Annotated in this window: 33 protein-coding genes (1 of these 33 cut by a window edge); 32 read left to right on the top strand and 1 reads right to left on the bottom strand. The window is 38.0% G+C overall.

Annotated elements, in window-relative coordinates; all coding sequences use genetic code 11:
* Positions 1 to 599 precede the first annotated feature (599 nt).
* The 28 genes from HP548_RS02875 (at position 600) to HP548_RS02740 (ending at position 33,542) form a co-directional block, all read left to right on the top strand.
* A complete protein-coding gene (locus HP548_RS02875; RefSeq protein ID WP_175380838.1) occupies positions 600 to 5,786 on the top strand; it encodes a hypothetical protein in 5,187 nt (1,728 codons plus the stop codon).
* Positions 5,787 to 5,948: 162 nt separating this feature from the next.
* Complete coding sequence (locus tag HP548_RS02870; RefSeq protein WP_175380837.1) at positions 5,949 to 6,956, top strand: stalk domain-containing protein; 1,008 nt, start codon at positions 5,949 to 5,951, stop codon at positions 6,954 to 6,956.
* Between the two features lie 233 nt (positions 6,957 to 7,189).
* Positions 7,190 to 7,762, top strand: a complete 573-nt coding sequence (locus tag HP548_RS02865) for a hypothetical protein (protein ID WP_175380836.1) — start codon at positions 7,190 to 7,192, stop codon at positions 7,760 to 7,762.
* A gap of 779 nt (positions 7,763 to 8,541) precedes the next feature.
* On the top strand, positions 8,542 to 9,711 hold the full coding sequence (locus tag HP548_RS02860; protein ID WP_090811246.1) for a hypothetical protein: 1,170 nt from the start codon (positions 8,542 to 8,544) through the stop codon (positions 9,709 to 9,711).
* Positions 9,712 to 10,246: 535 nt separating this feature from the next.
* Positions 10,247 to 11,440 (top strand): RIP metalloprotease RseP, encoded by a 1,194-nt coding sequence (gene rseP / locus HP548_RS02855; protein ID WP_175380835.1) that lies wholly within the window; start codon positions 10,247 to 10,249, stop codon positions 11,438 to 11,440.
* Between the two features lie 155 nt (positions 11,441 to 11,595).
* A complete protein-coding gene (locus HP548_RS02850; protein WP_079696726.1) occupies positions 11,596 to 11,787 on the top strand; it encodes a hypothetical protein in 192 nt (63 codons plus the stop codon).
* Positions 11,788 to 11,991: 204 nt separating this feature from the next.
* A complete protein-coding gene (locus HP548_RS02845; RefSeq protein WP_079696727.1) occupies positions 11,992 to 12,210 on the top strand; it encodes a hypothetical protein in 219 nt (72 codons plus the stop codon).
* 155 nt (positions 12,211 to 12,365) lie between these two features.
* Positions 12,366 to 13,376 (top strand): hypothetical protein, encoded by a 1,011-nt coding sequence (locus tag HP548_RS02840; RefSeq protein WP_175380834.1) that lies wholly within the window; start codon positions 12,366 to 12,368, stop codon positions 13,374 to 13,376.
* A 424-nt stretch (positions 13,377 to 13,800) separates the two neighbouring features.
* Complete coding sequence (locus tag HP548_RS02835; protein WP_079696730.1) at positions 13,801 to 15,252, top strand: type IV secretory system conjugative DNA transfer family protein; 1,452 nt, start codon at positions 13,801 to 13,803, stop codon at positions 15,250 to 15,252.
* Between the two features lie 33 nt (positions 15,253 to 15,285).
* The gene (locus HP548_RS02830; protein ID WP_175380833.1) at positions 15,286 to 17,001 is read left to right on the top strand and encodes a DEAD/DEAH box helicase; all 1,716 of its coding nucleotides are present in this window, start codon (positions 15,286 to 15,288) and stop codon (positions 16,999 to 17,001) included.
* A 511-nt stretch (positions 17,002 to 17,512) separates the two neighbouring features.
* Positions 17,513 to 17,890, top strand: coding sequence for a hypothetical protein (locus HP548_RS02825; RefSeq protein ID WP_175380832.1), 378 nt, complete (start codon positions 17,513 to 17,515; stop codon positions 17,888 to 17,890).
* Between the two features lie 882 nt (positions 17,891 to 18,772).
* Complete coding sequence (locus HP548_RS02820; RefSeq protein ID WP_246317879.1) at positions 18,773 to 20,164, top strand: N-acetylmuramoyl-L-alanine amidase family protein; 1,392 nt, start codon at positions 18,773 to 18,775, stop codon at positions 20,162 to 20,164.
* A 31-nt stretch (positions 20,165 to 20,195) separates the two neighbouring features.
* On the top strand, positions 20,196 to 20,741 hold the full coding sequence (locus HP548_RS02815) for a GerMN domain-containing protein (protein ID WP_175380831.1): 546 nt from the start codon (positions 20,196 to 20,198) through the stop codon (positions 20,739 to 20,741).
* Between the two features lie 743 nt (positions 20,742 to 21,484).
* Positions 21,485 to 21,985 (top strand): hypothetical protein, encoded by a 501-nt coding sequence (locus HP548_RS02810; RefSeq protein ID WP_175380830.1) that lies wholly within the window; start codon positions 21,485 to 21,487, stop codon positions 21,983 to 21,985.
* A gap of 579 nt (positions 21,986 to 22,564) precedes the next feature.
* Positions 22,565 to 22,807 carry a hypothetical protein gene (locus HP548_RS02805; RefSeq protein ID WP_175380829.1) on the top strand — a complete coding sequence of 81 codons (243 nt, stop codon included), beginning with the start codon at positions 22,565 to 22,567 and terminating at the stop codon, positions 22,805 to 22,807.
* A 4-nt stretch (positions 22,808 to 22,811) separates the two neighbouring features.
* The gene (locus tag HP548_RS02800; protein WP_175380828.1) at positions 22,812 to 23,807 is read left to right on the top strand and encodes an MFS transporter; all 996 of its coding nucleotides are present in this window, start codon (positions 22,812 to 22,814) and stop codon (positions 23,805 to 23,807) included.
* Positions 23,808 to 23,831: 24 nt separating this feature from the next.
* Positions 23,832 to 24,665 (top strand): S1 RNA-binding domain-containing protein, encoded by an 834-nt coding sequence (locus HP548_RS02795; protein WP_175380827.1) that lies wholly within the window; start codon positions 23,832 to 23,834, stop codon positions 24,663 to 24,665.
* A 91-nt stretch (positions 24,666 to 24,756) separates the two neighbouring features.
* Entirely contained in the window at positions 24,757 to 25,578 is an 822-nt protein-coding gene (locus HP548_RS02790) for a hypothetical protein (RefSeq protein ID WP_079696737.1), read from the top strand.
* Between the two features lie 533 nt (positions 25,579 to 26,111).
* Positions 26,112 to 26,471, top strand: a complete 360-nt coding sequence (locus HP548_RS02785) for a hypothetical protein (protein ID WP_079696738.1) — start codon at positions 26,112 to 26,114, stop codon at positions 26,469 to 26,471.
* The gene (locus tag HP548_RS02780; protein ID WP_175380826.1) at positions 26,464 to 27,132 is read left to right on the top strand and encodes a CHC2 zinc finger domain-containing protein; all 669 of its coding nucleotides are present in this window, start codon (positions 26,464 to 26,466) and stop codon (positions 27,130 to 27,132) included. Before HP548_RS02785 ends, HP548_RS02780 begins: the two co-directional genes overlap by 8 nt.
* Before the next feature lie 18 nt (positions 27,133 to 27,150).
* Positions 27,151 to 27,582, top strand: a complete 432-nt coding sequence (gene ssb / locus HP548_RS02775) for a single-stranded DNA-binding protein (protein WP_079696740.1) — start codon at positions 27,151 to 27,153, stop codon at positions 27,580 to 27,582.
* A 112-nt stretch (positions 27,583 to 27,694) separates the two neighbouring features.
* The gene (locus HP548_RS02770; protein ID WP_175380825.1) at positions 27,695 to 28,120 is read left to right on the top strand and encodes a hypothetical protein; all 426 of its coding nucleotides are present in this window, start codon (positions 27,695 to 27,697) and stop codon (positions 28,118 to 28,120) included.
* A 32-nt stretch (positions 28,121 to 28,152) separates the two neighbouring features.
* The gene (locus tag HP548_RS02765; protein ID WP_175380824.1) at positions 28,153 to 29,133 is read left to right on the top strand and encodes a DUF6744 family protein; all 981 of its coding nucleotides are present in this window, start codon (positions 28,153 to 28,155) and stop codon (positions 29,131 to 29,133) included.
* Positions 29,134 to 29,215: 82 nt separating this feature from the next.
* Entirely contained in the window at positions 29,216 to 30,757 is a 1,542-nt protein-coding gene (locus HP548_RS02760; protein ID WP_175380823.1) for an AAA family ATPase, read from the top strand.
* A 20-nt stretch (positions 30,758 to 30,777) separates the two neighbouring features.
* Positions 30,778 to 31,155 (top strand): DUF1257 domain-containing protein, encoded by a 378-nt coding sequence (locus HP548_RS02755; RefSeq protein WP_175380822.1) that lies wholly within the window; start codon positions 30,778 to 30,780, stop codon positions 31,153 to 31,155.
* Between the two features lie 42 nt (positions 31,156 to 31,197).
* The gene (locus tag HP548_RS02750) at positions 31,198 to 31,389 is read left to right on the top strand and encodes a DUF2997 domain-containing protein (protein ID WP_217504596.1); all 192 of its coding nucleotides are present in this window, start codon (positions 31,198 to 31,200) and stop codon (positions 31,387 to 31,389) included.
* A gap of 12 nt (positions 31,390 to 31,401) precedes the next feature.
* Complete coding sequence (locus tag HP548_RS02745) at positions 31,402 to 31,968, top strand: 4Fe-4S cluster-binding domain-containing protein (RefSeq protein WP_217504595.1); 567 nt, start codon at positions 31,402 to 31,404, stop codon at positions 31,966 to 31,968.
* 77 nt (positions 31,969 to 32,045) lie between these two features.
* Positions 32,046 to 33,542, top strand: coding sequence for a DNA cytosine methyltransferase (locus tag HP548_RS02740; protein ID WP_175380821.1), 1,497 nt, complete (start codon positions 32,046 to 32,048; stop codon positions 33,540 to 33,542).
* 52 nt (positions 33,543 to 33,594) lie between these two features.
* Here HP548_RS02740 and HP548_RS02735 read toward each other — a convergent pair whose 3' ends face one another.
* Entirely contained in the window at positions 33,595 to 34,869 is a 1,275-nt protein-coding gene (locus tag HP548_RS02735; RefSeq protein ID WP_175380820.1) for a replication initiation protein, read from the bottom strand.
* Positions 34,870 to 36,258: 1,389 nt separating this feature from the next.
* Between HP548_RS02735 and HP548_RS02730 the strand changes: the two genes are divergently transcribed.
* From HP548_RS02730 to HP548_RS02715, 4 genes are all read left to right on the top strand, one after another.
* Complete coding sequence (locus tag HP548_RS02730; RefSeq protein ID WP_175380819.1) at positions 36,259 to 36,618, top strand: LysM peptidoglycan-binding domain-containing protein; 360 nt, start codon at positions 36,259 to 36,261, stop codon at positions 36,616 to 36,618.
* A gap of 138 nt (positions 36,619 to 36,756) precedes the next feature.
* On the top strand, positions 36,757 to 37,788 hold the full coding sequence (locus HP548_RS02725; RefSeq protein ID WP_175380818.1) for a DUF6094 domain-containing protein: 1,032 nt from the start codon (positions 36,757 to 36,759) through the stop codon (positions 37,786 to 37,788).
* 34 nt (positions 37,789 to 37,822) lie between these two features.
* Positions 37,823 to 41,251: a hypothetical protein gene (locus tag HP548_RS02720; RefSeq protein WP_175380817.1), complete on the top strand. Its 3,429-nt coding sequence runs from the start codon at positions 37,823 to 37,825 to the stop codon at positions 41,249 to 41,251.
* Positions 41,252 to 41,676: 425 nt separating this feature from the next.
* Positions 41,677 to 41,931, top strand: partial view of a hypothetical protein gene (locus tag HP548_RS02715; RefSeq protein WP_175380816.1) — the start only. The gene runs 426 nt beyond the window's last position; the window shows 255 of its 681 coding nt (coding positions 1-255); its start codon is at positions 41,677 to 41,679; its stop codon lies beyond the right edge, outside the window.

Here is a 41,931-nt window from a genome sequence, read left to right as displayed (position 1 = left end):
TATGCTGATGTTGGGCGGTATCGCCATTGCAGTCGGATTGGGTTGGTTGGTTTCTCAGTACATGCGTGATTCGGGTAACACAGTACTGACAAATATGGACTCCGTAGCTTCCGGTGGTATTGATCCAGATTCCAATCCATCGGGCACACCAGACGGATGGGTTCGTCAGTAACATGAAATGAGCACCTTCTTGTACATTGAGAGGGTGCTTTTTTTGATAAATGAATGAAACTGTCGACAAAGTAATTTCATGAGAAGTTTTTAAATCACCTCAATCCTGACTGTAGTGTTAATGATTCTTTATAGTACTTTCTATCAACTCAATAAGGCTGCTGGAGATGAATCAACTTAGGGCAAGGCATGGTCTTTAGGCTGTCCAAACTTTAGCGAACCACATGCCAATCTCTTAAAATCCCTTATTATAAGGTTATAACTAAGTCATCTACCAAAATAAGTAGTTTTATTTAAGTCCACATTCCATAGCAAGCAATATTGTACCTCTTTGGGTAAGAAAATGTACCCGAAAGGGTACCTACAAAAGATTTACAAAGGAGTATCATTAATAGCGATGATTATATTAATTATGGGAGTGAAAAAGCATGAGGAAAGTAAGAACCTTTAAAAGTGTTATGGCATCAGTATTAGGTGTATCAATGCTGATCAGTCCTTTCTTGTATCCGGAAAAGACAAGTGCAGATTCAGCAAAAACAGTTGACGTAGTTACCGGATATTACACTACATTTGTAAAAGCTAATGATGCTAATTGGTATGGGACCGGGGATAACTCGTTCTATCAGTTGGATGCAGATGAGCGAACAGATGTGAAGCACTTTGTTAAGTCTGGTTTAGATGACGCGATTGATATCTCAACTGGTCAGAACGTTACATTAGTAGCTAGAAGTGACGGTCACGTTTTGGCTTGGGGGCAGGCATTAGGAAGTTATCGTTTAGGAATTCCATCTCGAACAGAAGATGTAAAGGTACCTACAGTCGTCGAAGGAATCTCGGATGTAAAGAAGGTAGCTGCGGGAGCACAATATTCACTCGCCCTGAAGAATGATGGGACGGTTTGGATTTGGGGAACAATTGGTACAGACACGGATTCGTATGTTCCCCGAAAAGTAGAAGGTTTGACTAATGTCACTCATATTGAAGCCGGATATAAGACTGCATATGCGATAACAAGCGATGGTAGTCTATGGGCTTGGGGAAACAACAGTTTTGGTCAGATCGGGGATGGCGATACAACCATTACACGTAAAACACCAGTTAAAGTGTTGTCTAATGTAAAAAAAGTAGTTAGTACAGAGTTTACTACCCTTGCACTTAAAAACGATGGAACAGCTTGGGGTTGGGGGAGAACTTCTAACGGTTCTACAGGTTATGGAAATGCAAAAATAGGTGGTACCGTAATTGAGAATACATACTCGGCTCATAAATATGGTACTTTGGATGATGGTTATGATGCTCAGATAAACGACATTGTTGATATCGCTTTGGGTTTTCGAGCATCACTTATTGTTCGGGCAGATGGAACTGTATGGGGAGCTGGAACGAACTCATCGGGAGAACTTGGATTGCCTAGCGTTACGTCTACAAATCCTAGACCAGTTAAAGTTAACAATTTAACAAATGTTTCAAACATCTTTATGGGTGCGTTTCATGCTCTTGCCATTGACACTAATGGAGATACTTGGGGATGGGGAGATAGTTCTAAAGGCCAGCTTGGTTTTTCAAAGACAGGAATTAACCAACAAGCAGCACTATTGAATATCACAAACGCACCTCTTATGGGCCCGGAAATTATATCTTCAGGGATTCAACAGAATGAAATGAAAATTACGATAAATAATCCAGCCTATGTCCTTCCACTCATTCTTGAATATCGCTTAAATGATGGGGAATGGATCATTATTAATTCAGGTTCCAGCATCAATATCAAAGAGAATGGCCTACTTGAAGCAAAAGTTACGGATACTTTAGGTCAAAGTAAAACAAGTACTTATCAAGTAAAAGGACTTAACGTAAAGCCTTCTAAACCTATACTTGAATCACAATTTACGAACAACGAAATGAATGTGAAATTTAGCAGTCCAAAATCCGCTGATACGCTAAAACTTGAATACCGTTTTAAAAGCGGAGCATGGAATACTGTAACATCGGGATCGACGATTACTTTTAAGGATAATGGATTAATCGAAGCAAGAGTAACAAATGAGTCAAATCTCTCTTCTGATGTAGCCGAACTGGCCATCAACTCTATTGATACATCGATTCCAGGCAGCCCAACATTTACAGTGAATAATGATAGTGATCGTGATGGTAGTGTCGTTATCATAATTAATTATCCTAGTGATGCAACGATCAAAGAATACAAAAATAGTACAGATTCAACGTGGACCACATACACGACAACGGGCGGTCTATATTACACGAGTGATCGAATTATCGAGGCACGTGCAAAGAATAAATTTGGTGTCACATCAGCAGTATCAACATATGCTATCGATTATCTACAAAAAGAAAAAAACAATTCGATTGGTTATAACAAAGTGTATGTTGCCGAAGTCATGAAAGATCAAGCAAATTTAGATGAAGCAAGAGCAGTAGTTAAGGGGCTTATCCCCCTTGATGAGCACTATCGCATCGACTTCGAGAGACGATTAGATGCTCTTCAAGACCTTATTAATCAAAAAGATCCTGCTTACCAACAAAAAGTACAACTGGCGACAGAGGCTGTCATTACAGCTGAGAAATCTCTGGTTCAGGCTGATTTGGATGCAGCTCGATTGTTGGTTAATGCTCTAAAAGGAAATGATAAAATCAATCTGACTACACGTTTGGATGCTGTCCAAATATTGATTGATGCAGAAGTAGTTTATGTAAAACAATTAAAAGAGGCTACTGATGCAGTTGTTAAAGCAGAAGGATCTAAATTGCAAGTTGATGTGAATGCAGCAAGAACCTTAGTACAATCCTTGCGTATTGTAGATAAATCTTCACTTTCTGTCCGATTGGACATTATACAAAACTATATTGATGAAGAAACAAGTTATATTAGACAATTGAATCAAGCGGTTATTGCTGTTGAGAAAGCAGAAGGGTCTAGATTACAAATCGATGTGAATGCAGCAAGATCGCTAGTAGCAGGTTTGCGTGATACTGATCAAACTGCACTTACTGCCCGTCTAGATATTGTACAATCTGATATTGATGCATCCGAGGGCGGTTACACCAAACAAGTGGAAGAAGCTATCGCAGCTGTTGTCAAAGCAGAGACATCCAAGACACAGCAATACGTAGACAGTGCTAAAACTCTGGTACAAGCACTACGTGCTTCGGATCAAACAGCTCTAATGAATCGTTTGAATGCAGTGCAAAATTGGATTGATTCTGAGGCATTGTATATCGAACAATTGAATAAAGCGACAGAAGCTGTAGTTAAAGCAGAAACATCCAAGACACAAACAGATGTTAACGATGCAAGAAATTTGGTTAAAGCTCTTCGTGAAAGTGATAAATTATTGCTTAACGGACGTCTAGACCTGGTGCAAGTATTAATTGACTCAGATTCAAATTATACAAAACAAGTTGAAGCAGCGACCACTGCTGTAGTTAAAGCAGAGTCAACCAAATCCCAAACCGACCTTGATACAGCGAGAGACTTGGTTAGCAAACTCAAAGATAAAGATCAAGAAATTCTCAACGATCGTCTTGATGCACTGCAAGATATTTTGAACGATGCATACGATCAAAAGTTAAAGGATGCTACGGCCGCTGTTGAAAAAGCCGAAAAATCGTTATCTCAATCGGATGTGACTGTAGCAAGAGCTTTAATTAAAGATCTCAACACTTATGATAAGGCTTTGCTTGGATCACGTCTGGATGTTGTCCAGGATCTAATTGATTCAAATCAAAACTATCAAGATAGACTAGATGCAGCTATACTGGCAGTGAAGAAAGCGGAAACGTCTGTGAATCAGGATGATTTGGACGATGCGCGTGAACTTGTTAATATACTGAATCCGGATGACCAAACTGATCTACATCTCCGGTTAGATGCACTGCAAGTTAAAATTGATGAGCGAGATGCATACCTGAATTTACTTGCTGAAGCATCGAACTCTGTTAGAATCGCAGAACTTTCCAGAGATCAGGCGGATGTAGATGCTGCCCGAACTCAGGTGGCTCAGTTGAAAAATGAAGATCAGCAAAAATTGAACTTGCGATTGGACAGTGTTCAATCCATTATTGACCTCAAACGTAATCTGCAGCCAGCAAAGGAAGCAGTCTTCCATGCAGAGACAACTCAAACGCAAGTGGATGTAGATAAAGCGAAAGAATTGGTAGAAAAGCTTAGAGAAGGTGCTTGGAAAACTTACCTGCTTGATATTTTGAATGAGCTCCAATCAACAATTACTGATGTTGGTAAGAGTGTAAGTCAGTTTGATGCAGCTAAGACAAAATTGTCTGATGCAGAATTAAGTAAGAAACAAGCAGATCTGACCAAAGCGAAATCAGCAATTGACGCTTTGCCGGCAAGTAATCTGAAAAATGAACTTACAGAGCGGTTTACTAAGGTGCAAGCAGAAGTGAATTTGACGAAGGCTGTGCAAAATGCGAGCTTGGCTGTTACACGAGCTACAAGCGCAAAAACGTTGGAATCTTATAACGCTGCAATTGCATTAGTAAATCCACTTCCAGAATCATCGAAATCTGATTTAGTTACTAAACTTGAAACACTCAAGTTAAAAATTGATAGTGCTCGATCAGAAGAAACAGAGGTTCTTAATGCCGAAACACTAGTCGAATTTGCTGAAAGTAGTCTGCTTGAAAACGACTATGAACAAGCAGCTTTAGCAGTTAGTCAACTGAAAACAAGTTCAAGTAAAACAAAACTGAATAAAAGAATTACCGTGTTAAAAAATGGTTTGATCAAAGAAAACCTGGTATTAACCAAATTTGAAGTGACCGCACAGACTAAGAATACGAACACCCTGACATGGACTAAAGTAGATGGAGCAACTGGATACAAACTTGAACGTATGCTCAATGGGGTTGTAATCAAGACGTTTACATTGACCACTCAGAAATCTTATAAAGACGTAGGATTGGAACTGAACACTGAGTACACTTACAGACTCACCCCTAAGGCCGGTTCAATTTTAGGGGAGGCTAAACAAATTATTGCACCTAAATTTACTGTAGAATTACCAGCAGCACCTAGTTTGGTAGAGGCATTTGTTGATGAAGATGGAATCTTACATGTAACAGGTACAGGACAGGGAACTAATCCACTATACTTTGTAGTTCAAAATGAAAAGGGAATTCAACAAACAAGAGCTGGAATTATTGATGGTGAAGAAAAAGCTTATATCTTTAACACTGCCGGTGTCTACACAGTGAAAATTGAAGCCTACAACACATCCAGCAAAGTTTCTTCTTATTCTGAGACGAAAAGTGTAACTGTAACTGCTTCTATGGTTGAGCCACCAACTGCCGAAGATGCTATTTATTCTGTGAAAACAGAAGGTGAATATATTGTATTTAATGCATCTGTAGCGAACAATGTGGACGGGGCAGCACAAAAATTCACATTCGAAATTCGAGATCCAGATGATAAGCGTATAAATTATGGAACAGGTAAGCTGGTTGAGGATCGAATTGTATATACATTTAAACGAAATGTTAGTACTGCCGGTCCTGGAACTTATAGTTTAATCATTAAAGGTAAGAGAGGTTCTACTTTCGGTACGCCTTCAACGTTTGAATTGCAAGTTCAATAATTTTCTATTGAGAGAAGTACTCTAATTATAAGAGTACTTCTTTCTTTTTTTTTTTGTAAACGAACGAAATCAAATTTGTAATTCATGATTTACACTATAGGTGGGATCAAGTAAAATGAGAGTAGCGATTGTTTAGGAGAATCAATCATCAGGAGGATAATAATGAATATGAGAAAAATAGGATTAATGATTACCTTGGTATCTGCTCTAATAGCGACCACTGCATGTTCCGCTCAAGATATAAAGGAGCAATTAATTAAGAATGATCCACCTATAAAGGTGTTGATTGGTGATAAAACGTATGATTTTAAAGATTCAAAACCATTTAAAGTAGGAGAAACCACCATGGTGCCAGTGAGAAAAATATTAGAGCCTCTTGGGGCATCACTAGAGTACAATGACTTGACAATGGATGCACTAATTAAGGTAGAAGGAAAACAAATTATAATTCATACCGGTTCAGGTATTGAAAAGAACGATGGCTCCAATTATGTGCTCGTTGACGGAGAACGGAAGGATATGGGGGCGCCAGCTCTTCTAATCAATAAGGAGACCTTTGTACCTGTTTCCTTCGTTGAGACGATCGGTGGGGCAGTAGATTGGGTTTCAATGGGACAAACCGTCAATATGAGTCTTCCACAGAACGTCAACTTCAACACAAACATTTATACGCGGATTTTTATAAATGATGGTTGGAAGATCCCCGGTAATAGTGGCATTAAATTATCCTGGGGAACGAAGTACATTGGAGAAGTGAATTTGACGAATGACTTACCCCATGGCCAAGGCACTTTGTATTCTTCTAAATTAAATCTGCTCTATAGTGGCCAATGGAAAAATGGCCTTCCGGATGGTGAAGGTATGATTAGTATCTCTGAAGCAGACAGAGTCGTACTGAAAGGGAGTTTCGAATCCGGAGTATTAATTAAAGGCGCACTAACTCAGTCCGATTCTACTTTTTATGAAGGTGATTTTGGGCACCAGAGACTGAATGAGGGAAAACTGAAACTACCTGATAAATTAGTGTTCAAGGGCCGTTTCACTAAAGATCAAAAATCTGCAGTTGGGATGATTTATAACGCATCAGGTCAAGTAATATATAAGGGTAAAGTATCATTTGATGGGGTCTTAATTATAAACCAGTTCTCTTATCAGAAGATATCTGGGTAGAATCAGCAGGAATTTCTCCCTTTTTCGTGTAACTTTTTGCTGGTTATTTGCAACAAGGGGGGATGAACTGTATGTGAGAAGACCATTACAAGCCATAAACCTACGCAGTATATAAATACCGCGTAGGTTTATTATGATTCAAACAAGCAGAAAAAGGGACATCATACACCTCCTGTACCCTAATATCAATCCCAAATTTAGATCAATATAGAATACTGAAGTGAGGTTACCCAATGAATATATATACGACAACTAGTCTACTACTTGTGATAATTCTACTGAGTGGATGTACTGTAAAGGGACCGTTATCTAAGTTTGCAGAAGGGCAGAGCACTCAGACACCATCTGAACAGGAACCAATTGTAAAAGAACAGGTAACCACCTCAAAGGATGAAGAGATCCAAGAAGAAACACATGCTCCACAGGTAACCCTCAAAACTTTAGATGAGATCGGCATTGAAGTGGCCACTTTTCTCAGAAATGTCGATTACACGAAAGAAAAGCCATTTTCTACTCCTAAACTGAAGTACCTTTCACCGGGAATGCTTGCTCAGTTAGATAAAGATAAGAATCATCAGATCCAGATTGCCACCTTGAAAAAGAGAAAAATTGAAGTGCAAAACCTAAAGGTTATTAAATCATCTGTCAACATAGAAGATACTACAGCTTCAATTCGAATTCGTGGATCTGAAAAGGGAACAGAACTAGGGAAAGATTTTAAACGTGGTCTTCAAATTTCAGTAAGTTTTTTTAGAGAAAGTACAGAACAATGGGTAGTATCTGATATTGTGTTTACGAACTTTTGACAGATTTCTGAGACTCCCCTTAGTGGATCAGGTAGCAATACTATCGAACCGAGATAAGATCTTATACCTAAATTGGAAGCATAGTTTAAGCAAATGGAAAACTGTGGGTTAAGTCGCAACCCAATGACCGCCAGGCGAGGAGGAAGAAGAAGAATGTAAACAGGAAAATATATTCATGTATATCTTGAAGTACAAATGCTAGGCTGTTATAATTGATTTCAAGAGAAATGAGTACATTTTCAATGTTTCACTTATTTCACTAATATGCATTTGTATAGCAAAAATCCCCTTTGCTGTAACAAAGAGGATTCTGCATGCATACATAGTATGAAGTTATGTCTTAATTATACAATTACAATAGACTTATTTCAACTTCATGTATAGCATTCCAGAGGCTATATTAGCTGCGTTAAATAATACTTTGCTTAGCATGCATACTCTACTTCTTAGAACTAATCCTTTCTGTGGATAGGACTTGTCAGATGTGGATCTAGCGACAATCAGTCATCTTTTCTTTGGATAATGACGACCGCTGCACATGCTATTTAGCGCGTGCGGCTTTTTATATTAAATAAAAAAATACATAAAAAAAACCCGACCTAATTCTAAAGAGGATGAGTTTTGAGCGACCACCTCATTTAGAATTCCACTGGCAGGTTTTTGTAAGGAAACGAATTTAATTGTGATTATTATATCATATTTTTTTCAATTATCCAAGCAAAAGCTTTATTTTATTACGCCAAATAAAAGGTTCGGGGTACAAAAGGAGCCCGACAAATTTGAAACATTCTATAGAACTATTTAAAGCTGCAAATACCACGTACGACACCCCAAATAAGATACAGTTTAAATTGTTGTTAGGCTCTGTTGCTGCATACAATGGAGAAATTCCCCTCACTCGTAATGAGATTAAAGATCGACTTTCCATATCTATTTCTGCCCTGAAGCGTATCCTGGCCGAGTCAAAATATACCGGTGAAATCTACGAGAAAGACGGTAGGTTATTTGTTAATCCTACAACTGTGATTGATTTCAACGCTGAAACATCCAACTCTTATGTTAAACACTTTAAATTTCTGTCTACAACAGAATTTAAAGAAGAAGATCGTCGCGTTCAACGATTCGTTTTAGACATGCTATGCCAACATGTATATCTAAAAGATAGAAAATATGTAACGTACCTTAAAAACCTAATCACTTCCGGATCGCGTGAGTTTGGAACATTTAATATCCGGACTGTAGGTGAGATGAAACAAATTATTGAAAAAGCAGGGAAGTACCTGGATCTGCAGCTCGAGTGTCGGAATACGAAAGACTGGTTAGTTATTGTTCATGGTTTAAAGCCGGAGTATGAAATATTAGGCTCGTATGATAGTGAAGGAGCTATGCTTTGGGTTTCACAAAAGTTGTACGCTGCCGGGTTTGTGGTTGAAGTAATCGAAAAAAGCGTTAAGAACCAGTTGGCTAAAGTAATGGAATACTATTATTCTCAACTCGGATATGAATTGGCTTATAAAGTATTTGTGGGTGCGCTTGATGATCTATTGTATTCCTCTGCTTTCCACTCCATGGTATACGCAAATATAGACAACGATAAACAACTTAATGAGATTTCAGCTTACTTCCGCCATGTAGCGGAAGCATCCGAGCGTTTTGTCGCTCTAGGTCTTGCTTTAGATTATGAAAAACTAAACAATATCATTGACGATGTTACTCGTATTGCAGTTGATGAGGGCAGTGAACCTTCTACTATACAAGAATTACAGCAAGCCAAGATATTGAAAGACTCTCTAAAATTAAAAATCTCTGCATTTGAAACACTTTGGATCAACAATCACCAAAAGGGGAATCACTATCTGTTCGATCATCAAAAAGATAACCAGGTAGCCCTTCGTTATATGAAGGATTTACAAAGTCTGTTGTATGAATATTGGGTAGTATCCAAATGATTACGTGTCAATTAAATACAATCGATTAACGCCATCATTTAATTTAAAAATAACTCTTAGTTTTCCCAAATTTCAAAATGTGTACCTGGTGAATCTCTTTTTATGCCTATAGAGGTTGTGGATAACGAGAAATATGATGTGCAAAATAATTTTAGTTATCTTTATAAAGAAGAATTCCTTCTTGAGTGATATTCTAGCCATCCAGATGCTGAGTTAGAGCCTATTTATTCTGATAAGCTCTTTTTGGATATGCAGTATTTTGACGTAGTAAAGGATAGTTTACTTTGTGAATTAAAATGCGGTGTCCGCCTTAAAACCATGTGTATCAAGGACTTGAACGCATTCTATTTTACGCCTAATGGTATTGATCTATTGTATTAATCTATTATATTAAGTTATGGAGTTAATTATGGTATTCGTTAATTAATTGAGATATCATCTCCAAATACCCTCCTCCACAAAAATAATATTAACCTTATAAATTCTCTTTCAAAATTCAAAGAATCGTTTCAGTCAACTATTGGGAGGAACACGAATGCTTTTTGCAGTTTGTTCAGTCATCATTATTTTCATGATTCTAGTGTTTACACATGAGTTCGGCCATTTATTCGCTGCTAAGTTTAACAATGTGAATTGTCCTGAATTTTCTGTTGGGATGGGACCAAAACTGTTCTCGATCAAAGTAAATAAAACGGCTTATAATTTTAGACTGTTTCCTATTGGTGGGTATGTCCGGATGGCAGGGGATGATGAAACCTACTACTTAGTGGAGAGGGATATGTATATCGTCGTAAAAGATGAGAAGATATTATCCATTGAGGAAAATGAGGTCCTTAATAGCTCCTATGTCACCATAAAATCAATCGATTATATCCACAGAAAAATCACGTATAGCATAAATGATAAGATATGTAGTCTGCTGCTTCATGAGGATGCATTTGTAATGTTAAAATCTAAGAAAAAAATCTACATTTCTCCCTATAATTCAATGTTAGCTAGTAAGAAACCATTGCAAAAATCAGCTATTCTCTTAGCTGGGCCTTTTGCCAATATTGCCATGGCTCTCATCATACTTCTTAGTGTCAATCTTATTCATGGGTTACCTAGTTCAGACGCAGTCATTGGTACAGTTAATTCAGATACAAGTGTTCTCAAGCCAGGTGATCAGATTATCTCTGTTAATGATAACAGGATAGAGAACTGGAATGAGCTAAGATTGATTCTAAATTTTAGATCAGAAAAAAATCAAGAAATCGCAATCCGTAGAGGTGAGGAATACCTCAATGTTCAAGTAGAAGATTCGATCATGTTGTCTCCAATGATAAGCAGAAACATCGGCAATGTTCTTACCGCCACGTACCAAGATACATTACATTACTCTACTATTCTGATTAAAGGATTAAGAGATATCCTTACTGGGGAAGAGTCTTTGAAGAATCTTTCCGGACCCGCCGGTGTCATGAAGCAAACCTATGATATTACTAATACTTCAACTTTTCACAATCTCATCATCTGGGCGTCTATCATGAATTTAAATGTTGCCATCTTTAACTTGCTGCCGATACCGGCACTGGATGGCGGGAGATTACTCGTAATCATTATCGGAGTAATCCGAAGAAAGCAAATAGCTCCAGAAAAAGAGGGTTTGATTCATTTGGTTGGGTTTACTTTCATGATCGGCCTGACAATCCTTGCAACGTGGAATGATTTGGTCAAATTCTTTCACTAGCCACCAACTGAATTTGTCATTATTTAATTCTCATATATGCTACATCTATGAACTTTGTTTTAGACAAACCTTTTGAAGGAGAGAAGTAAGACGCTATAAATAAAATTTAGTACATGGCATGATATATCAATTAAAAGAAAGAAGTGTATTTTCAAATGAGCAAAAATCAATTAGTTGTAATTAAATGGCTGTCCACTACTGGACAAAATTTTTTATCAGACATTGTTGAACTGGAGGGCGCTTTTGATGGTGTTCCGGAAGATGTGGCAGAAGCCTTTGCCACGCTTTCAGACAGGGAAAAAATCGAAGTGATCCAAAAGGCTGCAAATAATTTACTTTATCAGTAACACAGGAACAACAATCGCTAACAATTTTATAATACTGAATTTTAAAATACTGAAGGACTGGTGATAACATTGAATATTACTTTATGCGTAAATAACAATAAACCAACTGAGATCCAACGGATGGTACTAACAACCCCCGAAGTTTTCCAAACGACGCGTAACGAGTACCAATCTGTTCCTGAATCGTTGGTGGCTACGGTCCATATGGATCAGCATCAATCGAAAGAAGAGGCTGAAAAAATTGCTGTTGTAATGGCAGCAGCGCCTGAGCTTTACCATGCCTTAAGAATGCTCCATAACTTATTGGATTTTTCTTCTTCAGATCCCTTGGAGACATTAAGTGGATTATCGGAGGTTGAAATCAGCCGTGCATTTAGTATAAGCAAAGATGCTTTAGACAAAGCATCCGCATTCACTAATTAATGTATAGCTGGTTAATGAGTACCGACCAGCGAATGTTTTAAGTATCTTGGGCTCACTGCCAACTATCTAAGTTGGAGATGAGATTAAGTTCTCATCAAATATAATACGGAGATCAGCACTTCTGATGTTATCATATCATTAGAAGGAGACTGGTTATGGAAATCTTAGATAATCTGAATCATTATAAAATTGTTTTTTCCCATGAAAGTGTCTTAATTGGAAATCTAAAAAGAGTACAAGTTACGTTTAAGTTGATTAATGGCCGTTTTACGACTTTAAAAGTTACGATCAATCGTGGTCTAAAAAAAGTACTATATATTGTTGCTCCGAAAAACTTATTGAAGGACGATGTTCAAGAGATCGGCTTGCAAGAATGGATCGTTGAGCATTATACAGGATTGCAAGATCGATTGGTTAAACCAGTGCTGCAGTATTTCATTGAAGGCGAATGGACTCTTCTCTGTTGTTTTCCATACGGCGACTTATCCAGCGCCCGTACTCAGATAAGAAATATGACTGAAGAAATTCAGAATGTACCATTGAAGCCTGATCTAGCGATCTATGGAGACATGTCATTTCTCTTCAAGAATGATCCGACCAACGTAGCTCAAATTGAGTTTTATACATTTAATGAGTTTATTAGCTACAATGAATTAACTAATGAAACAGATAACGGTACACACTATGCGCAGTTTTATAGAAGATTACGTACGATTTCTCAAGTAGCGATTGCACATAAGGTTAGTCCGACCTTTGTACGGAAAAATGGTCAACCTTTATTCTTTGAGAAAGAGCACTTCATTGAGCGCGTTCAGATATCAAAACGCACATACCTGGGTTCCGAGTTTGACAACAAAAATGTTATCCTTTGCAGCTTTCATTCTCATGATGTTCATCAGACTCAACATGCCGATGTTGTACTTTACAGTATAATCAGCGACGGATATATGTTTGAACAATATATGGTTTATTTGAATCCAGAGATTACATACATCCCTATCGCGGAAGTAAACGCTGATCTAATCGATCATTTTACGACAATGCTAGATCTACAAAAATACGAAATCCGTTTATCCTTTAAAACAAATTCTTTTCAGGCCTCTAGAGAGACCGGCACATACCTTCTACCTCAGATTTCAAATCAATCTGGCGGGGAGGTTCTCTAGATGCGGAACAGAAAAGGAAATCTAGAAAGGATGTTCTTATTTCTTAAGAACGTCTCGGCGTATTTCATAACAGTAATCTTATGCTGCACATTGTTTGGCCTTCAGATTCCATGGGTTTCCATGATTCTACTTGGGATCGTATTTATAGTGTGTATCGAGTTGCACCAACTGGTTAAGAGTATCAAACTAAAAAGAATAAAAGAACGGCCACACAAAGAAGACTCTCTATGATTCAGTGGGAGTCTTTTTTTTTGCTTACTACTGCTGTGCAGACTACCATTTCAAATCAATGTAATATACAATTAAATTAAGTGTAAATCATAAATTACACCAAACTACCCCAATAAGGCGTTTGGAGAGACTCTCAGGATATGACCTGGAGTTTCTTCGAACGCCTTTTCTATTGAAATTAGGAGGAAAAAACATGTCTTCAGCTGCAGCTACAGTTAACAATCGAGGTACCGCCAGTTTAATGGATCATAGAGCATTAAGACCGGTGATGGGAAAAGGAGGGTTTATCCTTGGAAAGAATGTAATCATGTCTAAAAAGCTCTCATATGAACATCTGGCATTAATCGGTCCGACCGGATCTGGTAAATCAAGTACATTCTTTATACCTAACCTTCTAGATTTAGATTTGGGAGTTTCAGCGGTCGTTACAGATCCCAAAGGAGAATTGTATTGGAAAACAGGTCCCGAACTAAGGCGACGTGGATTCGATACCATCCGGTTATCTCCTTTTGAAAATCACTTCCCAGGGTACAACCCGTTATCTGTGGCCAAGGATTACGCAGAAATCAAAGAAATTGCGCAACTCATCCTAATGAACGGCGGACTTGCATTTGAGATCCAAGGAAAAAGCGGCGGGGATTCTACTTGGCTTAACATGTCCCTACCTCTATTAGTCGCGGCATTCCTCTATGTGAAATATAGAAATCCAGAGTGTCCTCGAATTGGTGATGCCATGGATATCATTCTCTTTATGGATATGGAAGAGATGGAGACACTATTCAATGATTACAAATTAGCAAGACGAGAATATGCGCTGTTCAAACAAGCAGCCGGCTCAGATAAGATCTTAGCTAGTATTAAGGTAACGATTGCTACAAACATGCAATTGTTCATGGATGACCGGGTAGTCCACTTTGCGCAACGAAATGATATTCAGCCGAAACATTTACGATATGGATTAAACAATGACAACAAAAAACCAGTTGTCCTGTTTGTTTCAGTACCTGAAACGAAATCCCTTTACGCTGCTCCGCTCATGGCCGTACTTTACCAGCAACTACTCCAGCGTCTTCAAGATATTACAGATGGGTTCCCCGTACTATTCTTTTTAGATGAGTTTGCCAACTTAGGTATCATTCCGATTATTGATACGGTTGCAGCAACAGCACGTTCCAGACGCATGGGGTTAGCTTTAGGCATCCAAGGTATTGAACAATTAAGTCAAAAATATGGAGAAGATAAGGCAGCCAATCTCTTAAATAACCTGAAGACTAAGATATTCCTTTCGGGCCTATCCCAAGTTTCTTGTGAGTACGCCTCATGGTTCTGTGGAACCTCAACAATAAAAATAGAAACCATTTCTACCGCTTTCCTTGCTATGATACCAGACAAAAAAACGATTACATCAGCTGAGCGAGATGCAGTCACATCAGATGAAGTGAGACGTCTTGACCCTAGAAAGGCACTCGTTATTTCAGACTATCTGAATGCAGCAACCGTAGATAAAATCTTCTATTATGAAGAAGACAAATATACCAAAAGAGTACGTGATGGAGACCCCGATTTTTCTACTGAGTTTGAGGATCTTAGAGTTCATTATGGAATCTCCGAAGATGAAAAATTTGATGCTGATCCATTCAATTAAACTCATAAATACTAGTGAAGGGAGGTACAGCCATTGGCAATATCCTTAAGAGACTACCAGAATGAAGCATCCTCTATCGTTTTCGAGAAACTTGCTGCAGGCGTAAAGAGACAACTTATTGTTCTCCCAACTGGAGCGGGTAAGACAATCGTTGCTGCGGCCGTCTCAAAACTATTCAAAGAAACATTTGATATAAACCGACCTATTGTTTTCATTGCTCATCGAGACGAACTACTAAAGCAAACAGCGAGTAAAATGAGCCTAGTTTGGAAGGATGTACGAGTTGGCAGGGTTAAAGGCGCCGACAACGAGCAAGAAGTCGATGTCATTGTCGCATCTACTCAAACTTTGGTCCGCGGCAGGCAGATGGTTAGACCTTCGCTTGTTATTTATGATGAGGCACATCATAGCGTCTCTAAGGGTTCATACAAGGTGTTAGAGACCTTAGGCTGCTTTGAAGAAGATGGTCCGCCATTACTCGGAATAACCGCGACCCCAAACAGACTTGACCGGCAAGCATTAGGCCAAGTGTATGAGGAGATTGTATATGAAAAAACGATCTTGGATCTCATACTATCCAAGTATCTCTGTGACATCAGAGGAAAAAAGATTGTTGCAGATGAACTCAATCTGGATTCAGTACAAACACTTGCTGGTGATTTTAACGAAAAACAACTGGGTGAGCAAATGGGCCAGGAAAGTGTTATCGATACAATAGTCCAGGCGTATTTAGAACATGGCGAAGAGAGGAAAACGATTATCTTTGCTGTAAATGTAAAACAAACCTACGAAATTTCCGATCGCTTATCTTCTTATGGTGTGAAGGCTGCCGGCATCGATGGTTCATTGCCTGAAGAGACTCGCGATCAATTGCTTGCGGATTTTTCTCAAGGCATTCTACAAGTCATGGTGAATTGTATGATCCTAACGGAAGGCTTTGACGAACCGAGTGTAAGTTGTATTATGATGGCGAGACCCACTAAAAGTGAGAGCTTATATACCCAGTGCATTGGACGGGGGACCCGATTATATCCGGATAAAGTCGATTGCCTTGTTCTTGACATTGTTGGCGTTTCAGAGAAACACTCTTTAATGACACTTAGTGATCTTTTTCCTCCTGGGCGAATAGAGGATGATGAGGAAATCGATGAAGATATCCTAAAAGACGAAATGTTAGAGGATGGGGAATCCGTACTTGAATTTCAGGAGCGCCTGCATCAAATTGCCTTTGAACATGGCAAGAAAATGCATGAGATTAATCTTTTCTCCACAAAGACAATCTACTTATGGAACTCTATCTCCGGTAGTGCTTACTACATTAGCATTGGCAAAAAGCAATATTGTTACTTAATTAAAGACGATACTCACTGGTGGATTTTATTTGAACACACAAATAAGCGGCTGTATCCATTACATGATGAAGCTTTATCTCTAGAATACGCACAAGGTATTGCTGAAAGCTTTTTGCAGACAATCAGTACCAAGATTATTTATAAGGAAGCTCGGTGGAGACATCATCCAATGAGTCCAGCTCAGCGTTCGCAGCTCGATAAAAATGCTATTGCATATGATGACACATGGACAAAAGGGCAGGCATCCGATGTACTTAACAGTATTTTTGGAGAAAGAATTGCAACTAAAGTCATTGATAGATTTAATGGGGAACTATACCGTAGCATGTTATCAAATCAATATGTGCGTGATAAAATTTATCAGGATCTATCGAAAATTCAGAAAGAGATCAATTAACGATGAAAAATATCGTCCTAAAGCATTGATCAACAGCTGCTCACTTGAGGCTGTGGTGAATTAACCGATAAAGGATTCATTCAGTTCCCTAAGCAAAGCTTCTCCCCACTTTAGGGCAGAAATTGGACGCATAAGATTGTCTGTCGTGATTCCCCAATCGAACGCAAAAAGAAGCCAGTAGACAGCCGCCTAATTAGTCGGCTGTCTTTCCTTTAATGTACTATTATTTAGTTTTAATGCTACCTTGCCTCAGTCAGGCGTAACTGTGAGGATGGCCCCAGTGGGATACTCTGAGTTAGATACACCGAACGCAATCTCCAAAGGTGTCGCACTGTTATATTTCAATCCGCCCAATAATAGAAAATGTTCACAAAAATGACATTTACATTTCGTGTAAAATAATGTTATATTATGTATGTTCTCTTATTTACATATTTAAGATGAATAGTAAATAGAAAGGAGATATCTAATATTTTACATATCTAAATCCAACTAAAAAGGAGACTTTAAAATGTTGAAAAAATTTATTGCTGTTTCTTTAGTCGCTGCAATGGCACTTCCGGTAACTGGAGCTTTTGCATCGGATAACCCAACGGATAGAGTTAGACCTGACATCCAAAATACGCTTGATTCAAATATAACAGTTGCACCAGGAAAAGACGAAATCAGCATTTTGGCTTATACATGGACAGTCAAAACAACAGCAAATATTAGAGCAACCGCATCGCCAACGGGAGCACATGTGCTCACTGTATATGCGGGCACTCAATTATTTGGTCAACATGGTGGTGAAGTTAAAGTTGTAAATGGAGAAAAATGGGTCTATGTTTGGAACAGTGCAAACGTAGCGGGATGGATCTTGCTCTCAGCTCTCGAAGAGACAGGTTAATGGTCATCGGTAATATGAATTTCTAATTGTATATCATATTTGCTCAACAAGAATTACATCACTAAAAAAGATCCTTTCGCGATGTAATTGACGATCGGATCTTTTTTAAATAAAATGTGTCCGTGATTAACTTATTCTTGGTGTTGGAATAGATTGTATCCAAGATAAAATTGATCTCTCTTGAGCTGTCGTAACTCCGACCTTTGACCTCACCATCCTTCTTGTCGTTATAATGAATCTCCTCCGGTGGTGGAATACGGTTGATTGCTCCGATGATCTAACTTCCTGATTTGCAATAAACAAAACAAACCTCTTACGTTCTCATACGGCTTACAACACAAACTTTCGTTAAACAAGCATCTAAAAAAAGTTCACCCTCCTATAAATCCGCACACAGATTTTCCTCTTATTTTCTTCAACTAATGCACCATAATTAGAATATATTTGTATGAAAACCAATTATTTCGCAACTTTTAAGGGAGTTATAGCGTTATATTTATGAAAAGGATATTATAGGTAATTTTTTCCTCCAAAAATATTCACTTTTCAACAAAAAGACCCTTATATATCGGGATAATTACATATACTTCAATTTAAACGGATTCACAGGATAAAAATGTATTTCAATAGAATGTTGTCACAATTGAGTAGGTAGTACATCCTGCTTATAGAACTAACTAGAGGGTCACAGGAGGTGATTGGTTTTCCCGAATAAACTTGATATCTTTGAATTTCATAGCATCAGTTCAATTGTCTTTTGAATTAATTTGTTTACGCAACAGGTTGTTTTCCTGTGAATCCTTATCATAAATGAAAATCATATTGTAACCTTGTCATGCAGTTGTAAGATTAGTAATACGTAAATTAAAACCGAGGTGTAAAATGAAAAAAACTATAATGATGTTATTATTTAGTGCAATGCTACTCTTTCTAATACCCATGCACACTCATGCGGCTACAAATCAAACTAAAATTATTTTAGATGGCCAGGATCTAGTTTTACCTAACGATGTTGAAATCGTTAATGTTCGAAACAATATTATGATTCCAATTCGAGTAGTCGCTGAGAATTTAAAATTCAAGGTGAATTGGGACCAAAAAACACAAAATGTGGATATTCAAGAAGGTTCTAATGCAATTTCATTGACCGTTGGAAAAGATCAGGCTATAGTCCAAAATAACACTGTGACGCTTAACATTGCTCCCCAGATGATCAAGAATACGGTTGTCGTTCCCATACGCTTTGTTAGTGAAGAGATGGGGTTGGGAGTTGGCTGGAATAACAAAGACAAGATTGTTACATTAACTAGTAATACAACGCTCCCATCTCCACCTTCTAATGAGAAAGGGAATGAATCAGCCACTAACCTGATTCATGATATAAACTATGCCAATGATCAACTTGTCGTTTCATTAGACCGTGAAGTTTCTCCAGTCATAACAACACTAAAAAATCCTGAACGAATTATCTTGGATTTCCCATCTACCAACTTCGGTAATATGGGACAAGTACCATCTGGAGGCTCCATGGGAAGGTTAGATACTAGCGACTTTCCAAGTGTTACTGAAGTACGCTATTCTCTTTTCAAAAATGATCCTGCTCAAGTTCGAATCGTGATTGAATTAAACAATGTAAATTCGGTTAATTATACTCAACAAAACATCGCTGGGAAATTCATCCTTGATCTGAGTATGGTAAACGATTCCTCACCTGCAACCCCTATCAACAGCGGAAAAAAAGTAGTCGTTATTGATCCGGGCCACGGAGGCAGTGATCCAGGTACAATAAGTTTCACCAAAAATCCAGAGAAGCATTTTGCCCTTGCTTTAGGCCTTAAAGTGCAGGCTCTTTTAGAAAAGGAACCTGACATAGAATTAATCATGACTCGTGAAACGGATATCTACCCTACACGACCAGAACGCGTCAAGCTTGCAAACGATCTTAAGGCAGATGTGTTTGTATCTATACACGGTAACAGCGTAACCGCTGCTCCCCAAGTATCGGGAACTGAAACGTATTACTACAAACGCGAAAGTAGTAAAGAACTAGCAAACATCATTCATAAAAATTTGATCAAGGCCTTGGGATTTAAAGATCGTGGCGTTAAGAACGGAAACTACCAGGTCATCCGCGAAACCACAATGCCTGCGGTTCTTTTAGAAGTTGGGTTCTTAAGTAACAAGGCTGAGGAGGAGGCCATGATGTCAGAAACCAATCAAAATAAAGCTGCACAAGCTATTGTAGATGGAATAAAAGAATATCTGAATCTATAGGGCAGCAAATAATTTAAGAGGATGTGCTTCTATGAAAAAAGGAATCTATCTGGCTATCGCAATTTGTGCCATAAGCATAGTAGCGGTGGGTTGTGGTAGCAAACCTACTTCTTCTGGTTCTGTACAGGGTTCTGATCCTGTAAGTACTACACCAGCACCAATAGTTAATCAGGGCGAGGTGAACCAGGAATCTAAAGAAATTGGTGTTTTTTACGCCGACGATCAACTATTAGAACTTGAACAACGTAAGAAGGAGATTACATTCGAAGATGACTCCGAAAGATATATTAAGACGTACGAAGCCCTTCAAAGTAGCGATCAAACTGAACTGATACCTTTGTGGAAAAATATTGATTTACTTTCGGCTACATTTGATCAAGGAAAGTTGACATTAGATGTGCATATTCCGGATGAAGCAAGATTAGGATCTGGGGGAGAAGTTCTAGCCATCGATGCCTTGAAAGAAACATTTTTTCAGTTTGATGAAGTATCCAGTATTGATCTGCTTGTTGAAGGAAATGCAACTGAAAGTTTAATGGGCCATGCGGAATTAGAACATCCACTAACCCGTGAATAGAGCCATCATAAACAGCCGAATCTCTATTAAAATCGGCTGTTTATGATGAAGAGAACCCCCATTCTTAATTGAATGGACGAAGGCCTGCCCTATTTATAAACTGTACCCTCCCCTATAGAGTAGACACTTAAAAAAAGGTCTCTCTGTGGGGTGTTTTTTTTGTATGGCTATAACGGAGACGAGGACGGAGAATGATTAATGAGTAAAAAAAAAAACATTTATAACCCGCGAAGTAGAGCAACTTCCGTATCGACAAAAGAATTTATATACACAGATGAACTCAAAGAACGCTTTATTGCATCCAATCAGCATAGGAAGCTGCCGCGAGACATTTTGAGGGTTGTGAATTCGACGTTTAGATCATTGGAATTAAAGCGATTGGAAATCGATAGAGATTTGTTTAAAGAGTGCAAGGAACCTTAACCTTACACGATGCAAAGGTTATTTTACTACTATATACTACTACTAAAGACTTAACCCATAAAAGGATCAGATATTTACCCAAAAGTATGTCAGAAAATGCTTAGAATTTTGGTGTTTTCGTGATTTTTAAATGTATTCGGAAGCATAAGTTTGCCTTGAGTCGAAATTGGAAGCATAAAGTTGCCGTGAGTCCCCATTAGGACGACTTTAAATTAAACTAACGGGCAGGTTAACGCAACTACTGATCAGCAGGATGCGTATTTATAAGAGAAGCCAATTACCTGTTAGTCAAAACTCAACAGATAGGAAGATTGTATCAAATGATGAAGCAAACTAAATTCACCTTGCTATCTCTAGCACTAGCCGCAGCTTTAACGATTCCAGCAGTAATTAACGCTGATTCTGAAGAGGTAACACCGACAGAATCCAATTCCCCAATCGTAACTCCAGCCACGTCGCCAGAAGTACCTGACGAAGACTTTGAATCTATTACGCCGTTTATTAAGGGTAACCAACAGCCTCTCACAACCGTGACCGCTTCTACTTCTGGCGCCCCCGCCTATTTTGTAATACCAGCTGGTTATGGACATGGAAAATTTTATTTTCACAACACAGGTAAAGGCGTGCTAACGGTTACGATGAAACACTCGTCAGGGTTAGAGTATATTGCAGCAACTATACAGCCAGGACAAGCATATACATGGAGAATTACGACGGATTATCCACAAGGAATGCGCGTTGGTGATTATGCCATCTCATTCCATTGCTCCAATGGTGTAAGTGTAGAGTGGTCTGCATCCGCTTCCGATAGTGTAACTTGAAGAAATTACAATGAATGAAGATCTGGGATTGATAAAGGGAAGTCGGATGGATTGGTATCTTCACTTTTTACGTTAAGCTATCGGGAAAAGATAGCTCAATAAATTCAATTGAAGTCAATCGTAATAGTGGTTGGCTTCTTTGACTTTAAATTTTTCATTTAAACCATAATTTAAACTTCCTAATAATTCAAATTGTACATTTTGGAGGTGTTACTTCCCGCAACCGATAATTTAGCGTTTTTTCATTCATAAAGGTCTTAAAACGGGTACTTTGTTCACATTTTGAAAGAGAAATAGGAATGTGTGTTTTTAGATGCTTGAATTGGAAGCATAAGTTTGCCATGAGTTTTGGAAGCATAAGCTTGTCAAATGGCAAACTTATGGGTTAAGTCTCACTACTACTACTACTACAAAATCTATTATTGCGGTATTAATGTAAATCATGATATACTGATTTTAGTTAAAATGAATACATTCGAATAACACTTACACTACCGTAGAAACGGCGTGCTGAAGACAACTATCCATTTGTCTTCATGCACGCTATTTTTTATTTTCTTTTAGAAAGGAGGAACAGACTTGAGTCAGACGGGCTTAGATCCAAATGTTTCCCTGCAGAAAGTGGTCTCATTTGTTGATAGTGAAGAACTCGCTAAGCAAATTAACAATCTTTCGACGAATGGACAAGATATGTTAAGCAGACTGCTAATTCAAGAAATTCTGAATGCATCAACTTACTTTATTCCACTCATTCACCTTGCAGAAACTGAAGGCAAAGAATTGATCGTCAATTTCTTGCCTGACCAAGTACAAGGAGGGTAATGTCGTGAAAGCCATCGCGAAATATCTTCCTATTGTAATTAAGCTGTACATACCTACCGTTTTTTTCATCTCCTTCATAGGACTGATAGCATTGTTTATGAGTTTGTACCGCTTAGGATTCGGTATGCCTTTATTGTTTTGGTTATTAGGACTAACTGGGCATATCATTTTCTTTCGTAACACGAACAAAATAAGCTATCTTTCTTTATACGGGTGTATCTTTGCTTTTGATTGGATGCTCGGCAGTATAGTTACTCGTTTAATTGACAGGATTTCACCGGGTTCTACATCCATTTTGCCATCCATATTTAGCTTAATTTGCTTAGTTGGCATGTTCTTTCTTTCATATATCTATGTGAAAGCAGTCAAGAGTTTGAAGCCGCCTATAAATCGAACGTACTCTTGGGAAGATTTCAATTTTGATTTGAATGTGAAATTAGAAAAGGCCGAGATACGTTGGAACGATATAAAGGAAAAGCTATCTGAACTGAAGACCAAATTTCTAACTAAAAAGGTGGATTTGAAAAACCTTGTGAGTAGAGGAGGTACCCAATCGCTCCCTACGCAATCCGTTCCTGTATCCATTGAGGAAGCCGAAGAGATTAGCCCCTTTGATGTGAAAGAAGAAGACGATAATGAGTGGGCAGAAGTGGAACAACCCATGTTTACTATCATTGATTTTGAGAAGGAGAATGCTGAAAATACCCAACAAACAGTAGAGACTCCGAAATCAGAACCAACGAAAAAAGAGAGAATTCCCTTTTTGGAAAGTGAACTACCTGCTTACAATGCTCCCCTGCCTGAACCACCTCCGGTACGATCTAGTAAAAATGGGGCAGCACCGGTGAAGTTGGAGGAAAACAGAAAAGGTCCGCAAACAGCTGAGCATTCTAAGAGTCCTATAGCGACTCCAGATAGCAATGTAACTACTTCTGTTGAAGATACAGTTAAAGAAAACAGTAATGCTGAAACGAGTAGCTTTTGGAAGTTTCAGGAGTAATACCAAATACGAGGAGGAACTATAATGAGTAATATTCTTGAAAATGATGTATTGTTGAAAATTGTCCCTGAGAGTGAGCAGCAGATACATGACCAAGTTGAACAGGAAGCTTGGGAAAAGGTGTATCAAGCGCGACAAAACCGTTCCATCATGCAGTCCGAAATTAGTACTATTGAGACACATGGCGGTAAAGTCTGCGTGATTGTGTTCGTGGGTCATATCAAAGGGATCATCCCGATTGAGGAGACTGATTTCGATCAACGTACACAATTGACTGATGCAATTGGTAATAACATCTACTATAAAGTAACTGGTTTGGATCGTGATTCTGAAATTTTTGTAGCGTCAAGCAAGCAAGCTATCGAACATCTTCAAGGTTTAACATGGGATCGGTTGCGGACAAACCTAATCGTGGATTCAAAGATCGTACGAGTGAACAATCGATCACTGCGTCTTGATATTGGAGCAATTAATGTAGATCTCAGAGCAGATGAGGTCTCCTACGAGTGGATCGACGATATGCATGATCGATATAAACCTGGTGATACCATCCGAGTTAAGGTGATTGATTTCAACAAAGAAGAAAAACTTTTAAAGGTCAGCGGTAAACAACTCTTCAAGAACCCTTGGCCTGAATGTACGACGAGATTTCAAACCGGAAACACTTATAAAGGTAAAGTCTCTGGGGTTGTTGAATATGGTGTGTTCGTAAATCTTGCTGAGGGTGTAGATATCTTGTGTCGCCAACCTAAACCAGGTATTGGCAAAGTGAAAAAAGGGGATATTGTCCGTGTGAGAGTTGCAAAAATCGATGTAGAAAAAAATGAAATGTCGGGAATAATCAAAAGCAAAGTTTAATACTAACACTTCACTTGATACTTGCAAAAGCCTCTAATTAAGAGGCTTTTGTTTTGCCATACTAATAATAATAAATAGGAGGTTTATGCTCATGGTCTTTGATTTATCCCCTTTTCACATGGAAAATAAATATATCATTAAGTGGGGACGCCAGCCATCTGATACGATCAAACTGAAAATATCAACTTTGAATACCGCCCAACGTAAAGTCTTAGAAAATCTGGGGTTTCTATATTTTGCATCAAAAGTACAACTGGCCAAAATTCTTAACCCTGGGAACATTCGTAGAGGTAAAAAAAATGTTTCCTTCTTGTTAGATAAAGGTTATCTGGTTGAGCACACACTGACAGGTAGGGAAAACAACAAGTTTATGCCTGTCTACAGCTTATCGAATCCAGCGAGGAAAATCTATGGATTGGATAAATTCCAAAAAGCATTAACGATCGAGTTACTTCAAAAATTGCTTATATCTCAATTTTACTCCCGGTTTCATGAGATCGATCCTGAAACGAAAGTTGAAGAGACCAAATCCCCCTTTGATGCTAGGTTCACAGTAAAGGGAATGCAATTTCAAGTAGCAACTTTAAGAGAGAAAGTGCAGCGTGACAAAGTCTATAACCACATTCGTTTTATGGAAGATGAAATGAAAACACTGATTGTAGTCAGTGATTGGGACGATGCGAAGAAGTTTTTGGATATTAAAGATCAAACACATCTCTTTAGGATTACTACCGATCATAACCTGCTTAAGGAAGACCTATCTGAAAGCTTCTCTTATGTTGAAAATGACGAATTCATACCAGAGTTCATTCCACCTTTTAGAAAGCCACCTAAAATTGTACAAGAGCCTGTCCAACCTCCGGTAGATGAGAACATAAACAGGTTACTTGGTATTCTTCAACCTTCGTCATAACATCAGTAGAGATAAGTAAGAGGTCCGGACGGACTTCTTACTTACCTTTATTCCCCTAGTCAAACAACATGTACTCCCGCTAAAATTATGAACTTAACTAGAGGTTGGAGTAAGCCAAAAATACCACTATTACTTGATATCCTTGACCATAAAACGTATAATAGTGTCATAGTTAAACCGTTAGATATCAGTATTTTTTTCATTTATGTTATGAACGTTCAACGATGATAACAGATGAATGAAAAGATGGATGGATATACTTGTATATCAGGAAATATTGGTATAATTGCGAATTCAGTCATCGACATGGAAGGGCAATTAAGGTGTTTAGGGATTCTTAGGTAATGAAGACGTTTTTTTGCCGTGTACATTATCTACATTTAACCTACTGCTTAAAATTTCACTTAGATTTTGAACGTTAACAATTACATATACTATTCTTGAATGAATATCTCTTAAAAGCTTACATCCTATCATTGGGATCGTGAGCTTTTTTTTATTATATAAAAAATAATTTGAGGAGGTTAGCAATCATGATAAATCACAAGCATGTTAAAGCAGTCTTCACTCAGGAAGGAGAACAACGGACGATTTTTGTCTCACTTTCTGCTTCAAATGGGGAAGGTATCTACCTCGTAGCAGCTACTTATATTAAAGGTCAAATTGTAATTGCACACGAATGTCCTGCAATCCAACTTAAAAGAACATGCTGGCATTCCGATGTTGTTTTGGATATTTACAGAACTGTTTTTAAACAACACTCAGAATTACAAGACGCTAGGGTCGTGTACCTAAACAAGAAAGTAGTAATGAAAAAGGAATGGATTCAGATCCCTATGCCTAAAACCTATGGAGTTGATAATAATGAGCACAATATCCAGTTACTTGCCTGATATTGTAGATTATGCAGTTTCAGCGGGAATCACTGTAAGATCAAACACATTGAGAAAAGAGCAAACAGAATTTGTTTGTCCTTGGTGCACCTTATCTAAAGGGAATTACAAGCTTACTTTAAATCGATCCAGAGGGGTTTTTAGATGCTTTACATGTGGAATTAATGGAGGTGTCATTGACTTCATCCAACACGTTGAGCAAAAAAGTCGTGAGGAAGTTTTAAAAAACTTACGAGAAAAATCTGGGCTCGATGAAATGTTGCACCAAAAGAAACAAGCGAAGAAACATCCAGCGGAGAGATTAAATACTTCACAGCTTGGTCTTATCGGTTTTCGCGATTCTAGAACCCCAAGGCTGAGATATGGAGATTATACCTATCGTAAGAGTCTTAATGAGTGGATCTGGGCTGAATGGACACGATTTATTGATTGCAAAAAGCGTGAGGCTCTTGTTCATCTAATCTACAGTATTCAGATTAATCAATACCAGCAAGCTTTGGATGATATAGACCAAATGTCCAAAGATATAGACTATGATTTACTCCCTGAAGTGTTTGAAGCTTATGGGTGCGGTAATCAACCTCGAACATGGGCAATTGGAGTCCATAAATGGGCTGATTCTCTACAAGAATCTTATCTTAAAACAATTAAAAACTATTAAAAATATGGAGGTTTTTTTATGCTGAACCGTGTCATACTTATAGGCAGACTTACAAGAGATCCGGAGCTGAGATATACGCCGGCGGGAGTAGCCGTTACGCAATTTACTTTGGCAGTGGACAGACCGTTTACAAGCCAAGGGGGAGAAAAGGAAGCAGATTTCATACCAGTCGTGACCTGGAGACAACTCGCTGAGACGGTAGCTAATTACTGTCGTAAAGGTAGGCTCGTCGCTGTTGAAGGACGCATACAAGTGAGAAATTACGAAAATAACGAAGGTAAACGAGTCTATGTTACAGAGATCATCGCAGATAACGTTCGCTTCCTTGAGTCTCAAAACAAAGATAATAATAGATCTAACTCAAATTCTAATCGCAACTCAAATAATCAAGATCCTTTCTCAGATAACGGTAAACCAATTGATATATCTGATGATGATCTGCCATTCTAGTTAGATAGAGATAGGGAGGCCGTTATCTAGGAAAAGGAGAACATACAAATACTACAAAAAGGAAAATCTCAACACTGGGATTTTCCTTTTTTTTATTAAAGGAGATGCCTATATGCGGAAAAAGATGAAAATATCTTCTGAAGTCAAAGGCAACTACCAAGGCAGTATGACATTAGACTTAGCATTACATCAACCAAGAGTAGTATCTGTCCGGTGTTGTCCTAATGATGAGCAGCACATTGTTCGGGGAAATTGTTTTCTAATGGGTGGACGTACCTGGTACTGTCCAATGTGCGGGATAGAGTGGATAGCGAGTCTACGGACCGGTACCGTTCGTTATCTTCAAATAGATATTGAGGGATCAACGGAGCTTATTAAGTCTATTCCACTCATATTTTTCAATGAATACCGACAATCCCAAGAATTTAAGAACAACAAAACGGACTTTCTGAACTTAACACAATTAATGAAACCCATAAATAAGAACGCCCTCGAGCGTGCTATAGAATATGAACAATTAAATTTGGATCTATTATAAACCCGAATACTTAGGTGAGAGGATAATTAAAAATGAGAAAACTTACACGTGAAATGGCTCAAGATATCACTGCAGTCGGCATGGAAGACAAACAATCCGTTGAGGTAATCGGTTATTTGGTTTGGTACTCTATCGGCATGAAACAAATTGAACGAAAACTCTTGGCAGAACATGTTGCTGCCTCTGAAGTAGATAAGTCACTTATGCCAAATGAGATACGCGTAATTGATGCGTTTCGCCGGTCTACCAAAGCAATCGAGTGTAAACAACCACCCATCGACGGAAAGGGATCAGAAAGGATTCTCGTGCGAGAAACTGTAACGACCGCTGAACGAGTAGTACGTAACATTGTACGAGAAGTAATTGACCCTAAAGAAGAAGAAAAGCTTCTGTACAAAACTCAAGAAGCAATTGTCACGCTTGAACGAGAAGACTTTTACTTCCTGGATACACAGATTATTAATCCGGATGTTAAACCTCTAGTTGAGAGGATCAAGGAGCTCTTCGTTACATTTCAAACAACTCATGATGACAAAGCAGTCCGTCATATGTGCATTGAAACAATTAAAAGGATGTCGCCTGTCATGGTGAAGACTTCTGGTGGTGTCTATTTTATTCCCGTGAAGTTTGAAGAACAGCTGCGTTCATTCACAACATTTGTAAATCTACTGGAACTTAGTTCTGCCTACATGATTCCATTAATCAAAACCGGTGATACGATGGATCTCGTTCGTAAAGCTACGGTTAGTCAGTTAAACACTGCAATGGAAAATTTAAAAAAAGCCTATGATAATCGTGATAATCTTACTGCCGCTGATGTAACATCAGTCGTTAACGAAACTCAACTTTCTTTTGGCATTATTGATGATTATCAAGATCTTTTAAATTCAGATCTGAAGGATATCACTTCATCGCTACGAGATATGCAAAGAATGCTAAAGGCTGTAGCTGCATTAAAGAAAGATAGAAGATCTAAGAATGAGAATGTTCGTCAGCTATCATTATTCGATTAGAATTTAAAAGTATGTAAATCCGGGACTTATCCAAGGATAAGGTTCCTTTTTTTATTCTATAATTTAAGGAGAAATTATAAATATGACTACTCAAACAATCGGAAATTACATCAATGCATGTTATCCAGCGATCTGGATTAATACGTTCGAGGAAAATCGATGTATTAATGCTTTACATCATATTGCACGCGAAAGCGAGCTAGAAATGAAAGTATGGTCTTGCACCGAAGGTTATCTTGATTATACAAATTCTATGGATGATTCCGATTCAGGAATGACTACAGCCCAGGAAGCATTGGAACATATCACAGATGAGAATCAAAATCACAGTAATACAATCTTTGTACTCAAAAACTTCCACCATTACATGGATAACCCTTATATTCTACAGAAAATCAAGGATGCAATTCTCAGTTGCATTAACCCCACAAACTACATCATCTTCGTATCCCCGAAAACAGTAATACCAATTGAGGTAGAGAAAGATATTGCTGTAACCACATTTACTCCACTTGATATTGAAAAGATGGGCGAAGTGTTGGATCGTCTTACGAAACCGAAGGATATCGTTATTGATCCTGAGTATCGAACCCTCATTTTAAAAAACTCCCTTGGTTTAACAGAACAAGAAGCCGAAAATGTCTATTCACTCGCTTATACAATCCATCGCGAATATGGAGCAGATGCAGTAAAAACCATCCAGGAAGAGAAAGCAAACATCATAAAAAAAACAGGTATTTTAGAATTCATCCCTCCAAGTAACAATATTTCAGACATTGGAGGAGCTAATGAATTCAAGACATGGGCAAAGATCCGGAAGGAATCATTTTCTGAGGAAGCAAAGGCCTTTGGTGTCCAATCTCCAAAAGGAGTGTTGCTGTGTGGTGTCTCTGGTGGAGGTAAATCCGCTTCAGCTCGAGCGCTAGGTAATCTTTGGCAACTTCCCATTCTGAGATTCAACATTGGTAAGGTGTTTGGTTCATTTGTAGGCGAGTCTGAAGCTAACATGCAAACAGCCTTACGCACCTCAGAATCAATGAGCCCATGTATCCTCTGGATTGATGAGATCGAGAAAGCACTTGCAGGTTTAGGAAGTGATTCCTCTGGTAGTGGGGTAACATCTCGCGTATTCGGGGAGTTGTTAACTTGGATGCAAGAAAAAGAAAAGGATGTCTTCGTGCTAGCCACTGGCAATAATATCAATGCTCTGCCTCCGGAATTAATGAGGAAGGGTAGATTCGATGAGATATTCTGGTTCGACCTTCCTGATAATTCAGAACGAATAGAGATTCTATCTATTCATATTACCAAACGTGGCCGAGACCCCGAAGATTTTGACCTTTCACTAGTGTCTGAATCTACCGAAGGATTTGTAGGTGCAGAATTGGAACAGGTCATTATTGATGGTATAAGCCTGGCTTTTGCTGATCGTAAAGAACTGAGTACTTCTCATTTGATTACAGCAGCTGACCAGACGATACCGTTGTCGAGTCAGCGTAAAGAAGAAATTGATACTATGAGAACCTGGGCCAATAATAACGCTCGTAGTGCCTCAACCCCTATAAAAAAGAGCGTAAAAAGAATCACTAAATCAACTACTACAAGCAACAGAAGATTATCATAAATCACTTAGGAGGGACTTCTATGTCTCATACATCTCGTATTCAAACTCAAATTAAAAATATTAAAGCACTCGAACGTGCAGTGAAGGCATTAAAATTGCATCTCATTAAAAATGGGATGGTGCGTGCCTATAGTGAATCACAGCACTTTAAAGCCGATTACGTCATTCAATGTAAAGGCCCATATGATGTAGGTCTTGTTAAGGTTGATAAAATTTATGAGCTCCACACAGATTGGTGGGGTGGTCACGTTGAAAAAGAAATTGGTGAGAAGGGTGGTCGTCTGCTGCAGGAATATCAAATTGCAGTAACGGTCATGGTTGCTCAGTCAAAAGGGGATAACATTATCAGACAAACGTTACCAGATGGAACAATTAAATTAAGAATATCCCAAAAATAAATTCACTCAAAAATTATCGAAATAGATTAGGAGTTGAGCAATTTGAAAGAGGTCATAATGTTATTTAAAGCTGACGGTACAGTTATAGTAGAAGCCGTAGGCTATAACGGGGATGGTTGTGAAGCTGCTACAGAACCCTATGAAAAAGGTCTCGGTCATGTTAAGGAACGAACCTATAAAAAAGAATATCTAGGGAAAAACACTAGAAATCAAGCAATGATCAAAAACAAATAAGGAAGTGGACCAATGGATATTAGAATACATGAAATCACTCATCATTCCACAGTAAATGGACCAGGGGAGAGATCAGTTATACATTTTCAAGGCTGTAAATTTCAATGTCCTGGCTGTTTTAATCCGAGCACTCATTCATTAGCAGGAGGAAGAGATATTTCAATCAATGAGATTATTTCTTCTATTCCACCAACGATTAAAGACATTACCATAAGTGGTGGGGAACCATTTTTACAACCATTAGCATTAGTAACGCTTGCACATGCTTTAAAACACTTCGGATATTCAATCGTTGTATTTACTGGTTTTTATCTTGAGGAGATCGAGAAACTGAATTACGGGCCTCAAATTTTAGCACTCATTGATGTGTTAATCGATGGACGTTACGACGAACAAGCCTCATCCCTCATGGGTCTGCATGGCAGTGATAATCAAACGATTCATTTCCTTAGTGATCGGTATAATCTTACTGACTTCCAAAGCAGAGATGTTGAGATATTTATTTCTGTAGAGGGTGAAACACAGATTACCGGCTTCCCAGATGAGAATTTACTAAAAGCTTTCAGTACACATATCTAAATAACAACAAAAGGTAGAAATCAACTGATTTCTACCTTTTTTTATTTACTAATTTAAATCTCTGGAGGAACGATACAATGAATTTATCACATATATTAGATGGAGCAACTATGATACGCAATTATCGCACAAGCTCAAAACCAAGAAAGCATGGTGCGATTACACGACTATGGTTAGAAAAACCCGTATTACGTGCGGGTAGGTTCGTTGCTGGAGAAGGAATTATTGTTCAAACATTTGCTGACCATGTGCATATAAGAGCTGCCATGAAAATTGAAGTAGCGAGTCACATTGTGCATCATAAAAAAGGTGAGCCTATTTTAGACTTAGCAAATACGGACATAGATAAAGTATTAGGTATTGGTGTTAAGATTGATATCGTTGTCAAACCAGGCGAACTCTACGTATATCGTGAGATGACGTTCGAAATGAATTTTACGGGGCAGAGACCGGAATTCTGTAGTCACTCATTAAAAAAATATAGGTTGCTTTCGCTTTTCTGTGGTATTGGCGGATTAACGACGGCCTTCGTCAATACCGGCGCCTGTGAATCTGCTCTCGGCTTGGATATCGATGAAGTAGCCAATAATCCTTTCGATTGGGAAGGGAAAGGTAAAGATCCATCATATCGAGCATACTCAATAGAAACTTTTCAATTGAACTATCCGGATAGCTTAGTCTACTGGGGGGATTTAAAATCTATAAATAACCTCTACGTGCCAAAATGTGACATTGCCCTGATATCGGCCCCTTGTGTTGAATATAGCCTGTTAGGCGGGCGTATGGAGGGCCTCTTAGAGCATTTTGTTCCCCACATGGTAAGGGTACTTCGTCAAGCTGAGGTTAGAGCTATTTTCATTGAGAATGTACCAAAATATTTTAATTCTGACACGTATCATAGCTTTGTCTCTTTGCTACAGATGGACTTTCCATACGTGTATCATCAGAAGATCGATTCTTATGATTATGGAAGTATAGATCATCGAATAAGAGGATATTCTGTCTTATTATCAGACAAAAGTGAGTTCTCGTTTCCGGAGCCGATTAAGACACCAACATCTAGAAGGAAACGTTTGAAAGATTACCTAAGTAGCACGAAAGATCGTACGTGGAGTGACATTGAGGGTTCCACAATGGGATACTTCTACAATCAACACCATCAGCAGTACAGCGAAACTGGTTTTACTGCAGCTAAAAATAAAAAGCTGCTTGTAACCGAGAATGCAGTTGAAATCGCGTGCATCACGAAAGGGTATGGAAAGATACAGAGTAATCAATCCTATTTATTAGACAAGGACCAAAAGAGATTTTCAAAGTTCACACCACAAGAAATCTTGAACATATTAGGGTACCCTGGTTGGTTTAAATTTGTTGATGGTTGCTCTAACACACGGCAATACGAATTACTTGGCAACTCAGTGAATGTTAGACCCATTGAAGCCATTGCTTCGCGAGTAGTTACCGCATTAATGGAAATCGACATTCGACATCAATCGAAGTCAAGTTTCAAAGTTAAAGAAACATCGGTTTACGAAGTTAACGCGGATGGCCAGATTGCATTTATTATAAATTGATATAGAAAAGCCATCCAAGTAGTTTATGCTAGCTTGGATGGCTTTTTTTATTTTACTGAGACTGTTGAGCAAGACGTTTTAATTGTTGGTTTTCAATCTGAAGGAATACCGTTTTTCCATGATGATGGTACAGATCTTCTAGCACAAGAGGTCTGCATCTCATTTCTTCACGGTTTGACATATTCTGATCGATCGCGTTCCAAATATCTCGATAAAGTTCATCCAAAGCAACTTTCTCACTTTGAACTTTCTCTTTAATGATTTGCTCCGCATAGAAGACCAGCTGTGAAATTCTAGTATTTAAGTGAGTTGTAGATACTTTAGGATTTTCTTCTTCTTCATTACTATATTGTTGTTTGGAATCTGCATAGTTACCTTCAATCGCTTTAACGATATAACCAGCAATACTGCTTACTTCTTGATTTTGTTTCTTCTCGTATACATACTTTATGTTTTCCCGCACGTGCTCTTCACCATATTGACTGACTAGTTCAAGAGCAGTTTTCTTCTTCACTTCAAAGCGAGCTAAGAGGTCCATGATTGGCTCAGTAAGAATAACAGAATCACCATCGTTTAATACTTCACGTTCCGTCATTTTATGATTTTTGAAGATATGAAAGGTAATACTTACAACCCGAGTCCCAACCTTCTTCTCCTCAAGTTCAAAACGGATGTCTGTCTTATTAGCCAATTCTTTTTGAGCAGTGAGGATGACTCTGTTCTTAAGATGACTATAGCGGTCATATTGACCTTCCTCAACTTCCATGAAGTCCTTGAACTCCTGGATACTATTAAACTTTCTTTTTCCAAGTGGTAAGTATTGTTTGAGCAATTTGTATAGCTTGAGGGAGTGGCTGCTTCTCAGGTAAAGGATATTCCATAGTTTGAAATGAGTAAAGTTAGCCTTTAATTGTAGCAAATATGGTTTCAACTGTTCAGCAAATTCTAACTCAATTAAACCTTTGCCTTGAAAGTACCGAGCCGATGCAAGCCAATGTGCCTCAAGGACTGATCGAGTTGCTTTCTCTTCGATAACCACTTTCTTATCTTGTAATTGTCGTATAAGATCTCTTACTCTTTTATAGAAATTTTTGTCTTTGATATCTAGACGCTCTGCAATATCGCTGACCTTAAAGAAATGTGTTTTAAATTGAGTATCTTCTGGATGTATACGGGAAGCTAGGATATATATTAGACGTTCCTCATGTAGTGTTAGGTTAGTTTTGGCCTCTATCAATACGTTACTTTCTGTAACAATAAAATGATCCGAGATCGGATCAGGCTCAAATGAAAACTCAATCTGTTCATGATTGTCAGCTGGTAACACACGAACCCCTCCTGTAACCCTTGTCCATTTACTATATCGGATTAACCATAATCTATCTACTCCGTTTTGTGTGGCCGATTAAAACCAGCTTAGACAGGGAAAAACTCATTTATTGCCTGGTTTTGAACAACCACAGGATCATTAAAATTGGTAGTTCAACCAATTTATATGTTCAATTTTGTATAATTAATGTAAATCAACTCCATTTTGCTGAGATAAGGCTTCGGCCACATGAACCAGACTACATAATGTGGATGTACCATACACAATCTAGATCGGCCACACATAGCAGAGTAAACTTCATTTTTATTAAGGCTATGATATAGAGAAGGCCACACAAAGCAGAGCTAGATACGGTTATTAGTTAAAATTGAGTATTAAACTTGAATATTCGGCCACATAGACCAGACTTTATAACGTAAGGCCACACGAAACAGACAAAATGGCTTTGTAATTGTGTATAAACCCCACCAAAGACTCTGCTATGTGTGGCCTTCTTGGTTTAGTACGTCAGAAAGGCCACACATAGCAGAGTAAATTATCTCATACATATTCACTATTACAAGAAAGGCCACACCAAACAGAGTAAATGAAGGGAGTAGGACATTAAAAGCCACATGAACCAGAGTATTTTTGAAGATATCCACAGGAATCAAAGAATTGATCATTATCCGACTCCGTTTCTTGTGGCTGCTTATTCTGCATCATGTGGCTTTTGACTCTTGTTAGTGTGTCTATTCACAGTAAGTAAGTTGTGGCCGATTACATAGTTACGTGTGGCAGTTCACTCCGTTGCGTGTGGCCTTAGTACCCTAGAAAGCTAGATTATAAAAGAGAAATTTTCCCTCTAAAACAAGCTAACACAAGAGAAAACTAAATAATAAGAAATATATATAATTAAGGTGAAAACATACTACGAGCATAATAATCTCTAATTTTTAACTTATAACTTGAGAAGTATATATATTTGATGATAGAATAGTCGCATAGATTTACTTTTATTTCTCAATATACCTTCTTACGCAATATGTTATGTACATTTTAATATGATGATAACTAACTACCGTAATAACATGGATATACCTTATTCATTCATAACGGGTATAAATCTATATTGAGAGAGCGTACTCTACTAAAAATTTAAGAGCAAACGCTGATTAGGGATTAATGACACAAGACACTTCAGAAAGAGTATGTTAACTTTTTGATTTTCTTAGGCCTATCTCTTAAAGTATTAAAACCTTTTCACTCAAAATTTAAAAATTCATATTTGAATATCCAAGAGATGTATCAATCCTAAAAATGGAGATACTTCTCTTTTTTTATATATCCACAAAAAAAGCAGAGTCCCCCGGGCCCTGCTTTTTTCTATTTTAAGGAGGATTACCGATGAAAAAGAAAGCACTAAAATACGTTGCAATTACAATGATTAAATTGATTGAAACAGTTGAACTACTAGTCAAAATCTTTAGTCGTAAAGCACGAAGATCTAGCCGTTTAATTACATCAATCACTTATGTCTGTATTACCATCTTCGGAAGTGCTGCACTCTTTAATCAAACTATGGATACTCATTCAACAGATGAGTACATAACTTACATTGTTGAAAGTGGAGACACTTTATTCAACATCAGTAAAAAATACTACAATGGAGACCCACGAAAAGCAGTAGATCTGATCCAATCAACCAACAATATCCAGTCCAATATTCAACCAGGACAGATTCTGTTGGTTCCAATTAAAAAGTAAAATATCGTTTACTCTATAGCGGAGGTGAAATTAGATTCACGTTGATAAATAAAAAGAAATGAGACTCACAAATATAATAAATACTTAAGAGAGTTCACTTCAAGTGGACTCTTTTTATTTTAGGAGGAACATGCGATTATGGCTCGATTAGAAAGTGAAGCTAAGGGAGGATTCTATCCTACCCCCGTATCCGAAATGGAACTTATCCTGAAAAGGATAACGACTCAAACTCATGGAAATATCTCCATTCTTGACCCATGTGCAGGTACAGGCACCGCAATCAATCAAATGAAAAATCATTTTGATGATTCAGACAAAGTTTCCACTTATGGAATTGAGTTAGAAAAGTCTAGAGCTGCTGAAGCAAAAAATCATGTGGATCATTTTCTTGCATGTGGGTACGAAGACACTCGAATGAGTCATGATTCTTTTAGTCTACTATATTTAAACCCACCCTTTATGCAGATCAAATCGGAAAGAGCAGAGGTCCAGTTTTTTAGAAACCTTACTCAACCCAATAGTTACTTATCTGATTCAGCATTAGTAATACTTAACGTTCCACAATACACATTAAAAGATCTTGCTAAATTGATCTCTAGTCGTCTTGAAGAGGTTAGAGTGTATCGTTTTACGGATGAAAATTATGATACTTATAAACAAGTGATTATCTATGGTTATCGGAAAAAAACGAAAACCACTAACGAACAATTAGAGGACTATTTAATTAATCTTTCCTTTAGTGGCCCAGCATCAATACCTTCACTAGACACTCCAGATTGGAGCAACGTCTGTTATAAAGTAATCCCCCAAAACAAACCTACGCTTCTATTTACTAGTACTATAGTCTCCATAGAAGACATTCTACAATCTGAAAGTGAAATTCACTTTATGGACAAAGTATATTCGATGGTTGAAGATGTTCGGTTTCAAAATGACCACATCAGAAATCCAGCTATGCCCCTTAAAATTACGCATCAAGTTCAAGCAATACAATCTGGAGCTTTACCCGAATATATGGGTGATCATCTTTTAGTTGCTAAAGACGAATCACATCAAAGTAAAAGGGTCGAATATGATCCAGAGACTAGGAAAAGTAGGTTAATTGAAAACTTCACGCGAAAATCTATCATCCGTGTATTTAAATCGGACGGTCACATTGATCTAAAATAACAACTATGAACTTAGCAGAAAGTGAGATGTAAATATGACAACTTTACTTAATCAAATTGAGAAACTTATCAGAACGAATCCACAGAATACTTACAGACACAACATTTCAGCAATGCTCCGTAACATTGAGAAGTACATGGATATGGCCAGTAATGAAGTTTGGGAAATCATCCAAGATTATCTCATCGGTATTCATTCTCTCTCAGATTTATGTGAACTGAAAACAGGTTCATTAGGTTACCCGAATGTTGAAGAGTTCATAGCTATTTTACAATATGCTATGACCGATATTCGTATAATCAGATTTGAAGAGGAAGGTAAAACGCTTGAAGCTTACGTAAAAATGCTGATGCTTTCAAATGATCAGGTCACTGTTCTTGGGTTATCTATAGCCGGTACTCTAAGCGCATGCAGATCTATCCATGCTCTAATGTATTCGAAAAGTGAATTCACTATTACAAATTATTTTACTGGGGAGTCCAAAACATATAAAACTAACCGCGCCTACAGAAGAGTTGAAGAAATCCATAACAAAGTCTGTCATACATTTTTATTGCCTCGTTTATCTCTTGTACAAGATTACAACGAAGCATGTATGGAAGCTGATGCAAATAAACGTTCTCATCCAGATAAAATTATTATCTCAAGATCGGATAATATTGAAGAACTTGCTGGACAATTTATTGCCCAAAAATACAATCTACCAAAAACAAAAGATTGGGCTAATTTGTATCTATCATTACTACCAAAAGATAAATGGTACAATATTGACGTTATAAAAACGGATATGGCCAATGCAGATAACATATCGGCCATGCACCTTTCCTCACTAAAGGAAGAAGAAGTGCTTAATATTATAGATCAAGCCATAATTAATGGTACGTTAAATGTATTTTCATCTGACAGAACCAAGTTTGATCAATCAGCCATATTCACAGAAGGAATGACAACAGAGGATTATCTTAGAGAAAATGCTGAGTTTTTATCTTCTAAAATAGATCAATATCTCAAGCCTTTATACGACAATAAAACCTATAAAAAGTACTTGGGTATGACAAACCGAATTTGCTTACCAGCACAGGCTAGAGCAGTAATGGCAATGTTGTATATTCTAAAGCATGGATATTCCGCATTCCTTACCGCTGACATGGGTTGTGGTAAAACACAAATGGCTCTATCGCTCGCATATTCAATAAACCAAGAGAAAAAAGATAATGGAAGCCCTAAGGGTATTTCCGTTCTCATTACTGCTCCGGCAATCACTATTCCAAAGTGGGCAGGTGAAGAAATTCCAACAGTACTTGGATCTCAACATACGATTGTTAAAGTATTAAATTCTACAGAGGATGCACTAAACTACGTGAGAGATATCAAAAACGGAAAAAAGGTACCCAAAGGAATGATTGAGTTTGTTTTGGTATCCACTGACAGAATGAAATTAACAGCAAGCAAATTTATTAGCGGGGCTATCTGGAGTAATCGGAGAAAATATTGGTGCTGTCCGGATTGTTATCAACCGATAAAGTCTCCTAAAGGAAAAGACGGTGAAGCTGGAATCCTGGCTACATGGAAAGACCTCGTTGAATCTCCAAAACATCCCCCTGATTTAAATGACATTGATCAAGCTAGAGAACTTAGAATCCTCGGACCAAACGGGTTACCAAAAGCATTTGTCCAACGTTATACTCCACTGATTAGACAAATTTCCTGCACATGTCAGCTTAAATACTCCCAAATTAAAGATTCTGTGGACAAAAAGAAGAAACAGAAGAAACATTGTTCATTGGCACGACCAGCTCTTAAATCGAGAGGAGAAGATCGTTATAAATCTCGTTGGATGATAGCTGAAATTCTTCAAAAACACCTTCGGTCACACTTTTCATTAGGTATCTTTGATGAAATTCAGCAAATGAAAGCATCCAACAGCGGTCGAGGATTATCTTTTCATAAACTTCTTCGCAGCTGTAATAAAGCAATTTTCCTTACTGGAACATTAACAAGTGGCGTTTCATCATCAATTCAAGCAACACTTTGGCGATCAGAGCCCGGTCCTTTAATAGATGAGGGTTTTGAGCACACCACAACAAAAGAACTCTGGGCTCAAAAATATGGAGTCCTGGAAAGAGTAACTTATCTAGATAATAATGTTGAGGGTAATGCCGGTCGTACAACGAACCGGAGAGCAGAAAATGTCCAAATCAAAGAGAAACCAGGTATTGCTCCACAGCTAGTTGCCAAACATCTTTTGCATAAAGCAGTCTTTGTCGAACTTTCTGATTTAGGTCTTCCTCTTGTAAATCTACGAGAAGAGCCGGTAATCGTTAATATGGATGAAGAACATGCTCAAGCCTATAGAACATTTGAAATGGAACTCTTTGATACCTGTACCAAATTACAATCAGATCTTGGAAGTAAAGCATGGTCTGTCTATGCATCATCCTTATTGAATTATGCCGCTCAGCCAACAAAAGAAATGTGTATCGAGTTTTTAGATGACAATGGAGGCCGACTTGCGTATTTATCACCACGAACCTTTCCAGATGAATATCGTACTTCTGCCGAACGCGAATTGATTGAAACTGTTCGTAGGGAAGGAGCATTAGGACGAGGGTCTATCATATACACTCACTTCACTAATAAATTCAAAACAAACGAGCGTATTCAGAAAATACTATCCGAAGCCGGGATTGAGAGTGTGATCCTAGATAAGAACACGACAAGCAGTATGGGGAGGTTCGAGTGGCTAGAAGAACAGAAGAGGTTGAGAACTAAAGTACTCATTATGAATGCTTCGCTTGTACAGGTCGGGTTAGACCTTCTAGAATGGCCTAATTTGATGTTCTGGCAACTAAATGATGATATCAATGCTGTAAGACAGGCGGGTAGAAGAGCGTGGCGTATAGGGCAGACAAAAGAATGTACTGTACGTTATTTCGTCAATAAAGATACGCATCAAATGAAGCAGTTTGCCCATTTGATGAAAAAGAGAATTTCTGCACTTTTAGTCGAGGGCAGGATTGAGAGATCAGATAAAATAGCAGAATTTGGTAAGGATAACGAGTCAGCACTGACTCGAGATTTGGCTAGTAGTTTATCAGCAGCGGAGCTCACTGAAACATGGAAAAGCGCTGCTGAAAAAGATATGAATGAAAATCTGCAGCTGGTTTCTGAAGAGGAGTATCCTAAGGCTATAGCACAGGCGTTTAAAGTCCTCACACAAGAAACAAAACGTTTATGTGGCGTACCTGACATGGTTAATCCCTTGGATGAAACGGCCGTTATCACTGAAGCAATTGAAATTACTCCTGTTATACAGAAGAGGAGGGAGACTTTCACCCCTACACCTGAAGACAAAATAACCAAGATCGATTTACTAAACTACAAGCTCTCCACAACACCGATCCGAATTAAGTCTAAGTCCATGGGGGATGTAATTAAAGACCAATTGACTTTCGACTTTTAAGTGATAATGAGTTGTAATAATATTAAATCGGCTATGTGAACCGAGTAAGATATTATTAGTATGTAGTATTCTTGTCATTTGCTTTCTAAACTATAGTACTGTTACAAAAAATCAAAAAGGCATCTCATTTTTACTTTGAGGTGCCTTTTTGATTTACGTTTATACAACTTAATATTTTCCTAATTGGTTGATTATAACTTATCTCACTTGAATGTATATTTACCCATAATTGGTATCATTAATGTTAGCTACTTTTGCTTGTACAAACGAGTAATGATTGGCTATGCGTTATTTAGCAAGGCACTGATCATCTCTATTCCCTATTAATTTGTTTGTAGAAATCAGTAAAAACAGCTATACTACTAGTTGGTTAAAATTTCCTAAATTAATATGGGGGCTAAGAAATGGTGTTAAGGAAGAAATGGTTGACAATGCTGACGGTACTTACTACTGTACTAATTCTAGGGGCTTGTGGTACTAACAAAGATTCTGGGCAAACGGTTGAGGATTCAATATATGATAATCCACGAAATCATACAGCCGAAGATTTTATGCCATTAAGTGAAGCTTTAGAAAAATATCCTGTTTGGTTTGAAGCTGGAGTATATCCAACTAGAAATACTGCTGTTCATGACGTGTATGTTTTTGAAAACGGAAACGCAACACATTACTGGAACCTT

The organism is Paenibacillus taichungensis (assembly GCF_013359905.1).
GTDB lineage: Bacteria > Bacillota > Bacilli > Paenibacillales > Paenibacillaceae > Paenibacillus > Paenibacillus taichungensis.
The sequence above is the reverse complement of the archived record's forward strand: the minus strand, read 5'-3'. Positions and strand labels throughout refer to the sequence as shown.

Bases quoted from the DNA above. Each gene is read 5' to 3' on its own strand.
- HP548_RS02875 (WP_175380838.1), top strand. From the start codon at position 600: ATGAGGAAAGTAAGAACCTTTAAAAGTGTTATGGCATCAGTATTAGGT.
- HP548_RS02870 (WP_175380837.1), top strand. From the start codon at position 5,949: ATGAATATGAGAAAAATAGGATTAATGATTACCTTGGTATCTGCTCTA.
- HP548_RS02865 (WP_175380836.1), top strand. From the start codon at position 7,190: ATGAATATATATACGACAACTAGTCTACTACTTGTGATAATTCTACTG.
- rseP (WP_175380835.1), top strand. From the start codon at position 10,247: ATGCTTTTTGCAGTTTGTTCAGTCATCATTATTTTCATGATTCTAGTG.
- HP548_RS02850 (WP_079696726.1), top strand. From the start codon at position 11,596: ATGAGCAAAAATCAATTAGTTGTAATTAAATGGCTGTCCACTACTGGA.
- HP548_RS02845 (WP_079696727.1), top strand. From the start codon at position 11,992: ATGGATCAGCATCAATCGAAAGAAGAGGCTGAAAAAATTGCTGTTGTA.
- HP548_RS02840 (WP_175380834.1), top strand. From the start codon at position 12,366: ATGGAAATCTTAGATAATCTGAATCATTATAAAATTGTTTTTTCCCAT.
- HP548_RS02835 (WP_079696730.1), top strand. From the start codon at position 13,801: ATGTCTTCAGCTGCAGCTACAGTTAACAATCGAGGTACCGCCAGTTTA.
- HP548_RS02825 (WP_175380832.1), top strand. From the start codon at position 17,513: ATGTTGAAAAAATTTATTGCTGTTTCTTTAGTCGCTGCAATGGCACTT.
- HP548_RS02820 (WP_246317879.1), top strand. From the start codon at position 18,773: ATGAAAAAAACTATAATGATGTTATTATTTAGTGCAATGCTACTCTTT.
- HP548_RS02815 (WP_175380831.1), top strand. From the start codon at position 20,196: ATGAAAAAAGGAATCTATCTGGCTATCGCAATTTGTGCCATAAGCATA.
- HP548_RS02810 (WP_175380830.1), top strand. From the start codon at position 21,485: ATGATGAAGCAAACTAAATTCACCTTGCTATCTCTAGCACTAGCCGCA.
- HP548_RS02795 (WP_175380827.1), top strand. From the start codon at position 23,832: ATGAGTAATATTCTTGAAAATGATGTATTGTTGAAAATTGTCCCTGAG.
- HP548_RS02790 (WP_079696737.1), top strand. From the start codon at position 24,757: ATGGTCTTTGATTTATCCCCTTTTCACATGGAAAATAAATATATCATT.
- HP548_RS02785 (WP_079696738.1), top strand. From the start codon at position 26,112: ATGATAAATCACAAGCATGTTAAAGCAGTCTTCACTCAGGAAGGAGAA.
- ssb (WP_079696740.1), top strand. From the start codon at position 27,151: ATGCTGAACCGTGTCATACTTATAGGCAGACTTACAAGAGATCCGGAG.
- HP548_RS02770 (WP_175380825.1), top strand. From the start codon at position 27,695: ATGCGGAAAAAGATGAAAATATCTTCTGAAGTCAAAGGCAACTACCAA.
- HP548_RS02765 (WP_175380824.1), top strand. From the start codon at position 28,153: ATGAGAAAACTTACACGTGAAATGGCTCAAGATATCACTGCAGTCGGC.
- HP548_RS02760 (WP_175380823.1), top strand. From the start codon at position 29,216: ATGACTACTCAAACAATCGGAAATTACATCAATGCATGTTATCCAGCG.
- HP548_RS02755 (WP_175380822.1), top strand. From the start codon at position 30,778: ATGTCTCATACATCTCGTATTCAAACTCAAATTAAAAATATTAAAGCA.
- HP548_RS02745 (WP_217504595.1), top strand. From the start codon at position 31,402: ATGGATATTAGAATACATGAAATCACTCATCATTCCACAGTAAATGGA.
- HP548_RS02740 (WP_175380821.1), top strand. From the start codon at position 32,046: ATGAATTTATCACATATATTAGATGGAGCAACTATGATACGCAATTAT.
- HP548_RS02730 (WP_175380819.1), top strand. From the start codon at position 36,259: ATGAAAAAGAAAGCACTAAAATACGTTGCAATTACAATGATTAAATTG.
- HP548_RS02725 (WP_175380818.1), top strand. From the start codon at position 36,757: ATGGCTCGATTAGAAAGTGAAGCTAAGGGAGGATTCTATCCTACCCCC.
- HP548_RS02720 (WP_175380817.1), top strand. From the start codon at position 37,823: ATGACAACTTTACTTAATCAAATTGAGAAACTTATCAGAACGAATCCA.